58 protein-coding genes (2 of these 58 only partly in view) are annotated in these 57,671 nt (G+C 62.2%); all 58 read right to left on the reverse strand.

Annotated elements, in window-relative coordinates:
* On the reverse strand, positions 1-670 hold the 5' portion of the coding sequence (locus tag VQ071_RS19210; RefSeq protein WP_340515770.1) for a polysaccharide deacetylase family protein. It extends 386 nt beyond the left edge of the window; the window shows 670 of its 1,056 coding nt (coding positions 1-670); its start codon is at positions 668-670; the stop codon falls past the left edge of the window.
* A 149-nt stretch (positions 671-819) separates the two neighbouring features.
* On the reverse strand, positions 820-2,904 hold the full coding sequence (gene pnp / locus VQ071_RS19215; RefSeq protein WP_445293311.1) for a polyribonucleotide nucleotidyltransferase: 2,085 nt from the start codon (positions 2,902-2,904) through the stop codon (positions 820-822).
* Between the two features lie 188 nt (positions 2,905-3,092).
* Positions 3,093-3,362: a 30S ribosomal protein S15 gene (gene rpsO / locus VQ071_RS19220; RefSeq protein ID WP_090115765.1), complete on the reverse strand. Its 270-nt coding sequence runs from the start codon at positions 3,360-3,362 to the stop codon at positions 3,093-3,095.
* Positions 3,363-3,522: 160 nt separating this feature from the next.
* Positions 3,523-4,497: a bifunctional riboflavin kinase/FAD synthetase gene (locus VQ071_RS19225; RefSeq protein ID WP_340515771.1), complete on the reverse strand. Its 975-nt coding sequence runs from the start codon at positions 4,495-4,497 to the stop codon at positions 3,523-3,525.
* Positions 4,498-4,554: 57 nt separating this feature from the next.
* The gene (gene truB / locus VQ071_RS19230) at positions 4,555-5,487 is read right to left on the reverse strand and encodes a tRNA pseudouridine(55) synthase TruB (protein ID WP_340515772.1); all 933 of its coding nucleotides are present in this window, start codon (positions 5,485-5,487) and stop codon (positions 4,555-4,557) included.
* The gene (locus tag VQ071_RS19235; RefSeq protein ID WP_340515773.1) at positions 5,465-6,469 is read right to left on the reverse strand and encodes a DHH family phosphoesterase; all 1,005 of its coding nucleotides are present in this window, start codon (positions 6,467-6,469) and stop codon (positions 5,465-5,467) included. The genes truB and VQ071_RS19235 overlap by 23 nt, the downstream gene beginning before the upstream one ends.
* The gene (gene rbfA, locus VQ071_RS19240; protein ID WP_340515774.1) at positions 6,466-6,822 is read right to left on the reverse strand and encodes a 30S ribosome-binding factor RbfA; all 357 of its coding nucleotides are present in this window, start codon (positions 6,820-6,822) and stop codon (positions 6,466-6,468) included. Before rbfA ends, VQ071_RS19235 begins: the two co-directional genes overlap by 4 nt.
* Before the next feature lie 33 nt (positions 6,823-6,855).
* On the reverse strand, positions 6,856-9,879 hold the full coding sequence (infB, locus tag VQ071_RS19245) for a translation initiation factor IF-2 (protein WP_340515775.1): 3,024 nt from the start codon (positions 9,877-9,879) through the stop codon (positions 6,856-6,858).
* Positions 9,872-10,204: a L7Ae/L30e/S12e/Gadd45 family ribosomal protein gene (locus tag VQ071_RS19250; RefSeq protein ID WP_340515776.1), complete on the reverse strand. Its 333-nt coding sequence runs from the start codon at positions 10,202-10,204 to the stop codon at positions 9,872-9,874. Before VQ071_RS19250 ends, infB begins: the two co-directional genes overlap by 8 nt.
* Complete coding sequence (gene rnpM / locus VQ071_RS19255) at positions 10,191-10,508, reverse strand: RNase P modulator RnpM (RefSeq protein WP_340515777.1); 318 nt, start codon at positions 10,506-10,508, stop codon at positions 10,191-10,193. The genes VQ071_RS19250 and rnpM overlap by 14 nt, the downstream gene beginning before the upstream one ends.
* A 48-nt stretch (positions 10,509-10,556) precedes the next feature.
* On the reverse strand, positions 10,557-11,654 hold the full coding sequence (gene nusA, locus VQ071_RS19260; protein ID WP_340515779.1) for a transcription termination factor NusA: 1,098 nt from the start codon (positions 11,652-11,654) through the stop codon (positions 10,557-10,559).
* Between the two features lie 26 nt (positions 11,655-11,680).
* Complete coding sequence (gene rimP, locus VQ071_RS19265) at positions 11,681-12,142, reverse strand: ribosome maturation factor RimP (RefSeq protein ID WP_340515780.1); 462 nt, start codon at positions 12,140-12,142, stop codon at positions 11,681-11,683.
* A gap of 120 nt (positions 12,143-12,262) precedes the next feature.
* Positions 12,263-12,703 carry a hypothetical protein gene (locus VQ071_RS19270; RefSeq protein WP_340515781.1) on the reverse strand — a complete coding sequence of 147 codons (441 nt, stop codon included), beginning with the start codon at positions 12,701-12,703 and terminating at the stop codon, positions 12,263-12,265.
* A gap of 164 nt (positions 12,704-12,867) precedes the next feature.
* On the reverse strand, positions 12,868-17,184 hold the full coding sequence (locus VQ071_RS19275; RefSeq protein WP_340515782.1) for a PolC-type DNA polymerase III: 4,317 nt from the start codon (positions 17,182-17,184) through the stop codon (positions 12,868-12,870).
* 147 nt (positions 17,185-17,331) lie between these two features.
* Positions 17,332-18,258 carry a gfo/Idh/MocA family oxidoreductase gene (locus tag VQ071_RS19280; RefSeq protein ID WP_340515783.1) on the reverse strand — a complete coding sequence of 309 codons (927 nt, stop codon included), beginning with the start codon at positions 18,256-18,258 and terminating at the stop codon, positions 17,332-17,334.
* Positions 18,255-19,484: a M20 metallopeptidase family protein gene (locus VQ071_RS19285; RefSeq protein ID WP_340515784.1), complete on the reverse strand. Its 1,230-nt coding sequence runs from the start codon at positions 19,482-19,484 to the stop codon at positions 18,255-18,257. Before VQ071_RS19285 ends, VQ071_RS19280 begins: the two co-directional genes overlap by 4 nt.
* Positions 19,481-20,368: an L-serine ammonia-lyase, iron-sulfur-dependent, subunit alpha gene (gene sdaAA / locus VQ071_RS19290; protein ID WP_340515785.1), complete on the reverse strand. Its 888-nt coding sequence runs from the start codon at positions 20,366-20,368 to the stop codon at positions 19,481-19,483. The genes VQ071_RS19285 and sdaAA overlap by 4 nt, the downstream gene beginning before the upstream one ends.
* Positions 20,369-21,049 (reverse strand): L-serine ammonia-lyase, iron-sulfur-dependent subunit beta, encoded by a 681-nt coding sequence (gene sdaAB / locus VQ071_RS19295; RefSeq protein ID WP_340515786.1) that lies wholly within the window; start codon positions 21,047-21,049, stop codon positions 20,369-20,371.
* 36 nt (positions 21,050-21,085) lie between these two features.
* The gene (locus VQ071_RS19300; RefSeq protein WP_340515787.1) at positions 21,086-22,156 is read right to left on the reverse strand and encodes a dihydrodipicolinate synthase family protein; all 1,071 of its coding nucleotides are present in this window, start codon (positions 22,154-22,156) and stop codon (positions 21,086-21,088) included.
* On the reverse strand, positions 22,156-23,172 hold the full coding sequence (locus VQ071_RS19305) for an NAD-dependent epimerase/dehydratase family protein (protein ID WP_340515788.1): 1,017 nt from the start codon (positions 23,170-23,172) through the stop codon (positions 22,156-22,158). The genes VQ071_RS19300 and VQ071_RS19305 overlap by 1 nt, the downstream gene beginning before the upstream one ends.
* A 197-nt stretch (positions 23,173-23,369) precedes the next feature.
* Positions 23,370-24,692, reverse strand: a complete 1,323-nt coding sequence (locus VQ071_RS19310; protein WP_340515789.1) for a hypothetical protein — start codon at positions 24,690-24,692, stop codon at positions 23,370-23,372.
* Between the two features lie 76 nt (positions 24,693-24,768).
* Positions 24,769-26,217 (reverse strand): proline--tRNA ligase, encoded by a 1,449-nt coding sequence (gene proS / locus VQ071_RS19315; RefSeq protein WP_340515791.1) that lies wholly within the window; start codon positions 26,215-26,217, stop codon positions 24,769-24,771.
* 28 nt (positions 26,218-26,245) lie between these two features.
* Positions 26,246-27,508 (reverse strand): RIP metalloprotease RseP, encoded by a 1,263-nt coding sequence (gene rseP, locus VQ071_RS19320; protein WP_340515792.1) that lies wholly within the window; start codon positions 27,506-27,508, stop codon positions 26,246-26,248.
* A gap of 96 nt (positions 27,509-27,604) precedes the next feature.
* On the reverse strand, positions 27,605-28,753 hold the full coding sequence (locus VQ071_RS19325) for a 1-deoxy-D-xylulose-5-phosphate reductoisomerase (protein ID WP_340515793.1): 1,149 nt from the start codon (positions 28,751-28,753) through the stop codon (positions 27,605-27,607).
* A 46-nt stretch (positions 28,754-28,799) separates the two neighbouring features.
* Complete coding sequence (locus VQ071_RS19330) at positions 28,800-29,591, reverse strand: phosphatidate cytidylyltransferase (protein ID WP_340515794.1); 792 nt, start codon at positions 29,589-29,591, stop codon at positions 28,800-28,802.
* Between the two features lie 3 nt (positions 29,592-29,594).
* Positions 29,595-30,398 (reverse strand): isoprenyl transferase, encoded by an 804-nt coding sequence (locus VQ071_RS19335; protein WP_340515795.1) that lies wholly within the window; start codon positions 30,396-30,398, stop codon positions 29,595-29,597.
* Between the two features lie 102 nt (positions 30,399-30,500).
* Positions 30,501-31,055, reverse strand: coding sequence for a ribosome recycling factor (gene frr, locus VQ071_RS19340; RefSeq protein ID WP_340515796.1), 555 nt, complete (start codon positions 31,053-31,055; stop codon positions 30,501-30,503).
* The gene (gene pyrH / locus VQ071_RS19345; protein WP_340515797.1) at positions 31,056-31,784 is read right to left on the reverse strand and encodes a UMP kinase; all 729 of its coding nucleotides are present in this window, start codon (positions 31,782-31,784) and stop codon (positions 31,056-31,058) included.
* Between the two features lie 156 nt (positions 31,785-31,940).
* The gene (gene tsf, locus VQ071_RS19350) at positions 31,941-32,591 is read right to left on the reverse strand and encodes a translation elongation factor Ts (protein ID WP_340515798.1); all 651 of its coding nucleotides are present in this window, start codon (positions 32,589-32,591) and stop codon (positions 31,941-31,943) included.
* A gap of 137 nt (positions 32,592-32,728) precedes the next feature.
* A complete protein-coding gene (rpsB, locus tag VQ071_RS19355; protein ID WP_090117358.1) occupies positions 32,729-33,427 on the reverse strand; it encodes a 30S ribosomal protein S2 in 699 nt (232 codons plus the stop codon).
* 263 nt (positions 33,428-33,690) lie between these two features.
* On the reverse strand, positions 33,691-34,263 hold the full coding sequence (locus VQ071_RS19360; protein ID WP_340515800.1) for a hypothetical protein: 573 nt from the start codon (positions 34,261-34,263) through the stop codon (positions 33,691-33,693).
* Positions 34,256-34,900, reverse strand: a complete 645-nt coding sequence (locus VQ071_RS19365; RefSeq protein ID WP_340515801.1) for a hypothetical protein — start codon at positions 34,898-34,900, stop codon at positions 34,256-34,258. Before VQ071_RS19365 ends, VQ071_RS19360 begins: the two co-directional genes overlap by 8 nt.
* A 27-nt stretch (positions 34,901-34,927) precedes the next feature.
* A complete protein-coding gene (locus VQ071_RS19370; RefSeq protein WP_340515802.1) occupies positions 34,928-35,251 on the reverse strand; it encodes a hypothetical protein in 324 nt (107 codons plus the stop codon).
* 19 nt (positions 35,252-35,270) lie between these two features.
* Positions 35,271-36,686: a DUF342 domain-containing protein gene (locus VQ071_RS19375; RefSeq protein WP_340515803.1), complete on the reverse strand. Its 1,416-nt coding sequence runs from the start codon at positions 36,684-36,686 to the stop codon at positions 35,271-35,273.
* A gap of 19 nt (positions 36,687-36,705) precedes the next feature.
* Complete coding sequence (locus VQ071_RS19380) at positions 36,706-37,491, reverse strand: FliA/WhiG family RNA polymerase sigma factor (protein WP_340515804.1); 786 nt, start codon at positions 37,489-37,491, stop codon at positions 36,706-36,708.
* A 7-nt stretch (positions 37,492-37,498) separates the two neighbouring features.
* Entirely contained in the window at positions 37,499-37,834 is a 336-nt protein-coding gene (locus tag VQ071_RS19385; protein ID WP_340515806.1) for a hypothetical protein, read from the reverse strand.
* A gap of 88 nt (positions 37,835-37,922) precedes the next feature.
* Positions 37,923-38,417, reverse strand: a complete 495-nt coding sequence (locus tag VQ071_RS19390; protein ID WP_340515807.1) for a chemotaxis protein CheD — start codon at positions 38,415-38,417, stop codon at positions 37,923-37,925.
* Positions 38,417-39,034, reverse strand: a complete 618-nt coding sequence (locus VQ071_RS19395) for a chemotaxis protein CheC (RefSeq protein WP_340515809.1) — start codon at positions 39,032-39,034, stop codon at positions 38,417-38,419. Before VQ071_RS19395 ends, VQ071_RS19390 begins: the two co-directional genes overlap by 1 nt.
* A gap of 4 nt (positions 39,035-39,038) precedes the next feature.
* Entirely contained in the window at positions 39,039-39,500 is a 462-nt protein-coding gene (locus VQ071_RS19400) for a chemotaxis protein CheW (protein WP_340515810.1), read from the reverse strand.
* Positions 39,501-39,527: 27 nt separating this feature from the next.
* Complete coding sequence (locus VQ071_RS19405; RefSeq protein WP_340515811.1) at positions 39,528-41,621, reverse strand: chemotaxis protein CheA; 2,094 nt, start codon at positions 41,619-41,621, stop codon at positions 39,528-39,530.
* Positions 41,622-41,653: 32 nt separating this feature from the next.
* Positions 41,654-43,207 (reverse strand): chemotaxis protein CheB, encoded by a 1,554-nt coding sequence (locus VQ071_RS19410; RefSeq protein WP_340515812.1) that lies wholly within the window; start codon positions 43,205-43,207, stop codon positions 41,654-41,656.
* Positions 43,208-43,243: 36 nt separating this feature from the next.
* The gene (locus VQ071_RS19415; protein WP_340515813.1) at positions 43,244-44,110 is read right to left on the reverse strand and encodes a MinD/ParA family protein; all 867 of its coding nucleotides are present in this window, start codon (positions 44,108-44,110) and stop codon (positions 43,244-43,246) included.
* Positions 44,103-45,614, reverse strand: a complete 1,512-nt coding sequence (gene flhF / locus VQ071_RS19420; RefSeq protein WP_340515814.1) for a flagellar biosynthesis protein FlhF — start codon at positions 45,612-45,614, stop codon at positions 44,103-44,105. The genes VQ071_RS19415 and flhF overlap by 8 nt, the downstream gene beginning before the upstream one ends.
* The gene (flhA, locus tag VQ071_RS19425) at positions 45,611-47,593 is read right to left on the reverse strand and encodes a flagellar biosynthesis protein FlhA (RefSeq protein WP_445293315.1); all 1,983 of its coding nucleotides are present in this window, start codon (positions 47,591-47,593) and stop codon (positions 45,611-45,613) included. The genes flhF and flhA overlap by 4 nt, the downstream gene beginning before the upstream one ends.
* A 97-nt stretch (positions 47,594-47,690) precedes the next feature.
* A complete protein-coding gene (flhB, locus tag VQ071_RS19430) occupies positions 47,691-48,785 on the reverse strand; it encodes a flagellar biosynthesis protein FlhB (RefSeq protein ID WP_340515816.1) in 1,095 nt (364 codons plus the stop codon).
* Positions 48,786-48,834: 49 nt separating this feature from the next.
* Positions 48,835-49,626, reverse strand: a complete 792-nt coding sequence (gene fliR / locus VQ071_RS19435) for a flagellar biosynthetic protein FliR (protein ID WP_340515817.1) — start codon at positions 49,624-49,626, stop codon at positions 48,835-48,837.
* A gap of 1 nt (position 49,627) precedes the next feature.
* A complete protein-coding gene (gene fliQ, locus VQ071_RS19440; RefSeq protein ID WP_340515818.1) occupies positions 49,628-49,897 on the reverse strand; it encodes a flagellar biosynthesis protein FliQ in 270 nt (89 codons plus the stop codon).
* 25 nt (positions 49,898-49,922) lie between these two features.
* Positions 49,923-50,669, reverse strand: a complete 747-nt coding sequence (gene fliP, locus VQ071_RS19445) for a flagellar type III secretion system pore protein FliP (protein WP_340515819.1) — start codon at positions 50,667-50,669, stop codon at positions 49,923-49,925.
* The gene (locus tag VQ071_RS19450) at positions 50,666-51,169 is read right to left on the reverse strand and encodes a flagellar biosynthetic protein FliO (RefSeq protein WP_340515820.1); all 504 of its coding nucleotides are present in this window, start codon (positions 51,167-51,169) and stop codon (positions 50,666-50,668) included. Before VQ071_RS19450 ends, fliP begins: the two co-directional genes overlap by 4 nt.
* 15 nt (positions 51,170-51,184) lie before the next feature.
* Positions 51,185-51,547: a response regulator gene (locus tag VQ071_RS19455; protein ID WP_090117377.1), complete on the reverse strand. Its 363-nt coding sequence runs from the start codon at positions 51,545-51,547 to the stop codon at positions 51,185-51,187.
* A 24-nt stretch (positions 51,548-51,571) separates the two neighbouring features.
* Complete coding sequence (gene fliY, locus VQ071_RS19460) at positions 51,572-52,915, reverse strand: flagellar motor switch phosphatase FliY (protein WP_340515822.1); 1,344 nt, start codon at positions 52,913-52,915, stop codon at positions 51,572-51,574.
* Positions 52,905-53,906 (reverse strand): flagellar motor switch protein FliM, encoded by a 1,002-nt coding sequence (gene fliM / locus VQ071_RS19465; RefSeq protein WP_340515823.1) that lies wholly within the window; start codon positions 53,904-53,906, stop codon positions 52,905-52,907. The genes fliY and fliM overlap by 11 nt, the downstream gene beginning before the upstream one ends.
* Positions 53,907-53,942: 36 nt before the next feature.
* Positions 53,943-54,425, reverse strand: a complete 483-nt coding sequence (locus tag VQ071_RS19470) for a flagellar basal body-associated FliL family protein (RefSeq protein ID WP_340515824.1) — start codon at positions 54,423-54,425, stop codon at positions 53,943-53,945.
* Entirely contained in the window at positions 54,422-54,655 is a 234-nt protein-coding gene (locus VQ071_RS19475) for a flagellar FlbD family protein (RefSeq protein ID WP_340515826.1), read from the reverse strand. The genes VQ071_RS19470 and VQ071_RS19475 overlap by 4 nt, the downstream gene beginning before the upstream one ends.
* A 78-nt stretch (positions 54,656-54,733) precedes the next feature.
* A complete protein-coding gene (gene flgG / locus VQ071_RS19480) occupies positions 54,734-55,558 on the reverse strand; it encodes a flagellar basal body rod protein FlgG (RefSeq protein ID WP_340515828.1) in 825 nt (274 codons plus the stop codon).
* A 98-nt stretch (positions 55,559-55,656) separates the two neighbouring features.
* Positions 55,657-56,052 carry a TIGR02530 family flagellar biosynthesis protein gene (locus tag VQ071_RS19485; RefSeq protein WP_340515829.1) on the reverse strand — a complete coding sequence of 132 codons (396 nt, stop codon included), beginning with the start codon at positions 56,050-56,052 and terminating at the stop codon, positions 55,657-55,659.
* A complete protein-coding gene (locus VQ071_RS19490; protein WP_340515830.1) occupies positions 56,045-56,497 on the reverse strand; it encodes a flagellar hook capping FlgD N-terminal domain-containing protein in 453 nt (150 codons plus the stop codon). Before VQ071_RS19490 ends, VQ071_RS19485 begins: the two co-directional genes overlap by 8 nt.
* Positions 56,498-56,524: 27 nt before the next feature.
* Positions 56,525-57,671, reverse strand: the 3' portion of a protein-coding gene (locus tag VQ071_RS19495) for a flagellar hook-length control protein FliK (RefSeq protein WP_340515831.1). The gene runs 260 nt beyond the window's last position; 1,147 of the gene's 1,407 nt are visible here — the last part of the coding sequence; its start codon lies beyond the right edge, outside the window — the gene reads right to left on this strand; the stop codon is at positions 56,525-56,527.

Below are 57,671 nucleotides of genomic sequence, written 5' to 3' on the forward strand. Positions count from 1 at the left end.
GACTCATGTTTTTGTGGGAATATGCATGATTCGACAGCTCATGGCCGCGCCGCTTGATCTCGAGCGCCATTTCTTTATTTTTCCCGAGCCAGCTGCCGTCCAGGAAAAAGGTCGCCTTCGTTCCCGTCTTGTCCAGCGTATCTAATATTGAAGGCAAATATTCGTTGCCCCAGGCGACATTGATCATGAGGCCGACGGAAGGCTTGGCGGCATTGCCCCGATACACCGGCAGAGGCGGCAAATCCCGCAGGCCGATCTTCGGCGCAGTCTCCCTGTATACCCAAGGGACCATATCGGGCGCAGCCGACGCGGCCTCCGCCGTCAACCCTGCCTCCTTCGCCTTCGCGAATGTCGCCTGCAGGTCGACCTCCCTGCCGTTGTAGCCCGGAATCGCCTTCCATACGCGATCGTTGACCGCGTTCAGGGGCGCTTCGGCGCGCTTGGCCGCTTGCTTCGTCAGCCAGTCCAGCAGCGTCCGATCCGCAGCGTCAGCGGGCTCGCCGCCTAGCCGCGCCTCTCCCCAGGCATCCGATTCCGCATATGCCGCTCCCGCTCCGACGGACTTGGTCGCCTCGACATACGCGTGAAGCGGACCGTATCTCCCCGCCGCCAGCAGCAGCGCGAGCACGACAAGCATGACCGCAGGCGGCCATCGCGATTTGCTCTTCATCGTCTTAACGCTCCTATCCGGGCGCGCGTCCCCATTGCTTGTCTTCATCGTATGCAATTGGAAGAGATATTATTTCGCGGAAAAATAAAAAAAGAGACTGAAAAATCCGGTCTCTTTTGCTTGAAGCCTATGCGGTTGCAGTCAAACAGTTATTGGCTCGACACTTGCTCTGACGTGAGCAGCGCCTTGCGGGACAGATTGACGCGTCCCATATTGTCGATCTCGGTAACCTTGACCATGATCTTGTCGCCGATGCTGACGGCGTCCTCGACCTTGGCTACGCGCTCGGTCGACAGCTGCGAGATGTGCACCAGGCCGTCTTTGCCCGGCAGAATCTCGACGAACGCGCCGAACTTCTCGATGCGCTTGACCGTGCCCAGATACGTCTCGCCGACGATGACCTCGCGGACGATGCCCTCGATGATCGAGCGCGCCTTGTCGTTGGCAGCCGCGTCCGAGGAGGCGATATATACCGTGCCGTCCTGCTCGATATCGATCTTGACGCCGGTCTCTTCGATGATCTTGTTGATGATCTTGCCGCCGGAGCCGATGACGTCGCGGATCTTGTCCGGGTTGATGTGCATCGTGATGATCTTCGGCGCGTACTTGCTCAGTTCCTTGCGCGGCTCGGACATGACTTCCGTCATCTTGCCGAGGATGAACATGCGGCCTTCCTTGGCTTGCTCGAGCGACTGGGTCAGGATCGAACGATCGATACCGTCGATCTTGATGTCCATCTGAATGGCCGTGACGCCCTTCGCCGTGCCCGCCACCTTGAAGTCCATATCGCCGAGATGGTCTTCCATCCCTTGGATGTCGGTCAGGATCGTGAAGTGGTCGCCGTCCTTGATGAGACCCATCGCCACGCCTGCTACCGGCGCCTTGATCGGGACGCCCGCATCCATCATCGCCAGCGTGCTGGCGCAGATGCTCGCCTGGGACGTCGAGCCGTTGGACTCGAGCACCTCGGATACGAGACGGATCGTGTACGGGAATTCGGCTTCGGACGGGATAACCTTCAGCAGTGCGCGCTCGCCCAGCGCGCCGTGGCCGATCTCGCGGCGTCCCGGCGCACGGAGCGGACGGGCTTCGCCGACGGAGAACGGCGGGAAGTTGTAGTGGTGCATGAAGCGCTTGGACTCCTCGAGGCCGATGCCGTCGAGAATCTGGACTTCGCCGAGCGGGCCGAGCGTACAGATGCTGAGCGCCTGCGTCTGACCGCGCGTGAACAGGCCGGAGCCGTGCGTGCGGGGCAGCAGCGAGACGTCGCCGGAGATCGGACGGATCTCCTCGGGCTTGCGGCCGTCCGGTCGGACCTTGTCGTGCGTGATGAGGCGGCGCACTTCGTTCTTGACGATGTCGTACAGCACTTCCTTGACGTCGCCGAGCTTGCCCGGCTCATCCGCATATACGGTCGTGAAGTGTTCGACCGTCTCTGCGTTGATGGCGTCGATCGCTTCCTGGCGCGCATGCTTCTCCTCGATGCGGACGGCTTCGACGAGGCGTGCCTGCGCGAACGCTTGAACGTCGCTCTCGACGGACGCGTCTACCGCGTGCAGCTTGACCTCCATCTTCGGCTGGCCGGCTGCGGCCACGAGCTGGTCGATCGTGTCGACGATCTTCTTGATCTCGTCGTGACCGAACATGATCGCTTCGAGCACGTCGGCTTCAGGCACTTCGTCGGCTTCGGCTTCGACCATCATGATCGCATCGCGCGTACCCGCGACGACGACATGCATGTCGCTCTTCTCTTCCTCGGCGACCGTCGGGTTGATGATGAACTTGCCGTCCACGCGGCCGACGATGACGCCGCCGATCGGACCGTCGAACGGAACGTTCGAGATGGCGAGCGCCGCGGACGTGCCGATCATCGCCGCGATCTCGGGCGGACAATCCTGGTCCACGCTCATGACGAGGCTGACGATCTGCACGTCGTTGCGGAAGCCCTCGGGGAACAGCGGGCGGATCGGACGGTCGGTCAGGCGGGAAGCCAGAATCGCCTTCTCGCTCGGACGGCCCTCCCGCTTGATGAAGCCGCCCGGAATCTTGCCGACGGCGTACAGCTTTTCCTCATAGTTAACCGTGAGCGGGAAAAAATCAAGGTCCTTCGGTCCGGACGATGCCGTGACAGTGGACAGTACGACCGTGTCTCCGTAGCGGACGACAACGGCTCCGTTCGCCTGCTTGGCGAGCCGTCCCGTCTCCAGGGAGAACGGACGGCCGCCGAGCGACATCTCTACTTGGTGTACCAGTGCAATCCCTCCTCTAAATTAGACATATGTAAATTCGACATACGTTCTATTATTTCCTGCCGAACGAGAATTAGGCATGTCCGACATTGTCCAGCCTTTGAAAAAAGCAACCCGCCGCCTTGGGGTGAACACCCGAATGGCTAAGCAGGTTGCTTGTGTCGCGGGGCGAATTAACGACGCAGACCGAGCTTCTCGATCAGCGCGCTGTAACGCTTGACGTCCTTGTTCTTCAGGTATGCCAGCAGCTTGCGGCGCTGACCGACCATCTTGAGCAGACCGCGGCGCGAGTGGTGGTCTTTCTTGTGCGACCTGAAGTGGGTCGTCAGGTTGTTGATGTTCTCCGTCAGGATAGCGATCTGGACCTCCGGGGAGCCGGTGTCCGAAGCATGCGTCTTGTGCAGCTCGATCAGTTCCTGCTTGCGTTCTTGTGTCAATGCCATCCTAATCACCTCCGAATTCGTCATATTCTAATCGCCTGTGGCCGAGCTGTCGCCGGTGAGAGCGTCCGGCCAAGCCAAGGTTCAATGTCGTCGGCAGAGCCGCAACGTACAACAGTATAGCACAAGCCTATGATGATAGCAATTAAAGCTTGCGAGACCGTCAGATCAAGCCGAGTTCGCGCAGCTCGGCCCGGGCACGGTCCGCATCCTTCGCTATCTGGGCTTTCAGCTCGTCGATCGAGCCGAACTTCGTCTCCGGCCGCAGGAAGCGGTGGAAACGCACGGTCAGCACATGCCCGTACAGATCTCCCTCGAAATCGAACAGATTCGTCTCGAGCCGGGGAGCGCCGCCCGGCGCGTCGAACGTCGGGCGGACGCCGACATTGATCACGCCGCCGTATACATGCGTCTCATCGCTTGCATCCGTCACGGTCACCGCATATACGCCGTGCCGCGGGATCACATAGGGCACGGACGGCTTCATGTTGGCCGTCGGAAATCCGAGCAGCCGACCGCGCGCGTCGCCGTGGACGATCTCGCCCGAAACGGCGTACGGGCGACCGAGCAGCACGGATGCCGCCTCGCAATTCCCCTCTGCGAGCTGCGCACGGATGCGGGTGCTGCTGACCTTGGCGCCGTCCTCGAACACAGGCTCTACGACACGCACCTCGATGCCCCCGTCGCTATGGCGGCGCAGTGCGTCCGCGTCGCCCTGCCCGCGGTGTCCGAACCTGAAGTCGAAGCCGACGACGGCGGTTTGGACGCCGAGCGGCAGCAGCAGACGCTGCACGAAGCTCTCCGCCGACACCTCGGCGAAGCCCGCGTCGAAGGCGACGACGAGCGCCAGCTCGATACCGAGCGACTTGAACAAGGCGAGCTTGTCCGCAAGCGGCGTCAGCACCGTCTCGAAGCCGTCCTTGCCCAGCACGCTGCGCGGATGCGGACTGAACGTCAGCACGGCCGGCGTGCAGCCGTGCGCCCTCGCCGCCTCCACCGCCTGCCGGATGACCTCGGCATGTCCCAGGTGGACGCCGTCGAAAAACCCGATCGCCAAGGCGACGCGGTCCCTCCGCGCTCCGGCAGGCAGCCCGCCATCCTGCTGCAGCATTGTATGTGTCAAATCATAACGTTCCACACTGCCGTCCTCCCGCATCTCGGACTGCCGCCGGTCCGTGGGTCGCACGGACGCCGGCTATTCCTCCGGATGAAATACTTTGACAGCCTTGAGCCGTCGATACGGCAAGTCCGCCTCGAACAAACCGAGAAATGCGCCGTCTTCCCGGTACAGCCGCCACAGACCGGCCTCTGCCGGCACAGGATCGAGCCCCTCGAACGGGACCGGCTTGCCCTGCCGCGCATTTGCCGCCGCCTGCGGTCCGCCGGTCGTGCCGGGAAAAGGCACGAGCCGGTCGGCCTCGATCATCCTGCCTGCAAGGCCGCCGCTCTCGCGCAGGCTCGCGATCTCCTCCAGGGTCAGACTGTCGTCGCCCGCAAGACCCGCGCTCTCCGTGCGCTTCAGAACGGCCATCGCGGCAGGCACGCCGAGCCGACGGCCGATGTCGACGCACAGCGTGCGGATATAAGTGCCCTTGGAGCAGCGCACGGAGAAGGATACCTCGGGCTGCGGGACGCCGGTCCGCACGTCGCCGATCACGATCTCGTGGATTGTGACCGGCCTGGCGGGACGCTCTACCGTCACGCCCTCCCGGGCCAGCTCGTAGAGCCGCTTGCCGTCGACCTTCAAGGCCGACACCATCGGCGGCACCTGCATGATGTCGCCGACGAACGACAGCACGGCCTCCCGGATGCCGGCTTCGGTCAGATGGCCCGCATCGGCCGTCTCCAGTACTTCGCCCGTGAGGTCCTCGGTGTCGGTGGAGACGCCGAAGCGAAGCGTCGCCTCGTAGGTCTTGGGCAGCTCCTGCAGATACTCTACCAGACGCGTCGCCCGCCCTACGCAGATCGGCAGCACGCCGGTCACCGCGGGATCGAGCGTGCCGGTATGGCCGATGCGCTTCACGCCGAGAATGCGCCGGGCTTTGGCGACGACGTCATGCGAAGTCCAGCCTGCGGGCTTCCACACCGCCAGTACGCCTTCGAGACTATGCACCATAGGTTGCGTCATGAGCTTCAAGCGCCTTTCCGACCGCCTCGGTCACCTGCTCGACCGCCTGCTCGAGCGTCTCCCCTACCCTGCAGCCGGCGGCGCGGATGTGGCCGCCCCCTCCGAACTGCTGGGATACGGCGGCGACGTCGATCTTGCCCGCCGAACGCAGGCTGACCTTGACGGAAGCCTCACCGTTCTGCTTGAACAAGATGCCGACTTCTACGCCTTCGACATTGCGCGGATAGTTTACGATGCCCTCGAGGTCTTCGTTTCTGGCGCCCGTCTCCGTCATATCCTCGGGCGTGACCCAGAGCCAGGCAATCCGCTTGTCCGCGCTGAAGGTGAGCCGGGAGAGCGCCCGCTGCAGTACGAGCATCTGAGCCAGCGTCATGCGCTCGAGCAGCAGCTCGGCCAGCATCGGACCGTCAACGCCCAGCTCGATCAGGCGGGAGGCGATCGACAGTACCTTGGGACTCGTGCTGCTGTAGCGGAAGCCGCCGGTATCGGTCAGCATGCCGGTGTAGATCGCGGTCGCTGCATCGATATCCAGCGATACGCCCGCGCGTTCGATCAGATCGAACAAAATCTCGGCAGTCGCCGCCGCGTTCGGCCGAAGCACATTGACGAGCCCGAACCCGTTGTTGGTCGGATGATGGTCGATATTCAGCAGCTCGAAGCCATCCTCGAACCGGTCCTTCGCATTGCCGACCCGGCTGAAGTCTGCGCAGTCGACCGCGATGACATGACGATAGGCGCGCCCGGCACTGCCGGACGCGTTCGTCATGATCTGATCTGCTCCCCATAAATAAGCCAGTCGCTCAGGGATGGGACCTTCGTTGTATAGCGTAAAGCGCTTGCCCAGCTTGCCCAGCAGCCAGGCGATCGCCACCGTCGAGCTGATGGCGTCGCCGTCGGGCTGGACATGCGAGACGACCAGGAAGTCGTCCCGCTCCTTGATAAAGCGGACGGCGTCGTCGAGCTGCGCGTTCAGGGAGATCATGAAGAGTGTGTTCCCTTGTTGATCTCCTGCAGCAGCGCCTCGATCTTGCTGCCATAGGCGATCGAACTGTCGAACCTGAACTCGATCTCCGGCGTATGGCGCAGGCGCATGCGGCTGCCGAGCTCCGACCTCAGGAAGCCCTTGGCCCGGGCCAGCGCGTGCAGCGTCGCTTCCTTTTGCTCGTCGCTGCCCAAAATGCTGAGGTATACGCGAGCCTGGGACAGGTCGCCCGTCACGTCGACGCCGGTCACTGTAATGAAGCCGATGCGCGGGTCCTTCAGCTCGGTCTGAATGAGCGCGCTGATCTCTTTTTTGATCTGTTCGCCGACACGGCCGACACGGAATTTAGCCACTGTCCATCCCCTCTTCTCTGCTTGATGCGTCGATTAGCGCTCGACCGTTTCCATGATGAACGCTTCGAGAACGTCGCCGATCTGAAGGTCATTGAACTTGTCGAGCGTAATGCCGCATTCATAGCCTTCCGATACTTCCTTGGCGTCATCCTTGAACCGCTTGAGGGAATCGATCTTGCCCTCGAAGGCGACGACGCCTCCGCGCACGAGGCGCACTTCGGCGTTGCGGGCGACCTTGCCGTCCGTGACCATACAGCCGGCGATCGTGCCGACCTTGCTGACCTTGAACGTCTCGCGGACTTCGGCATGGCCGATGACCTTCTCCTTGAATACCGGATCGAGCATGCCCTTCATCGCCTGTTCGATCTCCTCGATCACCTTGTAGATGATGCGGTGGAGACGCAGGTCGACCTTCTCCTGCTCCGCGGCCTGCGCTGCGCGCGGTTCCGGACGTACGTTGAAGCCGATGACGATCGCGGCCGACGCGAGCGCCAGCGACACGTCGGACTCGGTGATCGCGCCGACGCCGCTGTGGATCGTCTTGACGCGTACGCCTTCGACCTCGATCTTCTCGAGCGAGCCCTTGAGCGCTTCGAGCGAGCCTTGGACGTCCGCCTTCAGGATGACGTTGAGATCCTTGATCTCGCCTTCCTTGATCTTGCTGAACAGATCCTCGAGCGTGACCTTCTGGTTGGAGCGCATCGATTCCTGACGCGTCTTGATCGAGCGCTTGTCGGCGATCTCGCGCGCCTTGCGCTCGTCCTCGAATACCATGAACGGATCGCCGGCCTGCGGCACCTCGGTCAGACCCGTGATCTCGACCGGCGTAGACGGACCGGCTTCCTTGACACGGCGTCCGCGGTCGTTGGTCATCGCGCGGATCCGTCCGAAGCAGTCGCCCGCCACGAACGCGTCGCCGACCTTCAGCGTGCCGTTCTGAACGAGAATACGGGCGATCGGGCCCTTGCCCTTGTCGAGCTCGGCTTCGATGACCGTGCCGCGCGCACGCTTGTCGGGATTGGCCTTGTAGTCGTTGACTTCGGATACGAGCAGGATCATCTCGAGCAACCCGTCAAGGTTCAGGCGCTGCTTGGCGGACAGTTCGACGAAGATCGTATCGCCGCCCCATGCCTCCTGGACGAGACCGTATTCGGTCAGCTCCTGCTTGACCTTGTCAGGGTTCGCGCCCGGCTTGTCGATCTTGTTGACCGCGACGATAATCGGCACGTTCGCAGCCTTGGCGTGATTGATCGCTTCGACCGTCTGCGGCATGACGCCGTCGTCGGCCGCGACGACCAGAATCGTAATATCGGTCACCTGTGCGCCGCGCGCACGCATCGTCGTGAACGCTTCGTGGCCCGGCGTATCCAGGAACGTAATTTTTTTGCCGTGCACTTCGACCTGGTAAGCACCGATGTGCTGAGTGATGCCGCCGGCTTCGCCGCTGGCGACCTGCGTCTCGCGGATCGCGTCGAGCAGCGTCGTCTTGCCGTGGTCGACGTGGCCCATGATCGTGACGACCGCAGGACGGGTGATCAGATCGGCCTCTTCGTCTTTCTCCTCGATCGTCTCGAAGTTCGTGTCTTCGACCGCGATCTTGACTTCGACCTCGACGCCGAACTCGCCGGCGATGAGCAGGATCGTGTCCATATCGAGATCCTGGTTGATCGTCGCCATGACGCCCATCATGAACAGCTTCTTGATGACCTCGGAAGCGTCCTTGTGCAGCAACTTCGCCAGATCCCCGACCGTCATCTCGCCGCGGACGATAATTTTCTTCGGCGTGTTGTCGATCTTCTCGCGCGGAGGCAGGTTGCGGCCCTTGGCGTTTTTGCCGCCTTTGCCCTTACGCGGGCCGCCGCGTCCGGTCTCCTCGAAGCGACGGTTAAAGTCGTTGTCCTTGCGCTTCGCGCCGCCGTCGCGGTTGAAGCCGCCGCCGCGGTTGTCTCCCCCGCGGTTGTCGCTGCGCTGTCCGCCCGGACGGCTGCCGAAGCCGCCGCCCTGGCCGCTGCGTCCAGCCGCTGCCGCCGGAGCCGGTGCCGGGCCTCTGCCCGCGCCGCCGCCGAAGCCGCCGCCGCCCGCAGGACGGTTGCCTTGATATCCGCCGCCGCCTTGGCCGCCGGCAGGACGGTTGCCCTGGTACCCGCCGCCGCCTTGACCGCCGGCAGGACGGTTGCCCTGATACCCGCCGCCGCCTTGGCCGCCGGCAGGACGGTTGCCTTGGTACCCGCCGCCGCCTTGACCGCCGGACGGACGATTGCCCTGGTACCCGCCGCCGCCTTGACCGCCGGCAGGACGATTGCCTTGATACCCGCCGCCGCCTTGACCGCCGGCAGGACGGTTGCCTTGGTATCCGCTGCCGCCTTGACCGCCGGACGGACGATTGCCCTGGTACCCGCCGCCGCCTTGACCGCCGGACGGACGATTGCCCTGGTACCCGCCACCGCCTTGACCGCCGCCTTGACGATTGCCTTGGTACCCGCCGCCGCCTTGGCCGCCGCCCTGACGATTGCCTTGGTAGCCGCCGCCGCCCTGGCCGCCGCCTTGACGGTTGCCTTGGTAGCCGCCGCCTTGGCCGCCGCCCTGCGGACGATCCGCAGCGGGCGCAGCCGGAGTTCCGCCGCTCGGCGCGCTAGGCTGTGCCGGAGCTGCAGCTTGCGGAGCGGGAGCCGATGCTTGCGGCGCCGCTGCCGGAGCCGGGGCAGGCGCGGCCTGTGTCGGCTGCGCCGGACGCGAAGCGACCGAAGCCGTGTCCTCGGACCGGCGGCTCGGCTGCTGTTGGCCGCCGCCTTGACGGTTCTGGCCGCCCTGGTCGCCGGCCGGGCGATTGCCCGCAGGCTTGTTCTGCGCCATCTTGGCCGCGGCGTTCGCCTTGACGTCGCGGAAGAACTTCTCCACGGAAGCGACCATGCCGTCTTCCATGACGCTCATATGGTTATTGACCGGCTTGCCTACCCGCTCCAGAATCTTCTGCACTTCTTTGCTGCTCATATTCAGCTGCTTGGCGTATTCGTACACCCGCAGCTTATCTTTGTTATCCGATTGTTTATTACTCAATATTCTCCACCTCCGAATGTTGAACGAAGCCTTCGCGGATCAGATCGGCGAAGCCTTGGTCCGTGACGGCGAACAGCACGCGCTCGGGCTTGCCGACGGCGCCGCCCAGCTCATAGCGGGAATATCCTACGAGCAGCTCTACGCCATAGGTTGCGCATTTGTCCGCCACTTTCTTGCGTGTATTGTCGGAAGCGTCCCCGGCGATCACCACCAGCTTCGCATCGCCGGCGCGAATGCTCTTGAGCACCGTCTCGTCTCCCGAGACGAGCTTGCCGGCACGCATGGCGAGCCCGAGCCGCGACAGCGTCTTGTTAGTTGTCGTCATCGTCTGTCACCAGCTCCTTCGCGGCGATGAATTCGCCTTCCAGCTTCAGGAACTCTTCCTCCAGCCGATCGTACACCTCGGGCGGCACAGGGGCCTTCAACGCCCGCTCGAGCGCCTTCGTTTTTTTTGCCAGCTTAAAGTACGACAGCTTGCCGCACAGATACGCTCCCCGGCCGGGCTTTTTGCCCGTCAGATCGAGCGAGATCTCTCCTTGCGGCGAGCGGACGATGCGGATGAGCTCCTTTTTCGGCATCATCTCCTGGCTGGCAATACACTTGCGCTGCGGTATTTTTCTCGGTCTCAAGGTATCGCCTCCCGTAGGGACCGTCTCTCTTAATTTACCCTTATATCGTCAGTCGATCGACACGCTGTCCTGATGCATCGCGTCGCCTTCGGTCCGCGGACGGCCGTATTCCTGCTCCGCCTGCGTCTCGCTCTTGATGTCGATCTTCCAGCCGGTCAGCTTGGCCGCGAGACGGGCGTTCTGGCCCTTGATGCCGATCGCCAGCGACAGCTGATAATCGGGCACGATGACGCGCGCCATCTTCTCCGCCTCGAACACGATGACCTCGAGCACCTTGGAAGGGCTGAGCGCGTTGGCGACATACTCCTCCACCGAATCGGACCAGCGGACGATGTCGATCTTCTCGCCCCTCAGCTCGCTCACGATCGTCTGGACGCGCACGCCCTTCTGGCCGACGCAGGAGCCGATCGGATCGACTTCGTCCGTGCGCGAATGGACCGCGATCTTGGAGCGGAAGCCCGCTTCGCGCGCAACCGAGCGAATCTCGACCGTACCGTCGAAAATCTCCGGCACCTCGAGCTCGAACAGTCGCTTGAGCAGCCCCGGATGCGTACGAGACAGGATGATCTGCGGGCCCTTGCTCGAATTCTCGACCTTCGTGATATACGACTTGACGCGATCGCCCTGCTTGAACTTGTCCGTCGGCATCAGCTCGGTGAGCGGCAGCGCCGCCTCGACCTTGCCCAGATCGACGTACAGATTGCGCATGTCGATGCGCTGGATGATCCCGGTCACGATATCCTGTTCCTTGTCCACGTAGGCATGATAGATCAGCCCCCGCTCGGCTTCGCGGATGCGCTGCGTCACGACCTGCTTGGCCGTCTGGGCCGCGATGCGGCCGAAGTCGCGCGGCGTCACTTCGATCTCTGCGATATCCTCGATCTGATAATGCGGATTGATGGAGCGTGCGGCTTCGACGGAGATCTCCAGGCGAGGATCAAGCACCTCGTCCACGACCGTCTTGCGGGCGTACACCTTGATCAGTCCGGTATTGCGGTTGATGTCGACGCGTACGTTCTGCGCCGTATTGAAATTGCGTTTATAGCTGGAGATAAGTGCCGCTTCAATGGCCTCGATGAGGACATCCTTGGCGATGCCCTTGTCGCGCTCGATCTCGCCCAGGGCCTCAATAAACTCCATGCTCATAGCTCTTCCTCTCCCCCTCTCATTATTTAGAAGACAATGGCCAGCCTTGCGGAAGCCACTTTATCGTAAGGAATGTCGTGGCGGCGGCGACCGACCGTCACGCTCAGCACGCGGCCGTCGAAGCCGTCCAGGCTTCCCTCGAATTCCTTCATGCCGTCTACCGGCTCGTAAGTGGTCACGAATACATGTTTGCCGACAGCAGAAGCGACGTCCTCCGGCTTCTTCAGGGGACGTTCGGCGCCCGGGGAGCTGACTTCGAGGAAGTAAGCTTCGGGAATCGGGTCGGCTTCGTCAAGCTTCCCGCTTAAATATTCGGACACACGGCCGCAGTCGTCGATATCGATGCCGCCCGCCTTGTCCACGAATACGCGCAAGAAGTAATTGCTGCCTTCCTTGACGTATTCCACGTCCACCAGCTCGAAGCCGTTCTCCTCCACGAAGGGGGCGACCAACTGCTCGACCGTGGATTTGATCTTTGACACGCTCAAATGACCAGACCTCCCGATTGCTTCAAATGGATATCTGCAGATTCGCACATGCAAAAGTGCCTATGCAAAACTTAAAGAGTGGGTTTCCCCACTCTTCTGCAGACAGTGATATCCACATGATTACCAGAAATAATATACCATAATCGCAAGCATGCGTGCAATAAGGTTTGAAAATGGGCGCTTTTGCAGCGGCGTAGCGGCCCCAGCCTGATCGTCCCGGCAGCCGCCTGCTTGCGGCCAAAAAGACGCTGCGGCATTCTTATTTTGAGCGCGGGCACGCTTTTCCGGCAAATAAGATGCTGCCACATCCTTATTCCGGGCATCAGCGCGCTTTTCCGGCAAATAAGACGCTGCCACATCCTTATTCCGGGCATCAGCACGCTTTTCCGGCAAATAAGACGCTGCCACATCCTTATCGCGAACACAAGCGCGCTTTTCCGCCCAATAAGACGCTGCGGCATCCTTATTCCGGGCATCAGCACACTTTTCCGGCAAATAAGACGCTGCCACATCCTTATTCCGCGCATCAGCACACTTTTCCGGCAAATAAGACGCTGCCACATCCTTATTCCGGGCATCAGCACGCTTTTCCGGCCAATAAGACGCTGCAGCACCCTTATTCCGGGCATCAGCACGCTTTTCCGCCCAATAAGACGCTGCGGCATCCTTATCGCGAACACAAGCGCGCTTTTCCAGCTAACAAGTCCTGCTGCAATCGGGAGCGCCTAGAACAGCGCCAGCTGATTCGACTCCGGCAGACCGCGGAAGCAGCCCATCGTCGTCAGCAGCTCGATGATCGTCTTGGTCGCCTTGGAGCGCTGCTGGAAGTCCTCGATGGACAGGAAGTCCCCGTCCTCCCTCGAGGCCGCAATGTTGCGCGCCGCATTCTCGCCGATACCGGCGACCGCCGAGAACGGCGGGATGAGCGCGTCTCCGTCCACGATGAAGCGCGTCGCATCCGAGCGGTACAGATCGAGCGGCTTGACCTTGAACCCTCTCGCGGTCATCTCCAGCCCCATCTCGAGAATCGGAATCATGTTCTTTTCCTTCGGCAGCGCCTGGAAGCCCTTGGCCTCGATCTCGGTCATCCCCTTGAGGATCGCATCGTAGCCTTGGCAGAACAGCTCGACGTCGAAGTCGGCCGCCCGAACCGAGAAGTAAGTCGCATAATAATGAATCGGATAATACAGCTTGAAGAAGGCGGTACGCACGGCCGAGATGACATAGGCGGCGGCATGCGCCTTCGGGAACATGTACTCGATCCTAAGGCAGGAGTCGATATACCATTGCGGCACGCCGCAGCGCTTCATCTCCTCGATCCACTCGGGCGTGAGTCCCTTGCCCTTACGCACGCTTTCCGTAATTTTAAACGCGAGCGACGCGTCCATGCCGGCTTTGTAGATGAGGAACAGCATGATGTCGTCCCGGCAACCGATAACGGTTTTGATCGTGCAGGTGCCGTTTTTGATGAGCTCCTGTGCGTTGCCGAGCCATACGCCCGTACCGTGCGACAATCCCGAGATCTGCAGCAGGTCGGCGAACGACGACGGCTTCGTCTCTTCGAGCATCTGGCGGACGAAGCGCGTGCCCATCTCCGGCACCCCGAACGTGGCGACCTGCGACTTGATCTGGTGCGGCCGGATGCCGAGCGCCTCGACCGAGTTGAACAGGCTCATGACCTTCGGGTCGTTCATCGGGATCGTCGTCGGATCGACGCCGGTCAGGTCCTGGAGCATCCGCATCATCGTCGGATCGTCGTGCCCCAGAATATCGAGCTTCAGCAGGTTGGCGTCGAAGGCGTGATAGTCGAAGTGCGTCGTCTTCCACTCCGCGCTCGTATCGTCCGCCGGGTATTGGACCGGCGTGATGTCCTCGACCTCCATATAATCCGGCACGACGACGATGCCGCCCGGATGCTGGCCGGTGCTCCGCTTGACGCCGGTGACGCCCAGGGCGAGCCGGTTCAGCTCGGCGCCGCGCCAGCTTTTGCCGTGCTCCTCCTGGTACTTCCTGGCGAAGCCGAAGCCCGTCTTCTCCGCGACCGTACCGATCGTGCCCGCTCTGTACACGCCCTTCTCCCCGAACATTTCCTTCGTGAAGTTGTGCGCGTGCGGCTGGTATTCGCCGGAAAAGTTAAGGTCGATATCGGGCACCTTGTCCCCCTTGAAGCCGAGGAACGTCTCGAACGGGATGTCCTGCCCGTCGCCGCGCATCGTCCCGCCGCACTTCGAACAAGGCTTGTCCGGCAGGTCGAATCCGCTCGGCACGCTGCCGTCGAGGAACCATTCCTGATGCTTGCAGCTGCGGTCGCGGCACAAATAATGCGCGGGCAGCGGATTAACCTCGGAGATGCCGAGGAACATCGCGACGACGGAGGAGCCGACCGAGCCCCGCGAGCCGACGAGATAGCCGTCCCGGTTGGACTTTTTGACGAGCCGCTCCGAGATCAGGTAGTTGGCCGAAAAGCCGTACTTGATGATCGGGACGAGCTCCTTCTCGAGCCGGGCGACGACGACCTCCGGCAGCTCCTCGCCGTACAGCTCGCGCGCGGTGGCGTAGCATGTATTGCGGATCTCCTCGTCCGCGCCTTCGATGTTCGGCGTGAACAGCTCGTCGGGGAACAGCTTGATCTCCTCAAAGCGCTCGGCGAGTGCGTTCGTATTGGTCACGACGACTTCCTGCGCCTTGTCCTTGCCCAGGAAGGAGAACGCGTCGAGCATCTCGCCCGTCGTACGGAAATGCGCGTCCGGCTTGCGCTGGTCCTTGAGCGGACTGAAGCCCGTGATGCCGTGAATCGCGATATCCCGGTACAGCTTGTCCCGCGGCTCGAGATAGTGCACGTTGCCGGTCGCGACGACCGGCTTGCCGAGCCGCTCGCCGATGGCGACGACCTTGCGCAGGCTCTGCTCGAGCTCCGCGCGGCTGCCGACGAGCCCTTTGTCGACCAGGTGCATGTAAAAGTCGATCGGCTGGACTTCGAGCACGTCGTAGAAGCGCGCGATCTCCGTCGCCTCTTCCTCGGACTTGTTCAGCACCGTCTCAAAAAATTCGCCCTTCTCGCAGCCGGACATGACCAGCAGGCCTTCGCGCAGCTCGATCAGCTTGGAGCGCGGGATGCAGGCGACGCGGTGGAAATAGTCGGTGTGCGACAGCGAGATCAGCTTGTACAGGTTTTTTTTGCCCGACTGATTGAGCATGTAAATCGTGCAGTGGAAAGGACGCGTCGTCTTCCAGCTGTTCTCGTTCACCTCGTTGAGACGCTTCATCTGCGTGATGCCGCGGGATTGCGCGTCCTTGAGCAGTCCTTCGAGCACGCCGGCCAGGGCGATCGTATCGTCGATGGCGCGGTGATGGTTCTCGAGGCTGACCTTGTACAGGTTGGCGAGCGTGTTCAGCCGGTGGTTCTTCATCGTCGGATGCAAATACCGCGCCAGCTCGAGCGTGTCGAGCACCGGATTCGGCACCTCGGGCATGCCGAGCTGCTTGCAGTTGTGCTGGATGAAGCCGATATCGAATCGCGCATTGTGCGCCACGAGCACGGCATCGCCGACGAAGTCGATGAACTCTCTCAGCTTCGGCTCGAGCTCGGGCGCCCCGGCCACCATCTCGTCCGTAATGCTGGTGAGCTGCTGAATGTTGTAGGGAATCGGCTCATGCGGGTCGATGAAGGTCGAGAACCGGTCGATCTCCCGCCCCCCGGTTACCTTGACCCCCGCGAGCTCGATGATCTTGTTGGCCGTGACGGACAGACCGGTCGTCTCGATGTCGAATACGACGAACGTCTCGTCCGCGAGCGCCGTATCGCGCGCGTTCAGCACGATGTCGACCGCATCGTTCACGACGTTGGCCTCGACGCCGTAGATCATTTTGATGCCGTTTTTTTTCGCAGCCTTCGCGGCTTCGGGAAAACACTGCACATTCGCGTGATCGGTGACCGCGATCGCCTTGTGTCCCCACTTGGCGGCCGTCTTGATATAGGCGTCGACCGGCGCGATCGCATCCATCGTACTCATCGCCGTATGCAGGTGGAACTCGACGCGCTTCTCGGTCGCATCGTCCTTGCGCGGCTTCGGCCCGCCCACCTCCTTGAGATCGCTCGGCATCATGACGAGCTCGGGCGGATTGAGGAAGCGGTCGTACTCGACGCGTCCGCGCAGCTTGACCCACTTGCCGTTGGCAAGCAGGTTCAGCATCTTGACGTCTTCCTTCGTCTTGCCGAACATCTTGACGGTGAGCGAGTCCGTATAGTCGGTCACATGGAACTGGTACAACGTATTGCCGTTGCGCAGCTCCTTGACTTCCAGCCCGAATACCGTGCCCTGAACCGTCGCCTTCTTTTCTTCTTCCTGGATATTCTGGATGGGAACGGCGTCGTCCTTGATCTCATAGCCGTACTGGAGCGACTGCGGCGCCTCGCCGCCGTCGTCCGTCTCGGGCTCGGCCTCCGGCATGCTCTCCATCAGCTTGCGCACATGCAGCCGCTCCTCCTCGAGCTGCCGCTGCATGAATGTCTCGACGGCCTCCTGATGCGACTCGCCGACCGCCAGCTTGATCCTGCAGACTCGCCCGAACCGCTCTTCGAAAAACTTGACCGCATAAGTGTCGACCGTCTTCTTGCGTGCGAGTTCGAGACTCATCTCGTTCAGCATGTACAGCGTCAGCAGCTCGCCGTCGGCCTCGGGACGGGCTTTGCTGAGCCAGCCGTTGACCGATGCGAACTCGCTCTGCATCCATTCGACGAACGACGGCCAATAATGCAGCAGTAGCTCATTCGTGGCGACGGTCTCGCCATAGCGGAGGCACATCTCGATCGTCGCCAGATGACCGAGCTTGTCCCGGACGCGCGCATGGAAGCCGGCGTACACCGGCGGCGGCAGCAGCGTTTCCTTTATAAAATGAAACCGCCAGCTGCGCCTTGTCTTGCTGACCTCGACTCTCTCTATGTAACCGTCGCGAAAATGGGCGTCGATCCAATCGCCCGGAATCTCCGCTTGCGCCAACAGCAGTTCGAACCGTTTTCTCTGATCGGGCTTCGGCAGCATATGTGGAGCATTCATCCCTTTCAACAACAAAAGCCCCCGACCATCTGCCGCTAATGCCGTGCGTCTGCGGCTTGGAAATGGTCGGAAAGCTCTCTGTTCTCATTCTTGTTCTATTATTCTACCTGAACTGTCAGACGGCAGCAATAGTCAAAGAACGACATTCAGGGGGACGGATACCTGTCCGCTGCTCAAGCTGAGCTCCGCCGCCTCCAAAAAACGAATGGCCGCGCGGGTCTCCCCGGCTGGCACCGGGGCGATGCCCGTCGCAAAAAAAGAAGCGATGTCCGCAACGAGCCTTGCGTAGGAAATGGTCATGTCGGGTTCGATCGCGATGGCGTGACGGTTCCCTTCGGCGGTGGAACAAGCCGCCTCAAAGCGATAGTCGCCGGAGCAGTCGCAATAGGCGGTGCCGACGCGGCCGCCCGTCCACTGGCCGATGAGCAGGTCGTGATCCCCGCGCCGCTCGGCCCGCACGGACTCGCATTCGCTGCCGAGCAGCTCGAACAGCATCTCCGCCAGATGGATGCCGTACCAGTAATAGATCGACTGCGTCGGCTCGACCTGCAGGGGCCCGCGCACGTCGGCGCGCGCGATCCGCTCGCGCGCCGGCAGCGGACCTGAAGCCGCCCCGCGCCTTCCGATCGCGTAGCGCAGCGCAGAGGCGCTGAAGATGGGCGTGCGGTGCAGCTCGGCGGCGCCGATGAGAGCGGCCGCGTCGCGTTCGCCCAGCGCGAGCGGCTTGTCGATGAAGACGGGCTTGCCGTAGGGCGCGATCCGCTCGAACAGCCGGACGCGCTCGCGGCCGTCGATGGACAGCAGCATGAGCGCGTCGCACGAGGCGGCCACCTGCTCCGGCGAGTCCAGCCTGGCGACGCCGCGTTCGGCCTCAAGCCGGCCCATGATGGCGTCGACACGCGAAGCGCTGAGCGGAAAATCCGGCGATCCGCCCGGCCAGGCCGCAGTTACGCGGAACCCGGGGACGTGAAGCCGGTGCTCCGGATCGTTGAGCAGCTCCGTGAACACAGTCGCATGGGAGGAATCGGTACCGATCAAGCCGATGGTGCGGATTGTCATGGGGATATGCCTCCTTCGCCCGCTGCTTGCGGCTCGTGCAGCGGGCCCTCCTCAAGCCTGCTCGCCGCGATGCCCGCGAGCAGAGCCGCGCCGAGCGGCAGGCAGGCTTCGTTCAGCTCGTAGCGGGGATGATGCAGGCCGAACGCATGCTCGGCGTCGCGCTCCGGGCCCGAGCCGAGCCAGAAGAAGCAGCCGGGCACATGCTTCAAATATTCGGAAAAGTCCTCTCCGGCCAGCGTCGGCGCGGCCGTCAGCCTGCGGTCGGCTCCCGCCACGGCGTCGATCGCCTCTCCGACCCGGCGGGCCGCCTCCGCATCGTTGACCAGCACCGCCGTCTGCCGGATATACGTCACGCTCGCCCGGCAGCGATAGCCTTCGGCGATCCGCGTCACGACGCGCTCGATACGGCCTGACAGCTCGCGCCGGACTTCCGGATCGAACGCGCGGACGGTGCCGGTCATCGTGCAGGCCGACGGGATGACGTTGTTCGCCTCGCCCGCGCGAATGCTGCCGATCGTCACGACGACCGGGTCGAACGGCGACGTCTCCCTGGATACGAGGCTCTGCAAGGACAGGACGATCGCCGAGGCGCAGACGATCGGGTCGATGCCCTGATCGGGAATGGCGCCGTGCGCCCCCTTGCCTTCGACTGCAATCTCGATGCGGTCGACCGACCCCATGAGCGGCCCCGGACGTACGGAGGTCAATCCCGCGGACAGCGTCGGCAGGTTGTGCAGCCCGTAAATCTCGTCGACGCCGTCCAGGACGCCGGCCTCGATCATCGCCTTGGCGCCCTCGTTGATCTCCTCCGCCGACTGGAATACGAGCCGGACCGTGCCCTTCAGCTTCGCCCGCTCCTCCGTCAGCAGCTCGGCCGCACCGAGCAGCATCGCCGTGTGGGCGTCGTGTCCGCAGGCATGCATCGCGCCGGGACGCTCCGAGGCGAAGGGCAAGCCGGTCTCCTCCGCGATCGGCAGCGCGTCCATATCGGCGCGCAGCGCGACGACCGGTCCTGCGGGATCGCCGACGATGTCGGCCACGACGCCGTGCCCGCCGACGCCGGTGCGGCAAGACAGGCCCAGCCCGGTCAGCCGCTCAGCGACGATCCGCGCCGTCTCGCGCTCCTCGAAGCTCAACTCCGGGAACCGGTGCAGCCTCCTGCGGACGGAGACGAGTCGCTCGGACAGCGCCTCCGCCCGCGCGAGCCATGCGCCGCCCCCGCTCATGACCGCCCGCCTTTCTTGCGCAGGTCGCTTAAGATAGCTTTGCCGGTCGGCGTCTGGGCGAGGCCGCCTTTGGCCGTCTCCCGGTGCGCCTCCGGCATCGCCGCTCCGATGTCCTTCATGACGCCGATGACTTCGTCGGACGGAATGACGCTGCGGACGCCCGCCAGCGCCATATCGGCCGCCGCCAGCGCAGTGACCGCACCGAAGCCGTTGCGGACGATGCACGGAATCTCGACGAGTCCGCCGACGGGATCGCAGATGAGGCCGAGCGAGTTTTTGAGCGCGAGCCCGACCGCATGCACGGCCTGCTCGGGCGTGCCGCCGCGCAGCTCGGTCAGCGCGCCTGCAGCCATGCCGACCGCCGAGCCGACCTCGGCCTGGCAGCCGCCCTCCGCGCCGGAGATGAACGACTGGTTGGCGATGACGTAGCCGATCGCGCCGGCCGCGAACAAGCCCTCGACCATCCGCTCGTCGGACCAGCCGAACCGCTCCTGGGCGCTCACGAACACGCCGGGGATAATGCCGCAGGAGCCCGCCGTCGGCGTCGCGATGATGCGCCCCATCGAGGCGTTGACCTCGGACACGGCCAGCGCATAGGCGAGCGCCGCGCTAGCTTCGCCGCCGAGTGAAGGCGCGCCGTCCGCCCGATACTGCATGACGCGCTTGGCATCGCCGCCCGTCAGTCCGCTGCGCGACTTCGTGTCCTCCGTCGTGCCCCTGCGGACGGCTTCCTTCATGACTTGATAGTAATCCGCCATTTGGCCGAATACCTCTTGCTCGCTTTTGTCCGACTCCCGCACCTGCTCCTCGATCATATAACGCCCGATCGTCTTGGCGCCCTCCCGGCATTGCGCCGACAGCTGCGCCAGTGTGGCGAATCTCATCTATACCCGCTCCTCTCCGTTCAGATCGACGAGACGGATCCGGTCCACCTGCTGGAGCGCCTCAAGCTCGCGCCTCACCTCGGGCGGCACCGCCTGATCCATCTCCATCACCGTCAGCGCCCGTCCGCTCCGGCTCTGGCGGTCCACCTCCATCGCCCGTATGTTGAGCCCGGCCCGGCCGACGATCACGCTCATCGCGGCCACCGTGCCCGCCATATCCCGATGATCGATGAGCAGCGTCGGGCAGTCCGCTCCGAATCTAACGTCGAACCCGTCGATGCCGACGATCTCGACATTGCCGCCGCCGATCGAGCAGCCGATCAGCGACGCCTCCCGGTCCTGCCTGCGCAGCTGAAACCGCACCGTATTGGGATGGCCGCCGGGCCGCAGCTCCGTGCCGAACCTAAGCTGCATGCCGGATGCCTCGGCGAGGGCGATCGCATCCCGTATCCGTTCGTCGTCGGGCGCGCAGCCGAGCAGCCCGGCCGTCACGGCCAGATCGGTCCCGTGCCCGAGGTACGTCTCCGCGAACGAGCCGGAGAATATAACGTCCGCCTCGTCCGGCTGTCCGCCAAGCGTCTGCCGCGCGGCCAGCCCGAGCCGGGCGGCGCCCGCCGTATGCGAGCTGGAGGGGCCGATCATGCTGGGACCCATGATGGAAAACACATCTTTAAAGCGCAATCCCGACCCTCTCCTTCCTCGTCCTGCCCGGTCGTCTTAACGTGCCCGCAGCCATTCCTCGAGATGCGATGCCACGAACGCGTCGTCGTTCAGCTCCGGATACTGCGCGTACACGCGATCGATCTCCTCGGCCTGGCCAGGCGACAGCCGCTCGTGCGGATTGAGGCACCATGTCCCCTGCAGCAAGCCCTGGCGGCGCAGCACCTCGTGAATGCCGGGAATGCAGCCTACAAACTGATGCGCCGGATCGAAAAACGCGGCGTTGCAGTCGGTTACCTGGACGTTGCGGGTCAGCCATTCCATGGAGATCGCCGGCTCGCGTCTTGCGGCTTTGATCTCCTCAAGCAGCGCGACCGCTTTTTGCGTCCATACCGCCCAATGCCCGAGCAATCCGCCGACGACCTGTTTTTCCACCGTCTTGCCGTCAATGTCGAACCGGTACGCGGTCAGCAGGTCGGCGACGATGTTGTCGTCGTTGCCCGTGTACAGCGCGATCTCGTCCCTGCGCGCCGAATGGCAGACGGCCCGGGCGACGTCGAGCGTCTGATAGCGGTTGAACGGCGCCATCTTGATCGCGACGACGTTCGGAATGTCGGCGAAGGCGCGCCAGAACGCGTAGGAGAAAATACGTCCGCCGACCGAAGGCTGCAAATAAAAGCCGATGACCGGCATCATCTGCGCCACCTGCCGCGTCCGCTCCAGCAGCGCCTCCTCGGTCAACTGTCCGAGACCGCCCATGCTGAGCAGCACCGCATCGTAGCCGAGCCCGAGCGCCGTCGCCGTCTCGCGCAGCGCCTGCTCCGCCGGTCCGCATACGCCCGCGACCTTGATGAACGGCCGGTCCGGCGCCGCCGCGTCGACTTCCTCCGCAGCCATCCGCAGCACCGTCTCGTACAGGTTGTGCTCCGGGTCGCGAATCTCGAATTGGGTGGAGTGGACGCCGACGGCGATGCCGCCCGCTCCGGATGCGACATAATAACGCGTGAGCGCCCGCTGTCTGCGTTCGTCGAGCTTGCGGTTCTCATCCAGCGCGAGCGGATGGGCCGGGATGACCAGGCCGTCCAGCAGCGCCTCGTTCAGCTTCGCGGACAGATAGACGGTCGCCATCAGAATTTCCCCTTTCGTTCCTGGAAATGAGTCGGCTTGTTCCATGTCGCGCCGCCCTGCAGCACCCACTCCGCCGTCCAGTCGATCATCTGCAGCAGCGATACGCTCGGATAGCCGAACAGCTGATGCGACTTGGACGCATTGTTGAGCAGCGCGGTCTCGGACTCCTTGCCTTCGAAGATCGCTTCCTTGCCGAGGCGTTCGGCCAGCTTGCCCGCCGCCCAGCGCACGGACATCGTCTCCGGTCCCGTCACGTTCAGGATCGCCGGCGGGCTCGACGCGAGCGACAGGCTGCGCAGCGCGATCGTATTGGCATCGCCCTGCCAGATGACGTTCGCATAGCCGGTCGTCAGATCGATCGCACGCTCCTCCCGGATCGCGCGGGCCAGCTCCAGCAGCACGCCGTACCGCAGGTCGATTGCATAGTTCAGCCTGAACATCGTCATCGGCGTGCCGTACTTGTGCGAATGGTACTCGAACACCCGCTCGCGGCCCAGCGTCGACTGCGCATATTCGCCGACCGGCTCCGGCGCGACCGATTCGTCGGTTCCGCCGCCGCTAACGGGCACGAACGGATAGATGTTGCCCGACGAAAAAACGACGATGCGCGACTCTTTGTATTTCTCCGCCACGCGGCCCGGCAAATAGGCATTCATCGCCCATGTGAAATGTTCGCGGCCCGTCGTGCCGAACTTGTTGCCCGCCATATAGATGACATTGGCCGCCTGCGGCAATGCCTTCAGCCCCTCGTCGTCCAGCAGCTCGCATGAGATCGTCTCGACGCCCGCCGATTCCAGCTCCTGCCGCGTCTCGCTGCTGCTGAAGCGCGATACGCCGATGACGCGTTTGTTCAGGCCGCCTTCGCGGACGGCGTTCGCCGCCAGCCTGGCCAGGCTCGGTCCCATCTTCCCGCCGACGCCGAGCACGACGATATCCCCGTCGATCGACGAGAGCTGCTTGACCAGCGCCTCGGAAGGCTCCGCCAGCTTAGCTTCCAGTTGTGCTACCGTATTCATGAGATCCGTCTCCCTTCGACTTTAACCTGATCTCATCATAACGCGCGGCGGGTATATAAAGACAGGTCCATTTGTCGTCTTTAAATAAAGCCCGAAACGCAACAGCCGACGCCTGTGCCGGACAGTCCCGCCCTTCGCCGGTTCCGTCCGGCTTATCCGCCGTCTCTGCGGTCCAGCATGAAGGTCCCGCATGTTCGTCACAAATAGTGATCCGCCAAAAAGAAAAAGCGATAAACCTGGCGCGGCCTGCCCTTGGGCATCTTCTCCATGCCGGCGATGCCGACCAGCCCCGCATCCGCCCATTGAAGCAGCAGCCTGTGCGCGCTGCGCACCGTAATGTTCAGCATGGACGCCAGCTCATGCACCTGATAGTCGTATTTGCCGTGGCGGGACATGTAGGCGAGCAGCTTGCTCAAATAGGCGCTCGTCATTCCCGCCTCCTCCGCGCGCCGCAGCAGCGCCGGATCGATCGGCGCCAATATCGACGATACCGGGTCCGCCATCTCGAGCGGCCCGATCAGCGTCCGGTCCTCCCGCACGATGAAGCAGGCATTGCCGCCCGCCGCGACGGATTTGCGGAGCGCACTCCTCGCGTTGGCGCCCGCCTCGCTGGCCGTCGCACCGAAGCCGATCCCGATGCTGAGCGTGATGCCGTAGGACGTATTCGCATCCTTGGCGAGCGGGATCGTCTTGTAGCCCCCCGTCTCCCGCTCGAATATGCCGCGCGTCGTAAAAAACAAATACTCGTCGCCGCCGACCGGCGTCAAATAACCGTCAAGCGATTCGACGTAATCGAGCACCATCCGGTGAATGTCCAGCTTGAGCTTCTGAATGTCGTGCTCGCTCGCGCTCCGCAGCACGAGCTTGCCGAACTCGTCGACCGTGACCATGCCGACGACGATCTGCGATTCCTTGCCCTTGCGGGACTCGGTCGACAGCAGGGCGCGCTCGAGCGTGACGATAATATCCTCGTCCGACGGCGCCAGCCGCGCATGCGGCAAGTTCAGCCTCGCCAGCTCCTCCGCTACGCGCTCGACGCCCGTGAATACGAAGGCGTTGTCCTGTCCTTCGGCGATCTTGCGGTGGTAGCCGACCAGCTTGTCCGGCGAGGCGTACGGCGGGCCGTCGTATACGGCGACCGTCAGCGCTTCTAGCCCGAGCTCGCGCAGCGTCCGCATGACCATCGACTTCGTCAGCGAATCGACGGACAGCACGGCATCCGGTCCGAGCCGCCCGTCACGCTGCGCTTCGAACAGCGCCCTGTACAGGCCGGCACCGGTCAGCGGGACATGATGAATCGGCACGGCGACCGGCTTCTTTTCCTTGACGAACCGCTGCGGGACCGGCCCCGACAGCAGCAGCGCCTCCACCTCGCCTTCGAGCGAAGCCGCTGCGTCCGCCGCATCCTGCTCCTGGCCGACGATGCGGACGACGGGCGCCAGCGATGGAAACGTCTTCATCACTTGTAATACGCGAGCCACGACGGACGCCGTCCCCACGATTCCGATCTTGATCTGCATCTGTCGTTCCTCCTGCGAAAAAAGACCCCCGGTCGCATGCGCTTGAGGGGGTCCATTCTGTATTCGTTGTGTCGGTTCAGTACGCTCTCGCGAAGACGACCGTATGCGCCGCCGGCTTGCCGCAGCACAGACATACGCTTTTCGTCGTCTGCGGGTCGAACGGAATATTGCGGCTCGTCGCGCCGGTCTCTTCCTTGACCTTGCTCTCGCAGGCATCGTCGCCGCACCAGCCGGCGTAGGCGAACCCGCGCTTCTCCTCGAATGCGGCCTTGAGCTGGTCCAGCGTCTCGACGTCGAACATATGCGACTCGCGGAATTCGAGCGCGCGTTCGTACATCTGCGTATGCACCTCGTCCAGCATCTCCTGAACGGCAGCGGCGAGACCCTCGAGCGGCACCTGCTTCTTGTCGCCCGTCACGCGGGAGACGAGCACGCAGACGCCGTTGTCCAGGTCGCGCGGGCCGAGCTCGAGGCGGATCGGAATGCCGCGCATCTCGTACTCGTTGAACTTCCAGCCCGGCGACACGTCGGAGCGGTCGTCGACGCGCACACGGATGCCGGCGGCCTTGAGCTGCGCATACAGCTCGTCCGTCTTGGCGATGACCGTCTCGCGCGTCTTGGGCGGCCCGATCGGGATCATGATGACCTGCGTCGGCGCGACCTTCGGCGGCATGACGAGACCGCGGTCGTCGCCGTGGACCATGATGAGCGCGCCGATCAGACGCGTGCTGACGCCCCACGAGGTCGTATGGCAGTACTCCTGCGTATTGTCGCGGCTAAGATACTTGATGTCGAACGCCACGGCGAACTTCGTGCCGAGATAATGCGAGGTGCCTGCCTGAACCGCGCGGCCGTCCTTCATCATCGCTTCGATCGAATACGTATCCACGGCGCCGGCGAAGCGCTCGGACGACGTCTTCTGGCCTTTGATGACCGGGATCGCCAGCACGCTCTCCACGAAGTCGGTGTAGACGTCGAGCATCTGCATCGTCTCGCGGCGGGCGTCCGCCTCGTCCTCATGCGCCGTATGGCCTTCCTGCCAGAGGAACTCGCTCGTCCGCAGGAACGGCATCGTACGCTTTTCCCAACGGAATACGTTCGCCCACTGATTGATGAGCAGCGGCAGATCGCGATAGGAGTTGATCCACTTGGCGTACATATGCCCGAACATCGTCTCGGACGTCGGCCGTACGGCCAGGCGCTCCTCCAAAATCTCGCCGCCCGCCTCCGTCACCATCGGCAGCTCCGGATTGAAGCCCTCGACATGCTCTTTCTCCTTCTGGAAGAAGCTCTCGGGAATCAGCATCGGAAAATAAGCGTTGCGATGGCCCGTCTCCTTGAAGCGGCGGTCCAGATCGCGCTGAATGTTCTCCCACAGCTCGTAGCCGTCGGGACGGAACACGATGCACCCGCGCACCGGCGAATAGTCCATCAGCTCCGCCTTCTTGATGACGTCGATGTACCAGCGGCTGAAGTCCTCGGCCTGCGGCGTTATTTCCGTTACGAACCCTTTATCCTTCGACATATTCACAACCCCTGACAGCGTCTGAAATTTAGCCCTTGACCAACCTTAAAATATCGTTGTACGTGACGACGACCATGAGCAGCATAAGCGCGGCGAAGCCGATGAAATGCACGAGACTCTCGCGGTTCGGATCGACCGGCCGCCCCCGCACCGCCTCGATGCCGATGAACAGCAGGCGGCTGCCGTCGAGCGCCGGAATCGGCAGCAGGTTGAAGATGCCGAGGTAGAGGCTGAGAATCGCGCCCCACCAGGTGAGCTGCGTCACGCCCTGCTTGGCGATCTCCACCGTCACCTGCGCGGTGCCGACCGGACCGTTCAGCTCCTCGAGCTTCACTTCGCCGAATATAATTTTGCGGAAGCCGGCGAAAATTTTCTTTGTGCTCTCCACCATCTCATGTCCCGCCAGCGAGAATGTCTCCCCGAAGCCGGGCCTGCGCATCTCGGGCGCCATGACGATGCCGACCTTGCCGGTATCCGCATTGGGCGTGACCTTGAGCTGCACATCCTGCCCGTCCCTATTGACGACCCAGTCCATCGGCTTGCCGGCACTGCCCGTGATCAACTGGGACAGCTTCTGGCTGTCGCCCCCGACCGCCGTGCCGCCCACGGAGACGACGAGATCGCCCTTCTGCAGTCCGGCAGCCTTGGCGGCGCCGTCCGCCGTCACTTCGTTGATGAAAATCTTCGTATTGGGATCCACCGCTACGCCGTAAGACTGGAAAAATACGGCGAACAGCACGAACGCCAAAATAAAATTCATGAGCGGGCCCGCGAAAATCGTCATCGCCTTCTTGCCCGCCGAGGCGGAGCCGAACTGCCGGTCGAGCGGCGCGATCTGCGTATCTCTGCCCTTGGACATAATGAGCGCCTGCGGGTGCACGTCGTAGCGCTGCACGTCGCCGTCCACGTCAAGCGTCAAGTAAAGATGCTTCTCCAGATCGACGGCCTTGACCTCGCCGCGCAAAATGTTGGTGCGCTCCTCGAGCCGGTCGAGGTAAATGCGCGTGATCTTGTCGTCCTTGACCCGGATGCCGATCGTATGACCGACCTGCACCTCGACGACCTCGGGGTCCTCGCCCGCCATCCGGACGAAGCCGCCGATCGGCAGCATCCGCAGCGTGAACCGGCTCTCCCCGCGCTTGATCGAGAACAGCTTCGGTCCGAAGCCGATCGCGAATTCGCGTACGAGCACGCCCGCCCGCTTGGCAAAATAAAAGTGTCCGAACTCGTGTATCGAGACGAGCACGAAAAAAACGAGAACCGTTAGAAATACAACCTGTACCATCTCCATGCAAGTAACCCTCCGTCCGCCCTAACGGCTGTCCTTAGATTAACATTATTCGCCGAGGCGATACAAGAGAATACGAGCCTTGCAAAAGACAGGTTGCTATTCGCGCCAGGCGGCCGCCGCCGCGCGCGCTTCTGCGTCCGCGAGCGCGATCGCGCCCAGATCCGGGTCGCCGATCGTCTCGTGGGCGGACAGCGCGGAGGCGATGATGTCCTCGATCGCCAGAAACGGAATCTCGCCGCCGAGAAAACGGGCGACGGCGACTTCGTTCGCCGCGCTGAACACGGTCGGCGCGGTGCCGCCGGCCCTGCCTGCTTCGTACGCCATCTTAAGGCAAGGGTAGCGCGCGAAGTCCATCTCCTTGAAGTGCAGGGTGCCCGCCTTGAGCAGATCGAGCGGAGCAGCCGGCGAAGCGCGGCGCTCGGGATACGTGAGCGCGTATTGAATCGGCACGCGCATATCCGGATTGCCCAGCTGCGCCATCACGCTCGTGTCGACGAATTCGACCATCGAATGCACGATGCTCTCGGGATGGAGCATGACGTCGATGCGGTCGTACGGCAACCCGAACAGCCAGTGCGCCTCCATCACCTCGAGCCCTTTGTTCGCCATCGTGGCCGAATCGATCGTGATCTTGGCGCCCATCGACCAGTTCGGATGCTTGAGCGCGTCTGCGACCGTCACCTGCCGCAGCTCGTCGCGGGTGCGGTCCCTGAAGCTGCCCCCGGACGCCGTCACGATGAGCCGCTTGATCGTGCGGCGATCTTCGCCGTTCAGACATTGGAAGATAGCCGAGTGCTCGCTGTCGATCGGCAGCAGCGGCACGCCGCGCTCGGCCGCGCGCCGCGTCACAATATGGCCGGCCGTGATGAGCGTCTCCTTGTTCGCCAGCCCGATCGAAGCGCCTGCGTCAATCGCCGCGAGCGTCGACTTGAGACCGAGGCTGCCCATCAGCGCGCAAACGACATAGTCGGCGCCCGCGCCGGCCGCAGCCTCGATCAGGCCTTCCTCCCCCCATGCCAGCTTCGTGCCTGCCGGCAGTTCGTGCCTGATCCGGTCGGCCAGCGCTCTGGAGCCGATCGACACGAGCTTCGGCCGGAACCGGTGCGCCTGCTCCACCAGCATCTCGCTTCGCGTGCCCGCAGCGAGGCTGACGATCTCGTACGCGTCAGGATCTCTGGCGATGACGTCGAGCGTCTGCGTGCCGATCGAGCCGGTGCTGCCGAGCACCGCCACTTTCTTTTTCATGCGGGTACCTCCGTTATGTATGTCCTCGATGACCGGACCAGCGGCATCACACCGTCAGCAGTCCGAGCAGATGGACGAGCGGAAAGACGATCAGCCAGCTGTCCGTGCGGTCCAGCACGCCGCCGTGGCCCGGCAGCAGGCTGCCGGAATCCTTCACGCCGCGCAGCCGCTTGTAGGCGGATTGAATCAAGTCGCCGAGCTGGCCCGCGACTGCAGCCGCCAGCGCGACGCCGATCGCCGTGCCGTAGCCGATCCAATCCGGCCACGCGACCGCGAATATGAGCGAGACGAGCAGCGCGATGACGAGTCCGCCGAGCGCGCCCTCGACCGTCTTGTTCGGGCTGATCGCCGGCCACAGCTTGGTCCGGCCGATCGCCTTGCCGACGAAGTAGGCGCCCGCATCCGATGCCCAAATGCAAAAAAAGACGAGCAGCGGCCAGAACATGCCGTGCGGCAAATCCCGGGTTGCCGCCATATAGCGGAAGCCGAGCCCGATATAGAAGGCGCCCAAAAACAACAGCGCGGATTGATCGAGTGTAATCCGGTTTTTGCTGAACACGGTCGCCGTGAGCAGCACGAACATGAGCAGCCAGGCGACGGCCGACATATCCGGCGTCGTCCAGTCGAACGGCAGCTTCGGCAGCGCCAGCACGAGCGTGGCCGCGAACCCGCAGAGGACGTCCGCGCGCCCGGCCGGCAGCTTGTTCAGCCTGACGAATTCGTGATAGCCGATAAGAGCCAGCAATGCGAGTATCCCATAATAATACCAACCGCCCAGCCACAGCAGCGTCAAAAAAGCGGCGCCGGCTACGACGCCCGTCACGATCCGTTGTCCCATCGCCTAGATCCCTCCGTACCGGCGGGCTCGCCGCTGGTATTCGCGTATCGCTTCGTGGAAGTGCGTCTCCGAAAACTCCGGCCAGTAAACGTCCGAAAAACAAAACTCGCTGTAAGCCAACTGCCAGAGCATGAAGTTGCTAAGGCGCAGCTCCCCGCTCGTGCGAATAAGCAGGTCGGGATCGGGCAGAGCGCCGCTGAACAGCGATTGCTGGAATATCTCCTCGGTAATGTCGTCCGGATCAAGCTCGCCCGCAGCCGCGCGCCGCGCGAGCGTGCGAGCCGCCTCGACGATCTCCAGACGGCTGCCGTAGTTCATCGCGAAGTTGAGCACGAGACCCGTGTTGTGCTCCGTGCGCCGCACCGCTTCCCCGATCGCCTCGAGCGTGAAGTCCGGGAGCAGGTCGGGTACGCCCATCATTTTGACCTGCACGTTGTTCTCGATCAGCTCCTCAAGCTCGATCGACAGAAATTCCTGGGGCAGCTTCATCAGAAATTCAACTTCTGCTTTTGGCCGCTTCCAGTTTTCCGTAGAGAACGCGTACATCGTCAAAAACTCCACGCCGAGCCGGTCGGCCGCCTGCGTAATCCGCTTGACCGCCTTCATCCCGGCATGGTGGCCGGCCGCCCGCGGCAAACCGCGGGATTTGGCCCAGCGTCCGTTGCCGTCCATAATGATGGCTACGTGCCGGGGAATCCGGCCTTCCTTCAGCACGTCCTCCGGCGAAGGCGCGTTTTTGCCTGCATCACGCGCTTGTTCCCCGTCCTGCCTGCTGCCGAACAGACCGCCTAAGAATCGATTGCCCATGGCTGTTCCCCCTGAGTTTGGCGACCATAAAAACGAACCCCACCTTGCGGAGGGGCCGGTCTTAGCGCGCTGGATATCGCTTCGGCGAATGCCCGCGACATCTTAGACTTCCATAATTTCTTTTTCTTTGGCGGCCAGAATCTTGTCGACCTCTGCGATGAAGCGGTCGGTCGACTTCTGGATATCTTCCTGGTGACGGCGGGACTCGTCTTCGGAGATCTCGCCTTTTTCTTTTTTCTTGATGTCGTCGTTCGCGTCGCGGCGAATGTTGCGGATCGCGACCTTCGCTTCCTCGCCGAACTTCTTGGTCGACTTGACGAGCTCCGCGCGGCGCTCTTCGGTGAGCGGCGGGATGTTCAGCCGGATGATCGTGCCGTCATTGGCCGGCGTGAGGCCGACGTCGGACTTCAGGATCGCTTTTTCGATGGCGGCCAGCGCGGACTTGTCCCAAGGCTGGATGATCAGCGTGCGGGAATCCGGCGTATTGATCGTACCGAGTTGGTTGACCGGCGTCAGCGCGCCGTAATACTCGGCTTGAACGCGGTCGAGCATCGCGGAGGACGCCCGTCCGGCGCGCAGCGTCGACAGGTCCCGACGCAGTGCGCCCAGCGCTTTTTCCATACGTTCTTCAGCGTTTTTCTTAATCGTTTGAGGCACTTAGCTCACGCTCCCCTTGACGATAGTTCCGATCTTCTCGCCGAGTATCGCCCGCTTGATGTTGCCCGGCTCGGTGATGGCAAAGACGAGAAGCGGTATGTTGTTGTCCATGCACAGCGAGGACGCCGTCGAATCCATGACGCCCAGGTTTTTGTTGAGCACATCCATATAAGTAAGCTGCTCGTACTTCTCCGCGGTCGGATCCTTGAACGGATCGGCGCTGTATACGCCGTCCACCTTGTTCTTGGCCATGAGGATAACCTCGGCCTCGATCTCGGCGGCCCGCAGCGCAGCGGTCGTATCGGTGGAGAAAAACGGATTGCCCGTACCGGACGCGAAAATGACGACGCGGCCCTTCTCCAGGTGCCGGATCGCGCGCCTGCGAATGTAAGGCTCGGCGATCTGCTGCATGGCGATGGAGGATTGCACGCGCGTTGGAACGTCGATCTGCTCGAGCGCGTCCTGCAGCGCCAGCGAATTCATCACGGTTGCGAGCATGCCCATATAATCCGCGGTCGCCCGGTCGATGCCCTTCTGGCTGCCCGAGATGCCGCGCCAGATGTTGCCGCCTCCGCACACGATAGCTACCTCTACGCCGAGCTGCACGACTTCTTTGATCTGATCGGCGATCGAGACGATCGTCGTAGCGTCGATACCGTAACCGGTCGACCCCGACAGCGACTCGCCGCTGACCTTCAATACCACGCGTTTGTATACGGGACGATTCAACTTAAGTACCTCCACCATGATCGATTTCGATGCAGGATGCCGAAGCTTCCCGGTCGCTGCACCCGCAGAGCGGGTCTTGCCGGCTGCGATAGGCCGACGTCTATGTGTTGCTTCCCCTTAAAAAAGGGAACACGGCGTGTTCCCTCGGACGGTCGATTATGCTTTGACTTGCGCCATAACTTCTTCTACGAAGTTGTCCTGCTTCTTCTCGAGGCCTTCGCCCAGCTCGAAGCGAACGAAGCGGCGGATGGAGATTTGCTCGCCGATCGTGGAGATCTTTTCGTTCAGCAGCGTCTGGATCGTCTTGTCCGGATCCTTGACGAACGATTGCTCGAGCAGTACGTTTTCTTCGTAGTACTTGTTCAGGCGGCCTTCGACGATTTTCTCGACGATTTTCTCCGGCTTGCCTTCGTTCAGCGCCTGGTTGCGCAGAATCTCGGCTTCCTTGTCCAGGTCGGCTTGTTGAACTTCCTCGCGGCGCACGACGAGCGGATTGGCGGCAGCGATGTGCATCGCGATGTCGCGCACCAGTTCCTTGAATTGATCCGTCATGGCGACGAAGTCGGTCTCGCAGTTGACTTCGACGAGCACGCCGATGCGGCCTGCGCCGTGAATGTAAGATTCTACGCGGCCTTCGGTCGCGACGCGGTCGCCCTTCTTGGCGGCTGCCGCAAGACCTTTCTCGCGGAGCAGGTCGGCTGCCTTGGCGATGTCGCCGCCGGCTTCCTCGAGCGCTTTCTTACAATCCAACATGCCCGCTCCCGTTCTTTCGCGAAGCGCCTTTACGTCTGCTGCATTAACTGCCATGGGATTCCCTCCTGGTATGGTGCCGCCGGACGCATGGATGCGCGGACGGCTTCGATTGGTTTATGTTTTCAAAAAAAGGGCGGTGAGAAGGTTCTCTTCTGACCACCCTTGACCTCGCAATGCTGATAATCGGCTGATTAAGCGGTCGTTTCTTCGCCTTGGCGGGATTCGACGATGGCGTCGGCCATCTTGCTCGTCAGCAGCTTGACGGCGCGGATCGCGTCGTCGTTGCCCGGAATGACGTAGTCGATCTCGTCCGGGTCGCAGTTCGTGTCGACGATGCCGACGATCGGGATGCCGAGCTTGCGGGCTTCGGCGACTGCGATGCGCTCTTTGCGCGGGTCGATGATGAACAGCGCGTCAGGCAGTCTGCGCATATGCTTGATGCCGCCGAGGAACTTCTCGAGACGTTCCTTTTCCTTGCGAAGGATGATGACTTCCTTCTTCGGCAGCACTTCGAACGTGCCGTCCTGCTCCCACTTGTCGAGCTGGTGCAGACGGTCCGTACGCTTCTGGATCGTAGAGAAGTTGGTCAGCGTGCCGCCGAGCCAACGTTGGTTGATGTAGAACTGGCCGCTGCGCTCCGCCTCTTCCTTGACGGAATCCTGCGCTTGCTTTTTCGTGCCGACGAACAGCATCGTGCCGCCTTGCTCGCCGAGCTGGCGAACGAAGTTGTACGCTTCGTCGACTTTCTTGACCGTCTTCTGCAGGTCAATGATGTAGATGCCGTTCCGTTCGGTAAAGATGTACTTGTCCATCTTCGGGTTCCAGCGACGTGTCTGGTGACCGAAGTGTACGCCAGCTTCGAGAAGCTGCTTCATCGAGATAACTGCCATTTTAACTTGCACCTCCGTGTTGGTTTTGGATCGTGAATCTCCTCCGCCGGTTCGCGCTTCCCGCCAGAACTTCGCGACATGCGAAGCACCGCTGACGAGATTGAACGGCGTGCGTTTTTTCACACCGTTTTACAATATAACATATGGAGCGACGCGATGCAACGCTTTGCGCGCACATCCCGCGCCGGAACCCCGCACCGCGCTGCGCCTCCACGCGCCGGCAAACGCCGGCAAGCTCAAGCCGCGGGCTCAGCCCTCAGTCCTCAGCCCTTGTCCCGCACCAGCTCGGCGATAATCTCGTCGTACGCGGTCTGTCCGTCGAATACGCTGAGTCCCACCTGCACTCTGCCGGCGGACGGCTTCGCCGCGCGGATGAAGGCCGCCTTGTCCGAGATGACGCCGAGCCCCTTCAGGCCGGTCGCGACCTTGTCGAGCGTATCGCCCGGCGCCACGTACAGTCCGAGCCGCGTCCGCTGCGTCGGCTCGCTCGCCCCGCTGCCGGCAGGCGGCGGCGAAGCGGATGGGGCCGGAGCCGTACCGGCCGCGTCCGCTTCGCCTTGTGCAGGCTTGCCGCCCGTCGCGCCTGCCCCGGCGGCCTCCTGCTTGGCCTTTGCGACGGCCTCGTCGAGCTGCGTCTGCGTATACACCGGCTCAGACAATTTGTACAAGCCGTAATCCTTCGCATTGGCCTGCTTCTGCAGCTGCTCGACCGTGAGCTCCTGCGGCAGACTGTTCCCTTCGCTGAGCTTCTCCCCATAGGTCATCAGCTGCAGCAGGGCGGCCCCGGCCATCAGGCCGACGCCCAAGCCGACGAGCAGAGAACGGCGCTTATTCATGCCGGTTCGCCTCCCGCTTGGCGAGCTGCAGGATGAGCTGCACTTCGCCTTTGTTCATGTTCATGGCCTTGGCGACCTGCTCGACGGAGCGGCCGCGCTCGTACAGATCGACGAGCGGCCGGTAGCGCTCTCTGATCGAGAGCGGCGCCTCCGCGCCTTCGCCCTCGGGCTGCCCGGCGTCCTGCTCTGCAGCCAGCGGCGCAGGCGGAGGCGCGTGCGGCGACGCTGGCGGCGTGCTGGCGGCATCGGCTCTATGCGCCGGTGCGCGAACGTCGTCCGGCGATGCGGCAGGCCGCGGCGGCGCAGATGCGGCCGCTGCGCCCGGAGCGGGACGGCCAGGCTGAGCCTCCGCTGCGCCTGCGACGGCATGGAGGGCGGGCCTGCGCCCGCCCTCGTCCATCTGACGCTCCAGCTCGCGGATGCGGCGGCCGAGGCGCCCGACCGTCTCGTCCTGCTCCCGCTTGAACACCGCCACCGCATCGACGAGCTCCCGGTTTTCCGTCTCCAGATCCTCGAGCAGCTTATCGTACGCTTCTTCGTTGACGAAGCTTTGTTTTTGTTCCTTCGGCTCCGGCTTCAGCCAGCCGTAGCCGGCAATCGCCGCGCCAGCGATGACCAGGGTGACCCACGGGTCCATAGTTAATCGTCACTCACTTTCCCGTTTCTATAGCGACAGGTCGATATGATGCCCTTTGAAAGGGTGAGCGGTCTCCGCGTCTTTGTTCGTGTCCTCGCCGCCGGACCGCTTCTTCGATCCGCCCTGCCGCTTCTGCCGGCTTTCCTTGGGATCGTCCTGCTCGGAGATCGACTTGTGCCCGGTCCCCTCCGACTTCGCGTTCCGCGTGGCATCCCGCTCCGTCTGCTTCATCGCCTGTGCGCCCAGGGCGGCCTGATCGGTTGCCTGGCGCGCCTGCTGAGCCGCCTGAAGAGGGGTCAGTTCGATCGAACGGGGAATCGAGGTTTGTACGTCGATCGGCTTGTAGCTCACAGTCCCGGCCTCCTATCGGTTAGACGAGAGATGTCATGACGATCTCGCCTTCCTCGTATTTGAACGTCACCCGCTGGGCGCTGTCCTTGACGAATCGCGTATAACGTCCGATGACGATTTTTGTGCCGCCGTACACCGTATGTAAAATTTTGACCGCCGCCAGATCCGTGTCCTCGAGCTCTCGCTCGATATCGAGAATATGCGCCTTCACGTCTTTCAGTTCTTCGGTCACTTGCCTCCGCGTAGCGTTCAGCTTGATCCGCATCGCCAGGCGATCCGGGGACAGCTGACCGGCAGCGGCCATTTGATCGAGCAGCACGAGCGCTTTTTCGGTTTTCTCCAGGCTGTCGGCCAGCTGCCTGACCTGCAGGCGCAGATCCGCCAGTTCTTGGCGCAGCTCGGGCTTGAGGCCCACCTCGATCGACGTGACGGTGGACATCGCATTGCCGATCGTGCGGGCGACGACCAGATCCGCAGCCTGCAGCACGCCTCCGACGACGAGGCCCTTGGCCCCCTCGCAGCGGATGCTTCTGCCGGCTCTGATGTTGGAATGCATGATGCTCTGGAGGACGATGACATCCTGCCCGGCCGTCACATTGCTCTCCTGCATGAACGAGCATTTGACGTTGACGCCGGCTTTGACATGGCCCTTGCCCGAACCGATGATCCCGCCTGCGATCTCGATCGAGCCGTCGGACTCCACCTCGGCGCCCTCGACGCCGCCGGTGACGCGAATATCTCCCGAGGCGCGCACCCTGAAGCCCGTCAGCACGTTCCCGCGGATGACGACAGTGCCGACGAAGTCGATATTGCCCGTGTGATAGTCGACGTCGCCGTTCACTTCGTAGACGGGAAATACGTTCAGCTTGTCCTTCTCCGTCTTGGTGACCAGCCCGTCCATCGCCGCATACAAAGCGGTCTGCTCCGGGTTGACGACGACGTTTTTGCCGATCTTGAAGCTCGCTTCCCTGCCATCCTTCGGCACGACCGGTTCGCCCGTCACGGTCATGCCGGGTTTGCCGGGCAGCGGCGGCACGCGCGTCGCGATCAGCTGGCCCGCCTTGACGTTGGCGAGCTGCTGCATTTCCCTGTAATCCACGCTGCCGTCTTCCCGTTCGACCGGCCTGCGCGATTGGTCCTGGTCCTCGAACAGCACTTTTACGTATCCGTTCACCGCAGGCGTCGGCTGCGTGCCGGCGGCGACGATATTATCGGTGTAAAAGTATGCCTTCGGGTTTTGCGCGATCGCACTCAGCAGCTCCTGCCGGATTCCGACACGAACGCCGCTGGCGGCAAGCAGGTCCGACAGCCTCTTGACGTCCACGCTCTCCTCCGCCTCTTCGGTCGGCTTGATCGCCAGACTGGCGGACATGCGGTCATCCGAAATATGAACTTGAAAGATCTGGCTCATCGCAAACGGCTCTTCGCCAGGCATGATGAGACCTCCCTCCTGTTTATTTCTGGAGAAGCTGGTCCTTGTGCTTGCTCAAGGCGCCCCGCAATCTTAAAATCGCCTTGGAGTGCAGTTGAGAGATGCGGGACGGAGACAGCGACATCACCTCGGCGATCTCGCTCAGCGACAGATCCTCGTAATAAAATAACGATACGACCGTTCGTTCTTTGGCCGTCAGCCGATCGATGCCGGCGGACAACGACTCTTTCAGATAAGTCTCGTGCACCTTGGATTCGGGGCTTTGCGCCTTGTCGTCCACGAGAAGCGACATGCGGGTCTCCGCATCCTCCTCGCGGATCGGCTCCTCCAGCGACCCGACGGTCGCTACCGCGACCTCCTGCAGCATTTGCTGGAATTCCTTGTCCGTTATATTTAAATAGCTGCATATTTCCTCGTCCGAGACGGAGCGCAGGTTGCGCTGCTCCAGAACGGCATATGCATCCTCCATTTTTTTCGCTTTGTCACGAACCGAACGCGGCACCCAATCTCCCTGACGCAATCCGTCGATGATCGACCCGCGGATCCGCCAGGAAGCGTATGTTTCGAACTGCAGGCCGCGCAGATGGTCGAATTTTTCGATTGCGTCGATGAGGCCCATGGAGCCGTTGCTGACCAGGTCGTCTTTGGACACGTTTTTGGGCAATCCGACAGCCATGCGGCTGGATACATAGTCGACGAGCGGGATGTACTTTTCGATCAGGCCTTTTTTGGCATCGATGTCGCCTTCTTCTTTCCAGCGGCACCATAGGTCGTAATGGGACAGCTTGGAACTTTTGGGCTCTGCCATCGCTGCATCACCTTCCTTCTTCGTCGTTCAAGCGCCTCAAGGCCTGCGCGACCTGGTGCGGATCGGGATCGTCGATCGAGACGAGCCTTGGAGGTTTGAGCGGTTCGAAGCCGCCGGATGGCTGGTCTTCCTTGCCTGTCCACTGCTCCCGCATGAGCTCGGAGAGCGATTCGTCGTCCGGGGTCGTCATATCCAGCATGATGCCGCGTTCTTCCTCGGTACGCTCCTTGTCCCCGCCGGACGTCCGGGCCGGATGCAGCAGCTGCCGGAGTACGACGCGGACGAACACCCCGAGCAATCCGAACGCGATAAACGCATACAGGCATCGTGTCAGCGAAGTCATGAGAGGATTGCTCGACAAGGAGATCAAAAAAATCAAAATGGCTCCGAATCCGGCAAATCCGATAGTCCACCGCCACGACACGTTCATTTTATATCTCCTTTACCCCGTTCTGCACGCTGCGGATCGTCAATATTCCGCTCAAGCTGCTGAATTCGATCGTCCGTCCGTAGTTGCCGCCCGTATCCTCGGCGATAATCGGGATATCGTGGGCCGCGAGCGCGAGCTTGGTCGATTCGACGTTGCGGGGGCCGATGCGCATGCTGTCGCTGCCGCTCGCGAAGGCGAACATCTGCGCGCCGCCCGCCAGCTTGGCGACCAGCCGCTTCATATTGGCGCCCCCCGCCTTGAGCCGGGCGAGCAGCTCGGGCACGGCCGTATCGGCGTATTTGGCGATATTCAGCTGGCCCTCCCTCGCGATCTCCGAGCTCGGCAGCATAATATGCGCCATCCCGGCCAAGCCGATCTGCGCATCGTGGAGCGTCAGGCCGACGCAAGAGCCGAGTCCCATCGTCTTGAGCGTCTCCCCGCCGGAGGCGATATTGAGATCGGCCATGCCGATCTTCACCATAATGACTTCGTTCATTAAATAGGCACTCCCAGCGCGCGGAACAGCCGCTCGAACGATTCCGGATCGGGGATGAAGAAGAAATGCCCTTCCGCCCTGCGGTCGTCCTCCAAAAATGTCGTGTCGATGAGCAGCGCTTCGTCGCCCATCGTACCGAATTGAAGCAATCCGTAAGACAGTATCGCGCCGGCCATGTCGACGGCAATCGCGGGTACGGTCGGCGACAGCGGCAGTCCTGTCAGGTCGGCGAGCGACGACAGATAGGAGCCGGCCAGGATGTTGCCGATCTCGCTCAGCGCGGACAGCTCCATCTCCGTGTACGCCGATCCGTCCGACAATTCAAAGGAGAGCAGATCTTGGAGCAAGGCCCGCGCCTGGTTCTGGCTCATGAGGAAAAACATGTTGCCCGGCGCCTCGCCCTCCACCCGGAGGAAAATCGCCACGACGATCTCTTCCGCTCCGCCGACGCGGTCGGCGATCTCCTCGAACGGGATAAAGCTGACCTTCGGCACGGCCATATCGACCGGCTTGTCGAGCAGCCGCGAGAGCGCCGTCGCCGCATGACCCGCTCCGATATTGCCTACCTCGCGCAGCACATCCATCTTGAACTCGGCATTGTGGCTGAACAACTCCATACCGTTAAGCCTCGAACTGCTCGAGCTGAATGATCTCGGAGCGGTTCAGCACTTCCGAGAGGTTAAGAAGAATGAGCAGACGGCTCTCTCCGAACTTGGCTACGCCTCTCAAATACTTGGCCTTGATGCCGCCGACGACCTCGGGCGGATTCTCGATCATATCGTCATTCAGATCGATGACGTCATTGGCTGAATCGACGATGAAGCCAACCTCCAGCTCACCCGTCGCGACGATGACGATTCTCGTATTTTCCGTCGGCTCCGTCTCCGGCAGACTGAACCTGCTGCGCAGATCGATGACCGGCACGACGACGCCGCGCAGATTGATGACGCCCTTGACGAACGCGGGCGTCTTCGGCACGCGGGTGACAGGCGTCATCCGCTCGATCGTCCGTACTTTGTCCACCTCGATGCCGTATTCCTCGTGCGCGAGCGTAAATACGATAACTTTGAAATCCTCAGCCATGCCAGCTTCCTCCTCGGATGAGATCGATTATTTGATGAGCGCGTTCGGATCGACGATCAGTGCGACTTGGCCGTCGCCCAGGATGGTCGCCCCGGAGATCACGTTCAAGTTCGTCAAGTACTTGCCCAGCGTCTTGAGCACGATCTCGCTCTGGCCGATCAGCTCGTCCACCAGCACGGCCGCGAGCTTCTCTCCCTTGCGGATGACAAGCATCTCGGTCTCGTGCTCGCCCTCGTCGGAATAATCCGGAGAGTCCAGCACCGCCGCGAGCGAGAGCACGGGTACGATCGACTTGCGGTACTCGATGACCTTGGAGCCGTGCAGAACGCGAATGTCGCTGCGCTTGATGATGCCGGTCTCGACGATGGAGGTGAGCGGGATCGCGAACTTCTCCGAGCCGAGCTTGACGAGCATCGCGGTGATGATCGACAGCGTCAGCGGCAGTTGGATGGAGAACTTCGAGCCCAGTCCCGTCCTGGAGGTGACCGACACGACGCCGCCGAGAGACTCAATCTTCGTTCGTACGACGTCGAGTCCGACGCCGCGTCCGGAGATGTCCGAGATTTTGTCCGCGGTGCTGAAGCCCGGCGCGAACAGCAGCATGTTGATCTCGTCGTCGCTCAGCTTTTTGGCTTCGTCCGGCGATACGATGTTCTTCTTGACGGCGATGTCCAGCACCTTCGGCTGGTTGATCCCGCGCCCGTCGTCCTCGATCTCGATGAATACGTGGTTGCCGCTGTGAAAAGCCCGAAGGTGGACGACACCGGTCTCTGGCTTGCCCGCTTCGATGCGCCCTTCGATCGTCTCGACGCCATGGTCGACGGAGTTGCGGATCAAGTGAACGAGCGGATCGCCGATCTCGTCGATGACCGTCCGGTCGAGCTCGGTCTCGGCGCCCGTGATGACGAGGTCCAGCTTTTTGCCGAGCGACTTCGCCAGATCCCGCACCATCCGCGGGAACCGGTTGAACACGCTGTCCACCGGCACCATCCGCAGCTTGAGCACGATGCTCTGCAGATCGCCGCTGACACGCGCCATATGCTCGACGGTCTCCGTCAAGTCGTTGCGGCGCACCTCGCTGGCCAGCTGTTCGAGCCTGACGCGGTCGATGAGCAGCTCGCTGAACAGGTTCATGAGCGAGTCGAGCCGGTCGATATCGACACGGATCGTCTTGTTCGCGACCGGCGCAGCAGCTGCAGGCTTGGCGGACGTCTCGGCAGCCGGCTTGGCGGCGCGGACCGGCGCTTCGGCCGGCTTGACCGCCGTCTGCGCAGCGGCTGCAACCTGTGCCGCCGCCTCCTGAATCTGATGCTGCCCGGCCCGCGATTCGTCGAGCTCGCTCAGCGATTCGGCATCGAGCGGGACGACCGCCACGGATTCGAGCTCGGAGATTTTGTCAAGCGCGTCCTGCAGCTCGTTCTGCGGAATGCGGGAGATGTAATAAACGGAAAACTGGCGGCCGAACTGCTCCTGCTCGATCTCCTGCACCGTGGGGTGGGATTTGACCACTTCGCCGTTGCGCTCGAGCGCGTCGAACACCATGTAGGCCCGCACGCCCTTCAGCAGGCAATCCTCCCGAATCGTGACCTCGATATGAAAGGCCGGGCTGCCGTTTTCGATCGATTGCTTGAGCACCGACAGCTGGTATTGATCCAGCAGCAGATGCGTGGCCACGAGCGCCAGCTCCGAAGCCCCCGCGGCTGCGGCAGGCGCCGAAGCCTTGCCTGCGGCCGCCGCCGGCTCTCCCTTGACGATCTGCTTGAGCTGAGCCACCAGCTCCGTGACGTCCGCGCTGCCGGTTCCTCCGCCTACGATGTCCTGGACCATGCCTTCGAGCGCATCCAGGCATTTGAACAGCGTATCGAAAATGTGGCCGTTCATTTTCAGCTTGTCGTTGCGCACCAGGTCCAGCACGTTCTCCATCTCGTGCGTGAGCGAGGCCAAGTCCTCGAAGCCCATCGAAGCCGACATGCCCTTGAGCGTATGCGCCGAACGAAAAATAACTTGAACGATGCTGATATCCTCGGGCTGCTGCTCGAGACGCAGCATATTTTCGTTAAGCGACTGCAGGTGCTCGTTTGCTTCGTCGATAAAAATGGACAAATATTGGTTCATTTCCACTTGCGCGTCACCTCCTGAATGGCACATCTGCTTTAATGCTGCTTCGCTCTCGGCCGTTCAACCGATCTGATCAGCTCGGGCGCGATCTGCTGCAGCGGGAATTGCGCCTGCGCCGCGCCGTTCTCCACCGCCGATCTCGGCATGCCGTACACGACGCAGGTTTCCTCCGCCTCCGCGATCAGCAAGGCCGCGCCGTCATCGCGAAGTGCCTTCATCGCTCTGGCCCCGTCGCTGCCCATGCCCGTCATCAGCACGACGTGACGCCTGAGCTCCCGGCGCCCGACGAGCGAGTCGAACATGACATCGACCGAAGGACGGTGGCCGCTCACCGGCTGATCCTCCGAGAGCGCGATCCGGTAGCCGCCATGCGGGTCCTTCTGCAGCCGCATATGCTTGCCGCCGGGCGCGAGATAAGCATGGCCCGCGACTACCCGATCGCCGTCCTCAGCCTCCCGCACCTCGATCGCCGAGCAGGAATCGAGGCGCTGCGCGAGCGAATGGGTGAACTTGGGCGGCATATGCTGCACGATCAGGATCGGCGCCGGGAAGGATGCGGGAATCGCCGACATGACCTCATGAAGCGCGCGCGGCCCGCCGGTCGAAGTGCCGATCGCGACGATGTCGGTAAAAGCGCCATGAGCACGTAATACCGCAGCTTCCGGAGGCAGCGCCTCCGGCGCCGCGTCCGCCCGTCTCGGTCCCGGCCGGAGGGGAGGCATCGCAGCCGCGCCGTCCTTCGCGGCCCCTGCCGGTCCTCCGGCAGGCCGCTTGGTCCGGTTCGCTTCGTCCTGTGCGCCCGGCGGCCGGCGCGCGGGACGTTCGCCCGGCGCTTGCGGGCCGGACGTTCGGCCGAACGCGCGCAGCTCCTCCAGCGACCGGCGCGGCGGCGGACGCTTGTCCGGCTGTTCGGCGGTCGGCGGCATGACCGCCGGCGCCGACGGCGGCGCATCCGCATCGCGGGGTGGCGGTCCGGCCGCTGCGGTCTCCGCCCGGGCCAGCGCCCCGGCCGCGCCGAGCGGATCGCCGCCGGATGCCGACGTGCCCGCCGGCGTATCCGCCACGGTCCGGGATTGCCGGTCGGCGCTCGGAGGATCGTCGCCCGCGGCCGGCGTCTCGTCCTGCGCTTCGACCCGCGCCTCGGCTTCCGCCTCCGGCATGCGGCGAAGCCGCAGCGCGCCGGAAGCGACGAGTTCTCTGGCCATATGTAATTTTTCGATCAGCATCTCGCCCATTTGCGATACGTCCAGCTTCAGCGCGCCGTCCGGCTTGCGAACGAAGTCGAAGGCGCCGAATTGCAGCGCGCGGATCGTATCCCGGGTCCCTCTGTCCGTCACCGCAGACATCATGACGACCGGCGTCGGGCATTGGGTCATGATCAGCTTCAATGCCTCGAGCCCGTTCATGGCGGGCATCTCCAGATCCATGATGACGATATCCGGACGCAAGCCGCATACCCGGTCGACCGCCTCGGCGCCGTCCGCAGCCGTGGCCACGACTTTGAAGGCGCTGTCGCTGGCGATCAGATCTCCGACGAGCTTGCGCATAAAAGGGGAATCGTCAACGACCAGAACCGTAAACTCGCTCATGCCCACGCGTCCCCCTTCGAAGATAAACTAAGTTGGTCAGCTCCACAGCTTGCGCACGCGTTGGAGGAATCCTTTGATGCTTGTCTGGACCGATGCTGATCGGCTCTCGTTTAAATATTCGGCAGCGATCCCGTCAATCCCTCTGGATGCGGGACAATCCGGATATAAATTTGACAAAGCCGTCTGTTTTTTGACGGCTTTCGACACATGGGCGTCGTCCGGCACGAATCCCAGCACCGGCAGCTCCAGGGACAGATACGTTCTGGCGACCTGTCTGATGTTGTCCGCCGTCTGCCTGCCTTCGCGATCGTCGCCGACGCGGTTGACGACGAGCCGGAACTCGGCGTCCTCGCCCATCGTCTTCACCATCTTCATCAAGGCGTAGGCATCGGTGATCGACGTCGGCTCGGGCGTCGTCACGACAATCGTCTCGTCCGCGGCCTGGATGAAGCGCAGCGTCTCCTTGGACAAGCCTGCGCCCGTATCGAACAGCACGTAATCGACTTCGCCGTACAGCTTGGCGATCTCGGAGGCGAAGTACTCCACCTCCTCGTCGCTTAAGCGAATCAGATCCTTGAAGCCCGAGCCGCCCGCGATGAACCGCAGGCCGCCGGGGCCTTCCTGAATAATCTCCCAGATCGACTTGTCCCGCTTGAGCAGATGGAACAGATTGTACGCCGCCGGCGTGCCGAGCAGCACGTCGATGTTGCCCATGCCGATATCGGCGTCGAACAGCAGTACGCTGAAGCCCCGCTTCTGGAGCGCCAGCGCGAAGTTCAGGCTGAAGTTGGACTTGCCGACGCCGCCCTTGCCGCTCGTCACCGTGAGGATGCGCGTCCGCTTCGCCGCATCTTCGCCCATCGACTGCATTCTGTGGCGGAGCGCTTCTGCTTGATCAATCATGCGCGGCGGCTCCTTCCAGCAGCTTGGCCGCCAGCCATTCGGGATCGAACGGGCGAATGTCGTCGGGTACGGTCTGGCCGAAGGTGACGTACGGGATAGTGAAGCCGTATTCCTTGATCAGATTGACGATCGCGCCGTACGAGTCCGTCTCGTCCATCTTGGTCAGCAGCAGGCGGGACACGCCGTACTTGACGAATTGGGACGATACCGACCGCATGTCCTGGTATTTGTGCGTCAGGCTGAGCACGAGAATCTTCTCCGCCTCCTGCCCGGGCGACAGCAGGCTGTTGACCTCGGACACGTACAGCTCGTTGCGGTAGTTCCTGCCGGCCGTATCCATCAGCAGCAGGTCCCGGTCCTCGAGCTTCTTGTAGGCGCGGGCAAGCTCCGACGGCGAAAATACGACTTCGAGCGGGACGTTCAGGATGTCGGCATAGGTCCGCAGCTGATCGACGGCCGCGATCCGGTACGTGTCGGCGGTGATAAAGCCGACCGAGCGGCGCCGGGACAGCGTCTGCTCCGCGCCGAGCTTCGCGATCGTCGTCGTCTTGCCGACGCCCGTCGGCCCGACGAAATGCACGATGCGCGTATCCCGGGAGATGCCGGGATCGCGGGCCGGCGCCAGCCACTCCTGCAGCAGCGCCTGCGCCTCGCGTTTCACGCGCAGGTCGCCGTCTTCGGCGGCGAACTCCTCTTCGCCGGCTTGGCGCAGCCGCTCGGTCAGCTGTCCCGCGAACGCCTCGACGTGAGCGGGCTCGACGCCCTGGAGCGCGAGCAGCCGGCAGATGCGCAGTACCGGCTCCGGCATGCGCTGCGCCGGTTCGGGACCGCTGCGCTGCCGCAGCAGGTCCTTCATCGCCCGCAGCTCCGCGAGCAGCTCCGCCGTCTCTCCCGAAGGCGGTGCGGCTGCGGGCGTCGTTACGGCCGCCGGCGCCGCCGCCGGGACTTCGACGCGGTCGGCGGACGCATATGCGTCCGCTTCGCTACGATCCGACGCATGACGGGCCTGCGCCAGCGTCAGCGCCTGCGCCAGCGCCCGGTCGAAGCTCGGCGCGGGCAGCTCATCCTGCCGCGCGGCCGCCGCTTGCTGCGCGGCAGCCGTGCCTGCGATGGCGCCGGCCTGCTGCGCATCCGCGGCCGGCTGGCCGCCGGCCGCGCCTCCGGCGCCGTAGCGCTGCCTGACGGCGCTGGCGGGCAGGCGAAGCGGCGGCTGATCGCCGGGCTGCTCCGGCTGCTCCGGGGCGAGCCGGTCCGCAGACGGCCGCGGGGCAGCCGGCGCCTGCGGACGCGCTGCCGGCTTAGCGGCAGGCCGGGCCTGCGGCAGCGGCTTGGCGGACTCGTCCACCGCCGCGATCACTTCCACTCGTTTTTTCCGGAACATGCCAAGAAACCCGCCTGTGCGGATTTCCTTGGTGTTCAGAATGACGGCATCGGAGCCCAGCTCGCTGCGGATTTGCTGTACGGCCTGCGGCAGATCGTCCACGAGATAACGTTTGACCTTCATGCGTTCACCACCCCGACGCTTTGTACTTCGATATTCGGTTCAAGCTCGCTGTAGGAGAGCACCGGAATGTCCTGCAGGCTCCGCTCGATCAGCTGCCGCATATACATGCGGATATTCGGCGAAGTCAGGATGATCGGCTGCTGCCCCGACTGCAGCGTTTTGTTGATCTGTTCGCTCAGCCGGTTGTAGATCGCCTGCGTCGACGAAGGCTCCATCGCCAGGTAGCTGCCCTGCTCGGACTGCTGGACCGATTCCGCGATCCGCTTTTCGACGCCCGGGCTGACCGTGATGACGCGCAGCGGCTCGCTCGGACTCGCGTACTGCTGGGTGATCTGCCGCGAGAGCGCCTGTCTGACGTATTCGGTGAGCACGTCCGGGTCCTTGGTGTACTTGCCGTAGTCGGCGAGCGTCTCGAAGATCGTCACCAGGTCGCGGATCGATATTTTCTCCTTAAGCAGCTTGGCGAGCACCTTCTGGATGTCGCCGATCGTGAGGATGTTCGGGACCAGCTCGTCCACGAGCGTCGCATAGCTCTCGCGCACGCTGTCCACCAGCGACTTGGTCTCCTGACGGCCGAGCAGCTCGTGCGCGTAGCGCTTGATGACCTCGGTCAGATGAGTCGCGACGACCGAGGGGGGATCGACGACCGTGTAGCCGGACAGCTCCGCGCGTTCCTTGGTCGCCTCGTCGATCCACAGCGCCGGCAGCCCGAAGGCGGGCTCCTTGGTCGCGATGCCGGTGATCGATTCGTCCTCGAAGCCGGGACTCATCGCCAGATAATGATGCAGCAGCAATTCGCCGCGCGCGACCGTGTTCCCCTTCATCTTGATGACGTATTCGTTGGGCTTCAGCTGGATGTTGTCGCGGATGCGGATGACCGGCACGATCAGTCCGAGCTCCAGCGCGCATTGGCGCCGGATGAGGATGATGCGGTCGAGCAGGTCGCCGCCCTGCGACGTATCCGCCAGCGGGATGAGGCCGTAGCCGAATTCGAACTCGATCGGATCGACCTGCAGCAGGCTGATGACGCTCTCGGGACTGCGCACCTCCTCGATCTCCTTCTCCTCCACGAGCTGCTCCTCCGCCTGCTGACGCTTCGCGGCGTTCAGTTGGATGCGGTAGCCGGCGATCGCCAGCATGGCCGCGTACGGGATCGTGGCGAACGGGCCGATCGGGGTGGCGATGCCGAGCAGCAGGATCGTGCCGGCGACGATATAGAGCAGCTTCGGATAGCGGAGCAGCTGCTTGGACAGGTCGGCGGCCATATTGCCTTCGGAGGCGGCGCGGGTGACGATGATGCCTGTCGCCGTGCTGATGAGCAGCGCCGGAATCTGGCTGACGAGACCGTCGCCGATGCTGAGCACCGAATACGTGCTGAGCGCCTCGCCAATCTCCATGCCGTGCACGGCCATGCCGACGATGAAGCCGCCGATCAGATTGATCGAGACGATGATGATGCTGGCGATGGCGTCCCCTTTGACGAACTTGCTCGCACCGTCCATCGCCCCGTAGAAGTCCGCTTCCTTTTCGATTTTCTCGCGCCGCTCGCGGGCCTGGGTCTCGTTGATCAGCCCTGCGTTCAGATCGGCGTCGATGCTCATCTGCTTGCCGGGCATCGCATCGAGCGTGAATCGCGCGGCGACCTCGGCGACGCGCTCCGAGCCCTTCGTGATGACGATGAACTGTACGATGACGAGAATGAGGAAGACGATGAAGCCGATCGCGAGCTGTCCGCCGGCGACGAAGCTGCCGAACGTGGCGACGACCTTGCCCGCGTCGTGCTCGGACAGAATGAGGCGTGTCGTCGAGACGTTGAGCGCGAGCCGGTACAGCGTCGTGATGAGCAGGAGCGTCGGAAAAATGGAGAAGTGGAGCGCATCCGTCGTGTTCATCGCAATCAGCATAATCATGAGCGCGATCGAGATGTTCACGATCAGCAGCAGGTCGAGGAGGTGCGTCGGGATAGGGACGACCATCATCAGGACGACGCCGATGATGCCTACCAGAATGCTGATGTCCCGGATTTTCACAGTCCTGCCCTCCCCTTTCGAATCTAGTAACCGTTATCGGAATGCGCTACATCGTGCGACGCCCTTTGATTCTGTATACGTATGCCAGCACCTCGGCCACTGCCTGGAACAGATCAGCAGGGACGGCGTCCCCGATCTCCGTTCGCTGATACAGCGCGCGCGCGAGCGGCTTGTTTTCCATCGTCATGACGCCGTTGTCCTTGGCGATCTGCCTGATGCGCAGCGCCATATAATCCTGGCCCTTCGCGATGATGCGCGGCGCCTCCATGCGCGCGGCGTCGTACTGCAGCGCCACGGCGAAGTGAGTCGGGTTGGTGATGATGACGTCGGCCTTCGGAACTTCCTGCATCATCCGCATCAGCGCCATCCGGCGCTGCTTTTCCTTGATCTTGCTCTTGATGAGCGGATCGCCTTCGGAATTTTTGTGCTCGTCCTTGATATCCTGCTTGCTCATTTTCAAGCTTTTCTCGTATTCGTACTTCTGGTAGAAATAGTCGCCGAAAGCGAGCAGCGTCAGCGCCACGCCGACGAGCAGACCGAGCCTGACCATCAGTCCGGCCACGTACGACAACGTCTGTCCGATCGGGACGTACGCCAGCGCCATAATCTTGTCCCGCTCGCCCCAAATGATCATATAGACGATGAGGGCGACGAGGATGAGTTTCATCGAGCTTTTGAGAAATTCGACGACGGAACGCAGTCCGAAAATGTTTTTGAGCCCTTTCAGCGGGTTCAGCTTGCTGAACTTCGGCTGCAGCGGCTTCGCCGTGAACAGCCAGCCGATCTGCACGTAGTTCGCAGCCAGGGCGATGATAAGCGTGACGATCAGAATCGGCGCCAGGATGAGCAGCATCTGCATCAAATAACTGGCGAACAGCCCCATCACATTGGCATCGGTCACTTCCATCGACAGCTGCCTGCGGAATACGTCGCCGAAGAGCGCGAATATGCGATCGTGGAAAAACGAACCCAAGGCCATCATGACACTAATCGTCGCAACGAGTATAAACGAACTGGCAAGTTCGGGACTTTTGGCGACTTGGCCCTTTTCCCTGGCGTCCTGGCGTTTTTTCGGGGTGCCTTTTTCCGTCTTCTCGCCGGCGAACAGCTGCAGATCCAGCCTTAACCGATAGGCAGACAAAGCAACCCCTCCCCTCGCGCTTCATAAACCGTGACCGATTCTATGAATCTCATGATGTGGTTTTCATAATGACAAACAGTTTTTCCAGCGCGTCGAACATCCGGTCGAATACGATCTGGAACAATGTGCTGAATCCCGGCATGATCAGAATCAAGAGCGCGAGACCTATTAAAATTTTGAGCGGAATGCCGATAACAAATACATTGTATTGCGGAGCGGTCCGGGCCAGCAGGCCAAGTCCGAAATCCGTCAGGAACATCGCGACGATGAGCGGCATCGCAATCTGAAGCGCCAGTACGAACGTATCCGCAAACGTGCGCACCATAAACTCCGTCAGGCGTCCTTCGTAAATGATCTGGAACATCCTGTTGTCGAGCGGCAGCCACTTGTAGCTGTTCATGATCGCGCCCAGCAAGTAATGATGACCGTTCGTTGACAAAAAGACGAGCATCATCAGCATGAACTTCAGATTGCCGAGCAGCGGCGCGGATACGCCGGAGATCGGGTCGAGGATGTTGGCGATGCCAAGCCCCATCGAGATGTCGATCAGCGTCCCCGCAGTCTGGATCAGGCTGAAAAAAAGCGAAGCCGTATAGCCGATCACAAGTCCCGCCATGATCTCCTTCAACACGGAAAATATATAAGTCGCGTCGGTCGGGACGGGCTGATCGAAGCCGACGGTCAAGAATACGAGCAACGCCAGAAATACGCTGATGCCCGCCTTGAACGGGCCGGGCAGCGAGCGCGACGAAAACACGGGCGCTACGACGATAAAGGCCGAAATCCGGCACAGAACGAGCATATAGGCGGGCAGCAGCTGCATGACATTATCGATCGTCATATCAGCCGATATAGCTCGCCAAGTTGCCCAGCAAATGGCTGGTAAAGTCGACCATCGTATTCAGAATCCAAGGACCGAACAACAGAATGGCCAAAAATACGGCGACAATCTTCGGAATAAACGCGAGCGTCTGCTCCTGGATCTGGGTCGTCGCCTGGAAGATGCTGACGAGCAGGCCGACGACAAGCCCGATGACCAGCATGGGCGCACTCACTTTTAGCACCGTGAATAACGCCTGTCCCGCCAGGCCGATGACAAATTCAGCACTCACTAGCTCTCTTCCCCTCCGGCCCCGCTCAAGTCTGGAAACTCGTCAGGAGCGATTTGACGACCAAATACCACCCGTCCACGAGCACGAACAACAATATCTTGAACGGCAGCGAGATCATGACGGGGGGCAGCATCATCATCCCCATGGCCATCAACGTACTGGAGACGACCATATCGATCACGAGAAAAGGAATAAAGATCATGAAGCCCATCTGAAACGCGGTCTTAAGCTCGCTGATCGCATAGGCGGGCACAAGCACCGTAATCGGAATGTCCTGATAAGACGCCGGCTTCGCCGTCTTCGTGTAGTTCAAGAAAAGCAGCAGGTCTTTTTCCCGTGTCTGCTTGTACATAAAAGCCTTGATCGGGACCGAAGCCTTCTCAAGCGCGACGGTCTGCGTGATCTCGCCCTTGAGATAAGGCTGCACGGCCTGCTCGTTCACCTGCGAGATTGTCGGCGCCATAATGAAGAAGGTCAAAAACAGCGCGAGCCCGATCAGAACCTGATTGGGCGGCGTCGTCTGCGTGCCGAGCGACGTGCGCACGAAGCCGAGCACGATCACAATCCGCGTGAAGCTGGTCATCAGCACCAGAATCGACGGCGCCAGACTCAGCACGGTCAGCATCAGCAGCAGGGTTAGGGACGAAGCGCCTACCGGCTGGCTGCCGTCTCCGGCCTGGATCTGAATGATCGGCTCCGCGTATGCGGACGAAGCAGCGCCGATCAGGGCGATGGCCGCGAGCAAAGAGCTGAATAGCAGTTTGGGCTTCATGGTTGTTCCGTCCGATCCGCTGGCTTGCTGTCCGACAGGAGCTGATCGACCTGCTGCTTGCGTTCGGACAGCTCGCGCAGGCGTTTTTCCAGCGTTTGTTCAAAGCTATGCGCGGCAGCCGGCCGCTCGGTCTCCGCCTCCCGGCCCTGCTTCGCGGCGCCCCGGTCCAGCAGCTGCCTGAGCCACGGCGGCATCGCGGGGCGCGCTGCCGCGTCGGCCGTCTCGTATTGGGCCAACAGCGCAGCGACGACGTCGGGGTCTGTGATCGACTCCAGCAGCTGCACGTTTTCCCCGACGCCGAGCACGTAGATGCGATTGTTCCATTCGACGATCTGCATCGACTTGTTCGCGCCCAGCGTGAGCCCGCCCAGCGACCGGAGCGAACGGTTGACCCACCAGCCCCGGTTGCGCCTGCCGACGAACCTGAGCAGCAAGACGATGCCGCCGATCATCAGCAGAAGCACGAGCAGAACCCACAGCATATCCCAGGAATAAGTCATATTGCCGGAAATCCGTCAGCCCAGCGTCTTTTTGATCGCTTCGATGACGCGGTCGGCCTGGAACGGTTTGACGATGAAGTCTTTGGCGCCAGCCTGGATGGCATCGATGACCATCGCTTGCTGGCCCATGGCCGAACACATGATGACTTTGGCGTTGGAATCCATCTTGCGGATTTCCTTCAGCGCGGCGATCCCGTCCATCTCGGGCATCGTGATGTCCATCGTGATAAGGTCCGGAGACAGTTCCTTGAACTTTTCGATCGCTTGCGAGCCGTCCTGCGCCTCGCCGACGACCTCATAGCCGTTTTTAGTCAAGATGTCCCGAATCATCATGCGCATGAATGCTGCGTCGTCCACGACCAAGATACGATTTGCCATAACGTATTCCTCCCGAAGTGCTCATTATTGGATTTTTTGAACGCGGTCCCACTGACTGACGATGTCTGTAACCCGGACGCCGAAGTTTTCGTCGATGACGACAACCTCGCCTTTGGCGATCAACTTGTTGTTGACCAGAATATCCACCGGCTCGCCGGCCAGCTTGTCCAGCTCGACGATCGAGCCCTGGGACAGCTCCAGAATATCCTTGATTTGTTTGTACGTCCGGCCCAACTCTACTGTGACTCGCAGCGGTATGTCAAGCAAAAGATTCAAATTGTTCTCGTCCGCGTGCGCCCCCCCGCCGGACGGGAATCCTGCGAACTGCACCGGCTGCACGTTGACGTTGCGTCCTGCCGGCCCGCCGAGCGATTGCGGCTGCTGCGGCGGCATCGCGTATTGCGGCTGCCCGTACATCGGCTGCTGCGGATACTCGGGCGGCGGGTATGCACCCGGCGGCGGGTAAGCGCCCGGAGGCGGGTAGGCCCCTGGCGGCGGGTAAGCGCCCGGGGGCGGATAGGCCGCAGCCGGCGGCGGATAATCGTAGGCCGGCTGCGGAGCCGGCTGACCGGCTTGCGGCGGCGCGCCAGACGGCGCCTGCGCTGCGGGCGACTGCTGCGGCGGCATACTCTGCGGCGCCGGAGCGGCCTGCGGCTGGGCAGGCGGCGTCTCCTCGATGCCGCCGATGAGCGAGTGCACGAGCTCCTTGGCGAACGGGACAGTCAGCAGCTGCATGATCGTCGAATCGATCAGATCCCCGATCTTCAGGCGGAACGAGATTTTAACGAACTCCGCCTCCGGCGGAATTTTCTCGACGCCCGTATTTTTCTGAACGTCCATCACGTCCACCGCGGGCGGGGAGATGTTCACGAAGCGGTTGAAAATCGTGGACATCGACGTCGCGGACGAGCCCATCATCTGGTTCATCGCTTCCTGCACCGCGCTGATGTGGATCTCGTTAAGCTCCTCGTTCTGCACGTTGCCTTCGCCGCCGAGCATCAGATCCGCGATGACCTGAGCGTCATGCGTCTTGATGACCAGCGAGTTGATGCCCTCGAAGCCGTCGACATAGTTGACGTGCACGGCGACATGCGGCCGGGGGAATTCGCTGACGAATCGTTCCCTCGAGATCATGGACACCTTCGGCGTCGTGATATCAACCTTCCGGCTGAGCAAGGTCGACAGTGCCGTAGCTGCGCTGCCGAACGTAATGTTGCCAATCTCGCCGAGCGCGTCCTGTTCCAGCGGCGACAGATAATCGTTGATGTCCACCTCCGCGTCGGCGGCAGGCGCCGCGTCCTGATCGCCGGCGGACTGTCTCAGCAGGGCGTCGATCTCCTCCTGGGACAAGTAATCCTTACTCGTCATGAACTTCTTCCACTCCTTCGTCGATGACCTCGAGGATCTGTACCGCGATCTTGTCTCGCACCGTCCCGGGGCTGCCTATGTACTTCAGCTTGTCCCCCACCTTGATGTCCAGGCCGCTCTCCACGCTCTTGCCGAGCGTGATGACGTCGCCGACAGCCAGGTTCAGGAACTCGTGGATCGAGATGCGGGAAGAACCGAGCTCGGCCGTGATGGGCAGCCTGGCCTTCGACACGCGCTCCTCCAGAAGCTTGACTTCCTCGGGGGCTCTCGTTTTTTTCTGAGAGACGAACCAGTGATGAACGGACAGCTTGGACATGATCGGTTCAATGACGACATGCGGTATACACAGATTGATCATCCCGGTCGTATCGCCGATCTTGGTGCTGAGCGAGATCAGTGCGATCGTCTCGTTGGGGGATACGATCTGCATGAATTGCGGATTCGTCTCCAGCGCCTCGAGCCGGGGTTCGATATCCACGACCGTTTTCCAAGCTTCCTGGAGCGTCTCGAGCGCGCGGCTGAAAATTTTCTCCATGATGATATTCTCGATCTCCGTGAGGCTGCCGATCTTGGTAGGCGCCGTCCCGGTGCCGCCGAGCAGCCTGTCGAGCATCGCGAAGGCCACGTTTGGGTGTACCTCGAGCACCATCCTCCCTTCCAGCGGCTCCGCCTCGAAGATGTTCAATATCGTCATTTTCGGAATGGAGCGGATGAATTCGTCGTAAGGCAGCTGTTCGACCTGCACGACATTGATCTGTACGAACGTTCGCAGCTGCGCCGAAAAGTAGGTCGTCAGAAAGCGGGCGAAGTTCTCGTGAATTCTGGTCAAGCTGCGGATATGGTCCTTGGAAAATCGGGTCGCGCGCTTGAAGTCGTAGGACCTGATCTTTTTCTGCGTTTCTTCTTTGCGAAGCTCCTCCGCATCCATCTCGCCCGACGACAGCGCGGCAAGCAAGGCGTCGATCTCGTTTTGCGACAGAACGTCAACCAATGTTATTCACCCCTTTCCTCCGGATTCCGGCGCGGCTCACAGCTCTTGCATCAAAAAGTTCGTAATGCCGATCTTGACGACCTTGCCTTTGGTGAGCACGGGATTGATCTCGTTGATCAGCTCGGCGACCAGATCGTCCTTGCCCTTGGTGCCTTGCATCTGGTCGGGCGTCGTGCTCCACAGGGCGCGGTTGATGATCGGCTTGATGACGCTGTCCTTCACCTCGTCGAACTCGGCCTTCGCCTTGGCATTGTCGAGCTGGAACGTAAAGCCGAATATGACGATGTAGTTCGTGTCAGACAGGTTTGTTTTTATATCGTTCAAATCGGATGTGACCTTGCTCCGTTGTGCCGCGGAGAGCGCTTCGGCTTCTACGTGCTCGACGCTTTTCGCGGCCGCATCTTCTTTGTTGCCGGCATCGTTCTTGCCGAAGAAGGTGGACCAGGAATAGAGTCCGGCGATAACGATAAGCGTGATCGCCAGCAGCAGAGATACAAGCCAAGGCAACATTTTTTTCATGATGAAGCTCCCTCCGTTTGCGTATCGGACGGATTTGCGACCGCAGCCATGATGCCGATACTCCGAAGATAATGGCGAATGGAGCGGATCACATCCGAACTATTTTCCACGACGATGTATTTCTTGCCGGTCGTCAGCGTGATGAGCGTATCCGGCGTCTGCTCCACCGATTCGATCAGCAGGGCATTGATATGGAACTGCGTGCCGTTAAGACGCGTGACGGCGATCATGGGAATCCCTCCGCAACTTGGGGAGGGATTCCCCCTCCCGCGATAGATCAGTTCGTTCGGTCAACAAATGCCGGTAAATTAACGCTTGAGATTGACAACTTCCTCGAGTATCGAGTCCGAAGTGGTGATGATGCGCGAATTCGCCTGGAAGCCGCGCTGCGCGACGATCATCTCCGTAAATTCGTTCGTCAGGTCGACGTTGGACATCTCCAGCTGGCCGGCTACGATCGAGCCGGTGCCCCGCTCCGCGTCCTGGGCGGTGCCCAGGTTCAGCTCGCCTTCCGCATTCGCGTTCGGCGTCATGCGGTACAGATTGCCGCCGATCTTCTCCAGACCGCTCGGATTGACGACCTTGGCCACGCCGATCTGGATGCCCGTATCGGTCTGCACGCCGTCCTGGTCGATCGAGACGATGCTGCCGTTCTGCGAGATCGAGAACGCCGTGACGCCTTCGTCCAGCGTGATCGGCGCGTCGCCGTCGGCGGATACGACGAACATGCCTTCGGCGTTGACGAGCTGGCGGTTGGCGTCGAGCGTGAAGTTGCCCGCGCGCGTCAGGTACGTCGCCTCCGAGTCGCCGCTAGGCTTGACCGCAAAAAATCCGTCGCCGTCGATGCGCAGGTCGGTCGCCACATTCGTCGTCATGGCGCTGCCCGCCGTATGCACGTTGTCGATCGAAGCGACCGTCACGCCCAGACCGATCTGCTTGGCGTTGACGCCGCCGGTCGTTCCTTCGACCGGGGAGGTCACGCCGGACATCGACTGGCTGAGAATGTCCTTGAACATGACGCGGCCGGCCTTGAAGCCTACCGTATTGACGTTGGCGATGTTGTTGCCGATGACGTCCAACTTCGTCTGAAAACCTCTCATGCCGGATACGCCCGAATACATGGAACGCAGCATAACTTCACTCTCCTGGTTTGTGTTTCCTTCGCAGACGAACCGCTTCGATCATTCCACGGTTCAAGCCTCCTCATGAGGTCCGGCCTTGTTCTGCGAGGCTAGTTGATAAAGACGGCGCTGTCGATGTTCGTGAAAATATGCTGCCGCATCGATTGTTCGTCCATCGCCGTAATGACGGTGCGACTGGGGACATTAACGATCATCGCCATGTTTTTGCAAAAGACGAGCGAGTCTCTGGCGCCTTTGGCCGATGCCTGATCGACCGCCGAAGCGATCCGCTCAAGCTGCTCGGGCGCGATCTTGATGCCGCGCTGCGCGAGCCGCTGCTCGGCGTGCTGGCTGAACTTCAGGCTCTGGGCCGCCAGCATCGTCTTGAACGAGCTGCCTGTCAGCGCCGCAGCTTCGTCCGTCCGGCGGTAGCCGTCGCGCGCCGGCGCGATCGGAGCGGGTCTGCCGGCGAGTCCGACGTTCAGGCCGATTCGCGGGTCATTCATCCGCGCCCGCCTCGCCCTCCTGCGCGGCTACGGAGACGGAAGTCAGATCCTTGATCGCCACTTGATCCTTGCCGATAACTGCGTACTGGTCGCCGTTGCGCATCATGATGGAATCGACGATGCCCGTCTTCGTTTCCGTGGCGCCGCTCGCCGTCATGCCGAGCCACTGCACCTGCTTGCCGATCAGGCTGGAAGCCAGCGCGGCGGATTGGCTCAGGTTGTGCAGCTCCGTCGCCATGTTCATCGTCTGCTCCAGCGAGCTGAACGTCGCCATCTGCGCGATGAAGTCTTTGTCCTGCAGCGGCTGCATCGGATCTTGATTTTGCAGCTGCGTCAGCAGTATTTTCATGAATTGGTCCTTGCCGAGCTCGGCGCCCTGACCCGTCGGGGCCGTCTTGTTGCGCGTCGAATAGTTGGACCATACGGTGGTCGATACTGTCGTCATCTCGCGTCGTGCACCTCCTCGAACGTCTTAAGCCGTGACATTCAGCGAGCCGCCGAATCCTGCATTGCGCAGCGATTCAGTGCGCTCAAGCTCCTCTTCGAACGACTCGAGCGTCTCGGCACCGCCTGCGGAACGTCCGGATTCCCCGTTTCCGGCGAACTGCTGCCGGCGCTGCTCCTGCTGGAACAGAGAAGAACCGTCCGCCGTCTGCTGCGGCTGCTGGACGACTTCGACCCGTTCGACCTGAATGCCCTGGCTCTGAAGCGATCCCCGCAGCTGGGACATCTGGCTCTCCAGCAGATCCTTGGCCGCCTCGCTGTGGGCGATGAACTGCGCGCTCATCTGGCCGTGCGCGATCGTGATGCGGATCTGGACTTCGCCGAGATGCTCTGGATGCAGGTTGATGTTGGCTTCGGATATGCCGCCTGCGCCGGACAGCGTGAACTGCTTCACCATGAACTTGTCCATCTGCTCCGCGAACTGCTGCACCGGCACCTGGGCCGGCAACGTCGGCTTGGCCGGCGATCCGTCGGACTTGGCTGCGATGTCGGCAGCCGCCTGCGCCCAGGCGCCTGTCTGCACGTCCGCCGCGTCGGCTTGATCCGCCGCGGGCTCCTGGACGGCGGCAGCGCCGTTCTCGGCCGAGTCTCCAGCTTGCAGATTCCAGTAGACGACCGGCTCCTTGAATACCGGATACGTCTTTTTGGCGTCCGTCTGCTGCGCCCCGTCGCCTGGCGCCCCGGTGGCCCCCACAAGCTCGTCTGCGCGGGCAGGCGTCCGTCCCGGCTTTTTGAGCTCGGTCGCGGGCGCTGCTTCGTCCGTCTGAAGGCTGGCCGTCATGCTCCGGATATTGGCGCTCGCCGCGGCGACGTCCGCCTGCGTCAGCTGTCCATCCTGCATCATGCCGCGGAGCTGCTTCACAGCGTCCAGCAGCGCCGGTACGACCGCGCCTGCACCTGGTGCGGAGCCTGCCGTGCCCGATCCTGCCGCCGCGACACCGCCCGCGCCGTCAGCGCTCGTCTTCGCCGCTGCGCCGTCTCCCGGCAGCGTCTGCTGCGGATTCAGCAGCGACTGCAGCGAAGCCAACAGCTCGGCCAGCCGATCGAGCGTAGACTGCGGCAGGTCGTCAGCGTCTTGCAGCTGTCCGAGCTGCGCCTCCAGTCCGTCGAGCAGC

Source organism: Cohnella sp. 56, assembly GCF_037963805.1.
In the GTDB taxonomy this organism is placed as follows: Bacteria; Bacillota; Bacilli; order Paenibacillales; family Paenibacillaceae; genus Cohnella.

Coding starts and splice junctions, on each gene's coding strand:
- pnp (WP_445293311.1), bottom strand. CDS start 2,904: ATGTCGCTCGGCGGCCGTCCGTTCTCCCTGGAGACGGGACGGCTCGCC.
- rpsO (WP_090115765.1), bottom strand. CDS start 3,362: ATGGCATTGACACAAGAACGCAAGCAGGAACTGATCGAGCTGCACAAG.
- truB (WP_340515772.1), bottom strand. CDS start 5,487: ATGACGCAACCTATGGTGCATAGTCTCGAAGGCGTACTGGCGGTGTGG.
- VQ071_RS19235 (WP_340515773.1), bottom strand. CDS start 6,469: ATGATCTCCCTGAACGCGCAGCTCGACGACGCCGTCCGCTTTATCAAG.
- VQ071_RS19250 (WP_340515776.1), bottom strand. CDS start 10,204: ATGACGACAACTAACAAGACGCTGTCGCGGCTCGGGCTCGCCATGCGT.
- nusA (WP_340515779.1), bottom strand. CDS start 11,654: ATGAGCATGGAGTTTATTGAGGCCCTGGGCGAGATCGAGCGCGACAAG.
- VQ071_RS19275 (WP_340515782.1), bottom strand. CDS start 17,184: ATGCTGCCGAAGCCCGATCAGAGAAAACGGTTCGAACTGCTGTTGGCG.
- VQ071_RS19280 (WP_340515783.1), bottom strand. CDS start 18,258: ATGACAATCCGCACCATCGGCTTGATCGGTACCGATTCCTCCCATGCG.
- VQ071_RS19285 (WP_340515784.1), bottom strand. CDS start 19,484: ATGAGCGGGGGCGGCGCATGGCTCGCGCGGGCGGAGGCGCTGTCCGAG.
- sdaAA (WP_340515785.1), bottom strand. CDS start 20,368: ATGAGATTCGCCACACTGGCGCAGCTGTCGGCGCAATGCCGGGAGGGC.
- VQ071_RS19300 (WP_340515787.1), bottom strand. CDS start 22,156: ATGGCGACCGTCTATCTGTCCGCGAAGCTGAACGAGGCGCTGCTGGAC.
- VQ071_RS19305 (WP_340515788.1), bottom strand. CDS start 23,172: ATGAATACGGTAGCACAACTGGAAGCTAAGCTGGCGGAGCCTTCCGAG.
- VQ071_RS19310 (WP_340515789.1), bottom strand. CDS start 24,692: ATGCAGATCAAGATCGGAATCGTGGGGACGGCGTCCGTCGTGGCTCGC.
- proS (WP_340515791.1), bottom strand. CDS start 26,217: ATGTCGAAGGATAAAGGGTTCGTAACGGAAATAACGCCGCAGGCCGAG.
- rseP (WP_340515792.1), bottom strand. CDS start 27,508: ATGGAGATGGTACAGGTTGTATTTCTAACGGTTCTCGTTTTTTTCGTG.
- VQ071_RS19325 (WP_340515793.1), bottom strand. CDS start 28,753: ATGAAAAAGAAAGTGGCGGTGCTCGGCAGCACCGGCTCGATCGGCACG.
- VQ071_RS19330 (WP_340515794.1), bottom strand. CDS start 29,591: ATGGGACAACGGATCGTGACGGGCGTCGTAGCCGGCGCCGCTTTTTTG.
- VQ071_RS19335 (WP_340515795.1), bottom strand. CDS start 30,398: ATGGGCAATCGATTCTTAGGCGGTCTGTTCGGCAGCAGGCAGGACGGG.
- tsf (WP_340515798.1), bottom strand. CDS start 32,591: ATGGCAGTTAATGCAGCAGACGTAAAGGCGCTTCGCGAAAGAACGGGA.
- rpsB (WP_090117358.1), bottom strand. CDS start 33,427: ATGGCAGTTATCTCGATGAAGCAGCTTCTCGAAGCTGGCGTACACTTC.
- VQ071_RS19360 (WP_340515800.1), bottom strand. CDS start 34,263: ATGAATAAGCGCCGTTCTCTGCTCGTCGGCTTGGGCGTCGGCCTGATG.
- VQ071_RS19365 (WP_340515801.1), bottom strand. CDS start 34,900: ATGGACCCGTGGGTCACCCTGGTCATCGCTGGCGCGGCGATTGCCGGC.
- VQ071_RS19375 (WP_340515803.1), bottom strand. CDS start 36,686: ATGCCTGGCGAAGAGCCGTTTGCGATGAGCCAGATCTTTCAAGTTCAT.
- VQ071_RS19380 (WP_340515804.1), bottom strand. CDS start 37,491: ATGGCAGAGCCCAAAAGTTCCAAGCTGTCCCATTACGACCTATGGTGC.
- VQ071_RS19385 (WP_340515806.1), bottom strand. CDS start 37,834: ATGACTTCGCTGACACGATGCCTGTATGCGTTTATCGCGTTCGGATTG.
- VQ071_RS19390 (WP_340515807.1), bottom strand. CDS start 38,417: ATGAACGAAGTCATTATGGTGAAGATCGGCATGGCCGATCTCAATATC.
- VQ071_RS19395 (WP_340515809.1), bottom strand. CDS start 39,034: ATGGAGTTGTTCAGCCACAATGCCGAGTTCAAGATGGATGTGCTGCGC.
- VQ071_RS19400 (WP_340515810.1), bottom strand. CDS start 39,500: ATGGCTGAGGATTTCAAAGTTATCGTATTTACGCTCGCGCACGAGGAA.
- VQ071_RS19410 (WP_340515812.1), bottom strand. CDS start 43,207: ATGAGCGAGTTTACGGTTCTGGTCGTTGACGATTCCCCTTTTATGCGC.
- VQ071_RS19415 (WP_340515813.1), bottom strand. CDS start 44,110: ATGATTGATCAAGCAGAAGCGCTCCGCCACAGAATGCAGTCGATGGGC.
- flhF (WP_340515814.1), bottom strand. CDS start 45,614: ATGAAGGTCAAACGTTATCTCGTGGACGATCTGCCGCAGGCCGTACAG.
- flhA (WP_445293315.1), bottom strand. CDS start 47,593: ATGATGGTCGTCCCTATCCCGACGCACCTCCTCGACCTGCTGCTGATC.
- fliR (WP_340515817.1), bottom strand. CDS start 49,626: ATGACGATCGATAATGTCATGCAGCTGCTGCCCGCCTATATGCTCGTT.
- fliP (WP_340515819.1), bottom strand. CDS start 50,669: ATGAAGCCCAAACTGCTATTCAGCTCTTTGCTCGCGGCCATCGCCCTG.
- VQ071_RS19450 (WP_340515820.1), bottom strand. CDS start 51,169: ATGACTTATTCCTGGGATATGCTGTGGGTTCTGCTCGTGCTTCTGCTG.
- VQ071_RS19455 (WP_090117377.1), bottom strand. CDS start 51,547: ATGGCAAATCGTATCTTGGTCGTGGACGACGCAGCATTCATGCGCATG.
- fliY (WP_340515822.1), bottom strand. CDS start 52,915: ATGACGAGTAAGGATTACTTGTCCCAGGAGGAGATCGACGCCCTGCTG.
- VQ071_RS19470 (WP_340515824.1), bottom strand. CDS start 54,425: ATGAAAAAAATGTTGCCTTGGCTTGTATCTCTGCTGCTGGCGATCACG.
- VQ071_RS19475 (WP_340515826.1), bottom strand. CDS start 54,655: ATGATCGCCGTCACGCGTCTTAACGGCACGCAGTTCCATATCAATGCC.
- flgG (WP_340515828.1), bottom strand. CDS start 55,558: ATGCTGCGTTCCATGTATTCGGGCGTATCCGGCATGAGAGGTTTTCAG.
- VQ071_RS19485 (WP_340515829.1), bottom strand. CDS start 56,052: ATGAATGACCCGCGAATCGGCCTGAACGTCGGACTCGCCGGCAGACCC.
- VQ071_RS19490 (WP_340515830.1), bottom strand. CDS start 56,497: ATGACGACAGTATCGACCACCGTATGGTCCAACTATTCGACGCGCAAC.